This is a genomic window from Acinetobacter sp. YH16053, assembly GCF_013417035.1.
GTDB lineage: Bacteria > Pseudomonadota > Gammaproteobacteria > Pseudomonadales > Moraxellaceae > Acinetobacter > Acinetobacter towneri.
On the sequence record NZ_VPEP01000001.1, the window covers coordinates 288,358 to 346,028 of the forward strand.

At 41.9% G+C, this 57,671-nt stretch carries 55 protein-coding genes (2 of these 55 only partly in view); 33 read left to right on the top strand and 22 right to left on the bottom strand.

Annotated elements, in window-relative coordinates; translation table 11 throughout:
* The 5 genes from FTV43_RS01420 to FTV43_RS01440 all read left to right on the top strand — a co-directional run.
* Window positions 1-874, top strand: the 3' portion of a protein-coding gene (locus FTV43_RS01420) for a rhodanese-related sulfurtransferase (RefSeq protein WP_004972236.1). The gene continues 59 nt to the left of window position 1, outside the view; 874 of the gene's 933 nt are visible here — the last part of the coding sequence; its start codon lies beyond the left edge, outside the window; its stop codon occupies window positions 872-874.
* A 342-nt stretch (window positions 875-1,216) separates the two neighbouring features.
* Window positions 1,217-1,504, top strand: a complete 288-nt coding sequence (locus FTV43_RS01425) for a hypothetical protein (RefSeq protein ID WP_096901025.1) — start codon at window positions 1,217-1,219, stop codon at window positions 1,502-1,504.
* Window positions 1,505-1,579: 75 nt separating this feature from the next.
* Window positions 1,580-2,194 (top strand): DedA family protein, encoded by a 615-nt coding sequence (locus tag FTV43_RS01430; RefSeq protein WP_004972240.1) that lies wholly within the window; start codon window positions 1,580-1,582, stop codon window positions 2,192-2,194.
* 48 nt (window positions 2,195-2,242) lie between these two features.
* A complete protein-coding gene (locus tag FTV43_RS01435) occupies window positions 2,243-2,659 on the top strand; it encodes an ABZJ_00895 family protein (RefSeq protein ID WP_004972241.1) in 417 nt (138 codons plus the stop codon).
* A 225-nt stretch (window positions 2,660-2,884) separates the two neighbouring features.
* Window positions 2,885-3,427: a hypothetical protein gene (locus FTV43_RS01440; RefSeq protein WP_096901027.1), complete on the top strand. Its 543-nt coding sequence runs from the start codon at window positions 2,885-2,887 to the stop codon at window positions 3,425-3,427.
* A gap of 105 nt (window positions 3,428-3,532) precedes the next feature.
* Here FTV43_RS01440 and FTV43_RS01445 read toward each other — a convergent pair whose 3' ends face one another.
* Window positions 3,533-4,057 (bottom strand): YecA family protein, encoded by a 525-nt coding sequence (locus tag FTV43_RS01445; protein ID WP_004972244.1) that lies wholly within the window; start codon window positions 4,055-4,057, stop codon window positions 3,533-3,535.
* Between the two features lie 68 nt (window positions 4,058-4,125).
* Window positions 4,126-4,335, bottom strand: a complete 210-nt coding sequence (locus FTV43_RS01450; RefSeq protein WP_004972246.1) for a PA3496 family putative envelope integrity protein — start codon at window positions 4,333-4,335, stop codon at window positions 4,126-4,128.
* Between the two features lie 373 nt (window positions 4,336-4,708).
* Here FTV43_RS01450 and rpoD point away from each other — a divergent pair, with 373 nt between their 5' ends.
* The 6 genes from rpoD to FTV43_RS01480 all read left to right on the top strand — a co-directional run bounded on the left by rpoD (window position 4,709) and on the right by FTV43_RS01480 (window position 11,268).
* On the top strand, window positions 4,709-6,595 hold the full coding sequence (rpoD, locus tag FTV43_RS01455) for an RNA polymerase sigma factor RpoD (RefSeq protein WP_179994700.1): 1,887 nt from the start codon (window positions 4,709-4,711) through the stop codon (window positions 6,593-6,595).
* A 113-nt stretch (window positions 6,596-6,708) separates the two neighbouring features.
* Complete coding sequence (locus FTV43_RS01460; protein WP_019837061.1) at window positions 6,709-7,002, top strand: YbeD family protein; 294 nt, start codon at window positions 6,709-6,711, stop codon at window positions 7,000-7,002.
* Window positions 7,003-7,154: 152 nt separating this feature from the next.
* The gene (gene lipB, locus FTV43_RS01465) at window positions 7,155-7,811 is read left to right on the top strand and encodes a lipoyl(octanoyl) transferase LipB (protein ID WP_004972253.1); all 657 of its coding nucleotides are present in this window, start codon (window positions 7,155-7,157) and stop codon (window positions 7,809-7,811) included.
* A gap of 75 nt (window positions 7,812-7,886) precedes the next feature.
* On the top strand, window positions 7,887-8,420 hold the full coding sequence (locus tag FTV43_RS01470; RefSeq protein WP_026438100.1) for a hypothetical protein: 534 nt from the start codon (window positions 7,887-7,889) through the stop codon (window positions 8,418-8,420).
* 1 nt (window position 8,421) lies between these two features.
* Window positions 8,422-9,606 (top strand): iron-containing alcohol dehydrogenase, encoded by a 1,185-nt coding sequence (locus tag FTV43_RS01475; protein ID WP_019837059.1) that lies wholly within the window; start codon window positions 8,422-8,424, stop codon window positions 9,604-9,606.
* A gap of 267 nt (window positions 9,607-9,873) precedes the next feature.
* Entirely contained in the window at window positions 9,874-11,268 is a 1,395-nt protein-coding gene (locus FTV43_RS01480) for an APC family permease (RefSeq protein WP_178866175.1), read from the top strand.
* Between the two features lie 196 nt (window positions 11,269-11,464).
* Here FTV43_RS01480 and FTV43_RS01485 read toward each other — a convergent pair whose 3' ends face one another.
* The 7 genes from FTV43_RS01485 to rplU all read right to left on the bottom strand — a co-directional run bounded on the left by FTV43_RS01485 (window position 11,465) and on the right by rplU (window position 17,632).
* Window positions 11,465-11,944: a tRNA (cytidine(34)-2'-O)-methyltransferase gene (locus FTV43_RS01485; RefSeq protein WP_136144597.1), complete on the bottom strand. Its 480-nt coding sequence runs from the start codon at window positions 11,942-11,944 to the stop codon at window positions 11,465-11,467.
* A gap of 92 nt (window positions 11,945-12,036) precedes the next feature.
* On the bottom strand, window positions 12,037-13,407 hold the full coding sequence (cysG, locus tag FTV43_RS01490; RefSeq protein WP_131260688.1) for a siroheme synthase CysG: 1,371 nt from the start codon (window positions 13,405-13,407) through the stop codon (window positions 12,037-12,039).
* 63 nt (window positions 13,408-13,470) lie between these two features.
* Window positions 13,471-14,742 carry a serine--tRNA ligase gene (gene serS / locus FTV43_RS01495; protein ID WP_179994701.1) on the bottom strand — a complete coding sequence of 424 codons (1,272 nt, stop codon included), beginning with the start codon at window positions 14,740-14,742 and terminating at the stop codon, window positions 13,471-13,473.
* A gap of 120 nt (window positions 14,743-14,862) precedes the next feature.
* Window positions 14,863-15,660 carry an RsiV family protein gene (locus FTV43_RS01500; protein ID WP_179994702.1) on the bottom strand — a complete coding sequence of 266 codons (798 nt, stop codon included), beginning with the start codon at window positions 15,658-15,660 and terminating at the stop codon, window positions 14,863-14,865.
* 457 nt (window positions 15,661-16,117) lie between these two features.
* Window positions 16,118-16,816: an outer membrane lipoprotein chaperone LolA gene (lolA, locus tag FTV43_RS01505; protein WP_096902723.1), complete on the bottom strand. Its 699-nt coding sequence runs from the start codon at window positions 16,814-16,816 to the stop codon at window positions 16,118-16,120.
* A gap of 230 nt (window positions 16,817-17,046) precedes the next feature.
* On the bottom strand, window positions 17,047-17,301 hold the full coding sequence (gene rpmA / locus FTV43_RS01510) for a 50S ribosomal protein L27 (RefSeq protein ID WP_004760935.1): 255 nt from the start codon (window positions 17,299-17,301) through the stop codon (window positions 17,047-17,049).
* Window positions 17,302-17,320: 19 nt separating this feature from the next.
* Window positions 17,321-17,632, bottom strand: coding sequence for a 50S ribosomal protein L21 (gene rplU, locus FTV43_RS01515; RefSeq protein WP_004972275.1), 312 nt, complete (start codon window positions 17,630-17,632; stop codon window positions 17,321-17,323).
* Between the two features lie 472 nt (window positions 17,633-18,104).
* Between rplU and sdsA the strand changes: the two genes are divergently transcribed.
* The 8 genes from sdsA to FTV43_RS01555 all read left to right on the top strand — a co-directional run bounded on the left by sdsA (window position 18,105) and on the right by FTV43_RS01555 (window position 28,827).
* Window positions 18,105-19,082, top strand: coding sequence for an All-trans-nonaprenyl-diphosphate synthase (sdsA, locus tag FTV43_RS01520; RefSeq protein ID WP_104853134.1), 978 nt, complete (start codon window positions 18,105-18,107; stop codon window positions 19,080-19,082).
* Window positions 19,083-19,094: 12 nt separating this feature from the next.
* A complete protein-coding gene (locus FTV43_RS01525) occupies window positions 19,095-21,155 on the top strand; it encodes a site-specific recombinase (protein WP_004972279.1) in 2,061 nt (686 codons plus the stop codon).
* Window positions 21,156-21,297: 142 nt separating this feature from the next.
* Window positions 21,298-21,915, top strand: coding sequence for a phosphatase PAP2 family protein (locus FTV43_RS01530; protein WP_004972280.1), 618 nt, complete (start codon window positions 21,298-21,300; stop codon window positions 21,913-21,915).
* 21 nt (window positions 21,916-21,936) lie between these two features.
* Window positions 21,937-23,199 carry an efflux RND transporter periplasmic adaptor subunit gene (locus tag FTV43_RS01535; RefSeq protein WP_179994703.1) on the top strand — a complete coding sequence of 421 codons (1,263 nt, stop codon included), beginning with the start codon at window positions 21,937-21,939 and terminating at the stop codon, window positions 23,197-23,199.
* Window positions 23,200-23,212: 13 nt separating this feature from the next.
* Window positions 23,213-26,392 carry an efflux RND transporter permease subunit gene (locus FTV43_RS01540; protein WP_179994704.1) on the top strand — a complete coding sequence of 1,060 codons (3,180 nt, stop codon included), beginning with the start codon at window positions 23,213-23,215 and terminating at the stop codon, window positions 26,390-26,392.
* Entirely contained in the window at window positions 26,392-27,837 is a 1,446-nt protein-coding gene (gene adeK, locus FTV43_RS01545) for a multidrug efflux RND transporter AdeIJK outer membrane channel subunit AdeK (protein ID WP_179994736.1), read from the top strand. The genes FTV43_RS01540 and adeK overlap by 1 nt, the downstream gene beginning before the upstream one ends.
* A 140-nt stretch (window positions 27,838-27,977) precedes the next feature.
* On the top strand, window positions 27,978-28,334 hold the full coding sequence (locus FTV43_RS01550; protein WP_019837046.1) for a YbjQ family protein: 357 nt from the start codon (window positions 27,978-27,980) through the stop codon (window positions 28,332-28,334).
* A 31-nt stretch (window positions 28,335-28,365) separates the two neighbouring features.
* Window positions 28,366-28,827 carry a YbjQ family protein gene (locus tag FTV43_RS01555; protein ID WP_004972286.1) on the top strand — a complete coding sequence of 154 codons (462 nt, stop codon included), beginning with the start codon at window positions 28,366-28,368 and terminating at the stop codon, window positions 28,825-28,827.
* A gap of 27 nt (window positions 28,828-28,854) precedes the next feature.
* Here the strand turns inward: FTV43_RS01555 and FTV43_RS01560 are convergent, their stop codons facing one another.
* Genes FTV43_RS01560 through FTV43_RS01570 form a run of 3 tightly spaced genes read right to left on the bottom strand, consistent with a single transcriptional unit; the run spans window position 28,855 to window position 31,223 of the window.
* On the bottom strand, window positions 28,855-29,649 hold the full coding sequence (locus FTV43_RS01560; RefSeq protein WP_179994705.1) for a hypothetical protein: 795 nt from the start codon (window positions 29,647-29,649) through the stop codon (window positions 28,855-28,857).
* A gap of 56 nt (window positions 29,650-29,705) precedes the next feature.
* Window positions 29,706-30,512, bottom strand: a complete 807-nt coding sequence (locus tag FTV43_RS01565; RefSeq protein WP_178319247.1) for an SDR family NAD(P)-dependent oxidoreductase — start codon at window positions 30,510-30,512, stop codon at window positions 29,706-29,708.
* Window positions 30,513-30,554: 42 nt separating this feature from the next.
* Window positions 30,555-31,223 carry a hypothetical protein gene (locus FTV43_RS01570; RefSeq protein ID WP_104853126.1) on the bottom strand — a complete coding sequence of 223 codons (669 nt, stop codon included), beginning with the start codon at window positions 31,221-31,223 and terminating at the stop codon, window positions 30,555-30,557.
* A 251-nt stretch (window positions 31,224-31,474) separates the two neighbouring features.
* Between FTV43_RS01570 and FTV43_RS01575 the strand changes: the two genes are divergently transcribed.
* Both FTV43_RS01575 and FTV43_RS01580 read left to right on the top strand, forming a co-directional pair.
* On the top strand, window positions 31,475-34,369 hold the full coding sequence (locus FTV43_RS01575) for a valine--tRNA ligase (RefSeq protein WP_179994706.1): 2,895 nt from the start codon (window positions 31,475-31,477) through the stop codon (window positions 34,367-34,369).
* 107 nt (window positions 34,370-34,476) lie between these two features.
* The gene (locus tag FTV43_RS01580) at window positions 34,477-36,762 is read left to right on the top strand and encodes a P-loop NTPase fold protein (protein WP_179994707.1); all 2,286 of its coding nucleotides are present in this window, start codon (window positions 34,477-34,479) and stop codon (window positions 36,760-36,762) included.
* A gap of 100 nt (window positions 36,763-36,862) precedes the next feature.
* Here FTV43_RS01580 and FTV43_RS01585 read toward each other — a convergent pair whose 3' ends face one another.
* The gene (locus FTV43_RS01585; RefSeq protein WP_179994708.1) at window positions 36,863-37,237 is read right to left on the bottom strand and encodes an endonuclease domain-containing protein; all 375 of its coding nucleotides are present in this window, start codon (window positions 37,235-37,237) and stop codon (window positions 36,863-36,865) included.
* 149 nt (window positions 37,238-37,386) lie between these two features.
* On the opposite strand from FTV43_RS01585, the gene FTV43_RS01590 reads away from it, so the two are divergent.
* A complete protein-coding gene (locus tag FTV43_RS01590) occupies window positions 37,387-38,064 on the top strand; it encodes a YetF domain-containing protein (protein ID WP_179994709.1) in 678 nt (225 codons plus the stop codon).
* 271 nt (window positions 38,065-38,335) lie between these two features.
* Here the strand turns inward: FTV43_RS01590 and FTV43_RS01595 are convergent, their stop codons facing one another.
* Window positions 38,336-39,619 (bottom strand): MFS transporter, encoded by a 1,284-nt coding sequence (locus tag FTV43_RS01595; protein WP_179994710.1) that lies wholly within the window; start codon window positions 39,617-39,619, stop codon window positions 38,336-38,338.
* A 227-nt stretch (window positions 39,620-39,846) separates the two neighbouring features.
* Here FTV43_RS01595 and FTV43_RS01600 point away from each other — a divergent pair, with 227 nt between their 5' ends.
* The 5 genes from FTV43_RS01600 to putP all read left to right on the top strand — a co-directional run bounded on the left by FTV43_RS01600 (window position 39,847) and on the right by putP (window position 44,667).
* Complete coding sequence (locus tag FTV43_RS01600; protein ID WP_179994711.1) at window positions 39,847-40,500, top strand: 1-acyl-sn-glycerol-3-phosphate acyltransferase; 654 nt, start codon at window positions 39,847-39,849, stop codon at window positions 40,498-40,500.
* Window positions 40,501-40,562: 62 nt separating this feature from the next.
* Window positions 40,563-41,480, top strand: coding sequence for a patatin-like phospholipase family protein (locus FTV43_RS01605; RefSeq protein WP_096902052.1), 918 nt, complete (start codon window positions 40,563-40,565; stop codon window positions 41,478-41,480).
* Between the two features lie 130 nt (window positions 41,481-41,610).
* Complete coding sequence (locus FTV43_RS01610; RefSeq protein WP_096902094.1) at window positions 41,611-42,096, top strand: NfeD family protein; 486 nt, start codon at window positions 41,611-41,613, stop codon at window positions 42,094-42,096.
* A gap of 1 nt (window position 42,097) precedes the next feature.
* Window positions 42,098-42,955 carry an SPFH domain-containing protein gene (locus tag FTV43_RS01615; RefSeq protein WP_004972306.1) on the top strand — a complete coding sequence of 286 codons (858 nt, stop codon included), beginning with the start codon at window positions 42,098-42,100 and terminating at the stop codon, window positions 42,953-42,955.
* 221 nt (window positions 42,956-43,176) lie between these two features.
* A complete protein-coding gene (gene putP / locus FTV43_RS01620; protein WP_179994712.1) occupies window positions 43,177-44,667 on the top strand; it encodes a sodium/proline symporter PutP in 1,491 nt (496 codons plus the stop codon).
* Between the two features lie 108 nt (window positions 44,668-44,775).
* On the opposite strand, the gene bfmS is transcribed toward putP, so the two are convergent.
* Both bfmS and bfmR read right to left on the bottom strand, forming a co-directional pair.
* On the bottom strand, window positions 44,776-46,443 hold the full coding sequence (gene bfmS, locus FTV43_RS01625) for a sensor histidine kinase BfmS (RefSeq protein WP_131260700.1): 1,668 nt from the start codon (window positions 46,441-46,443) through the stop codon (window positions 44,776-44,778).
* A 62-nt stretch (window positions 46,444-46,505) separates the two neighbouring features.
* A complete protein-coding gene (bfmR, locus tag FTV43_RS01630) occupies window positions 46,506-47,222 on the bottom strand; it encodes a response regulator transcription factor BfmR (protein WP_096902057.1) in 717 nt (238 codons plus the stop codon).
* Window positions 47,223-47,811: 589 nt separating this feature from the next.
* On the opposite strand from bfmR, the gene FTV43_RS01635 reads away from it, so the two are divergent.
* The 4 genes from FTV43_RS01635 to FTV43_RS01640 all read left to right on the top strand — a co-directional run bounded on the left by FTV43_RS01635 (window position 47,812) and on the right by FTV43_RS01640 (window position 52,667).
* Complete coding sequence (locus tag FTV43_RS01635) at window positions 47,812-50,634, top strand: ribonucleoside-diphosphate reductase subunit alpha (protein ID WP_179994713.1); 2,823 nt, start codon at window positions 47,812-47,814, stop codon at window positions 50,632-50,634.
* Between the two features lie 290 nt (window positions 50,635-50,924).
* Window positions 50,925-51,047: a hypothetical protein gene (locus FTV43_RS15950; RefSeq protein ID WP_257220019.1), complete on the top strand. Its 123-nt coding sequence runs from the start codon at window positions 50,925-50,927 to the stop codon at window positions 51,045-51,047.
* A gap of 62 nt (window positions 51,048-51,109) precedes the next feature.
* The gene (locus tag FTV43_RS15955; RefSeq protein ID WP_004972322.1) at window positions 51,110-51,244 is read left to right on the top strand and encodes a hypothetical protein; all 135 of its coding nucleotides are present in this window, start codon (window positions 51,110-51,112) and stop codon (window positions 51,242-51,244) included.
* 139 nt (window positions 51,245-51,383) lie between these two features.
* A complete protein-coding gene (locus FTV43_RS01640; RefSeq protein WP_154320991.1) occupies window positions 51,384-52,667 on the top strand; it encodes a ribonucleotide-diphosphate reductase subunit beta in 1,284 nt (427 codons plus the stop codon).
* A 330-nt stretch (window positions 52,668-52,997) separates the two neighbouring features.
* Here FTV43_RS01640 and lysM read toward each other — a convergent pair whose 3' ends face one another.
* From lysM to FTV43_RS01670, 6 genes are all read right to left on the bottom strand, one after another.
* Window positions 52,998-53,471: a peptidoglycan-binding protein LysM gene (lysM, locus tag FTV43_RS01645; protein WP_179994714.1), complete on the bottom strand. Its 474-nt coding sequence runs from the start codon at window positions 53,469-53,471 to the stop codon at window positions 52,998-53,000.
* A gap of 255 nt (window positions 53,472-53,726) precedes the next feature.
* A complete protein-coding gene (gene acpP / locus FTV43_RS01650) occupies window positions 53,727-53,963 on the bottom strand; it encodes an acyl carrier protein (protein WP_001279871.1) in 237 nt (78 codons plus the stop codon).
* 83 nt (window positions 53,964-54,046) lie between these two features.
* Window positions 54,047-54,781 (bottom strand): 3-oxoacyl-ACP reductase FabG, encoded by a 735-nt coding sequence (fabG, locus tag FTV43_RS01655; RefSeq protein WP_019837736.1) that lies wholly within the window; start codon window positions 54,779-54,781, stop codon window positions 54,047-54,049.
* On the bottom strand, window positions 54,778-55,764 hold the full coding sequence (gene fabD / locus FTV43_RS01660; protein ID WP_096902067.1) for an ACP S-malonyltransferase: 987 nt from the start codon (window positions 55,762-55,764) through the stop codon (window positions 54,778-54,780). Before fabD ends, fabG begins: the two co-directional genes overlap by 4 nt.
* Before the next feature lie 204 nt (window positions 55,765-55,968).
* Entirely contained in the window at window positions 55,969-56,154 is a 186-nt protein-coding gene (gene rpmF / locus FTV43_RS01665) for a 50S ribosomal protein L32 (protein WP_000290730.1), read from the bottom strand.
* 76 nt (window positions 56,155-56,230) lie between these two features.
* Window positions 56,231-56,788, bottom strand: coding sequence for a DUF177 domain-containing protein (locus FTV43_RS01670; RefSeq protein WP_104853113.1), 558 nt, complete (start codon window positions 56,786-56,788; stop codon window positions 56,231-56,233).
* A gap of 98 nt (window positions 56,789-56,886) precedes the next feature.
* Here FTV43_RS01670 and FTV43_RS01675 point away from each other — a divergent pair, with 98 nt between their 5' ends.
* Window positions 56,887-57,549, top strand: a complete 663-nt coding sequence (locus FTV43_RS01675) for an elongation factor P hydroxylase (RefSeq protein ID WP_179994715.1) — start codon at window positions 56,887-56,889, stop codon at window positions 57,547-57,549.
* 91 nt (window positions 57,550-57,640) lie between these two features.
* A protein-coding gene (locus tag FTV43_RS01680; protein WP_004972336.1) for an L-threonylcarbamoyladenylate synthase crosses the window boundary here: on the top strand, window positions 57,641-57,671 show its beginning. Its footprint extends 587 nt past the window's final position; the window shows 31 of its 618 coding nt (coding positions 1-31); the start codon lies at window positions 57,641-57,643; its stop codon lies beyond the right edge, outside the window.

Below are 57,671 nucleotides of genomic sequence, written 5' to 3' on the forward strand. Positions count from 1 at the left end.
TGTTGCCGCACTTTATCAATTCAAAGAAGTTGCAGATCCTGCCGATCTTCAACAACGCTTATTAGATTTGGTAAATTCAATCAACCTTTGCGGTACTCTCATTGTGGCAGGTGAAGGCATTAATGGAACTGTAGCGGGTGATCGTGCCGCGATTGATCAAGTTCACCAATTTCTGTTGGATGAAGGCTTTACCGCAATGGAATACAAAGAGTCACATAGCTCTGAAAAGCCATTCCGTAAAATGAAAATCAAGCTGAAAAAAGAAATTGTGACTTTGGGTGTAGAAGTAAAACCACGTGATTTAGTCGGTCACTACCTAGACCCGAAAGAATGGAATGAACTGATTGCTCGTGACGATGTCATTCTGATTGATACCCGTAATGACTATGAATACAAAGCAGGAACGTTTAAGGGCGCAATTGACCCGAAAACCGAAACTTTCCGTGAATTTCCAGAATATGTGAAACAAAACCTAGAACAGCATAAAGATAAAAAAATTGCGATGTTCTGCACAGGCGGGATTCGTTGTGAAAAATCGACGTCATTATTGTTGCAAGAAGGTTTTACCGAGGTTTATCACTTAAAAGGTGGCGTACTTAAATACTTAGAAGAAACACCAGCAGATGAAAGCTTATGGGAAGGTGAATGTTTCGTATTTGATGGCCGTACTGCGGTGACACATGGTATGCAAGAAGGTCAAAACACCAAATGTCATGCTTGCGGTTGGCCATTACTGCCTGAAGAAGTTGAATTACCAAGCTATGAACACGGTGTATCTTGTGTGTACTGTATTGATAAAACCAGTGAGAAACAAAAAGAAGGTTTCCGTATGCGCCAATCACAAATTGCCGCAGCTAAACGTAAACGTCTGTAATCCGTACAGGCTCATACACATCAACAAGGTCTAACAAAAGCCATGTTGATGTTGTATCGACCACTCTAATCATATTGAAAAAGTCCTCATCCAGTATGGGGATTTTTTATGTCTACATATATGCTTCACGCAAGATTACATAGAACATAAAAATACAACGCTTGTTTACCAAGCATTGCGCAATATCCCCAGATTGGGTGATAGCATTCAATCAAAATAAGCCACAAAATCTGTGGCTATATTGGTGCAGATGTTCAGCACAAACTCAACATCTCCCATAACCCAAAATTCAAGGATCGTTATGTATTCCTAAATTTATATGCCGCAATCAGGAGTGACGCTATGCCTAAAACAACAATTTCAAATTCAATGCACACACTACGTTTTACGCCTGTAAAATCTGTGACTGCTACGCATAGCGCAACAATGCAAGATGGTTTGGAACATGAATCTCATACTTTTATTGTGGCTTTAGGTGCAATTTTAGGCGGTATTATTGCGGCATTTGTTGGCTATCATCTACAAGCGCATTTCTTGAATTACGCCCTGCTCTGTGCCATTCCTATACTTGTGGCATATAGCTTAAGACGTGTATATATCTATACCCTGACCCATGCAGAGCTTGATTAAATCTAAATTGCGCAAGACTTTACTGTTCGTCCAATACTGCTTAGGATAGAAGCACTTTTCTAAAGCACAACTTGCATGAACTTAACTGAATGGATTATTTCCATTATGGAACAACTGGGCTACCTTGGTATTGCCCTGTTAATGTTTCTGGATAATGTTTTTCCACCCGTTCCTTCTGAAATTATTATGCCCTCTGCAGGCTATTCTGCATCGCAAGGGCAATTACTGCTATTGGGTGTCATCATTGCAGGCTGTATCGGCTCGTTGTTCGCAGCGGCAGTGTTATATTGGGTAGGTTATCGCTGCAAACATGAAAGTATTTACCACTGGGTCAATCGCTACGGTAAATATCTATGGATTAAAGAACAAGACGTCCGAAACTCCCTGCATTGGTTTGAACAATATGGACATCGGATTGTATTTTTTGGGCGCATGATTCCCGCTATTCGTTCTCTCATCAGTATTCCTGCAGGCATGAGCCACATGCCATTTTGGAAATTTATGTTTTATAGTGGTTTAGGCACAATAATTTGGACCACTTTTTTAGCTTGCGTGGGTTATTATTTTGGTGAAAACCAACAATTGATGCAGCAAATTTTCAGTCAGGTCAGCCATGTCATTATAGGCTTGGTGCTCTTAGTCATCGCAATTATTTTATACCGTAGGCATCGCCGTAAAATGCGTGACTAATGCTTGTGTTGCTGCGCAATTGAATCAATTTTTTGGGGAAAATCAGACATGAAACCATATTTATTATTTTTTGCTGCGGTTTACAGTATTACGCTGGTCTTACTCATTACCGTATTGATTTTTGGTCTGAACTTAGGTGGCTTGACCTTGCTCCCTGCATTAATTGCCGCAGCATTCATTAGCGCAGGACATTTTGTCAAAAAAGAACAACGCTTACCGAGCAGTGATGAAAAAATTCAACTGGTTTGGGGCTCAAGTGCGGTGGCGATTATTATTGGTAGCTTCTTTGTGTTTTTCTTGGTGCTGATGAATCCGAATGCAGAAGCCATTTTAAAAGCTGCAGATAAAGCAGGACTAGCACTGGCTGCGGTGGTGATGCTGTGTTTGATTGCGATTCATGGTGCAGTTTTTCATGTTGCCTATGGTTGGTATGCGAACCGTTATTATCAAAAAAAGTACTTATAAGCTTACCTAAAGTACGTATTTCACACTGAACCGCAACATCAAACACTTAAAATCAACATCAGGCTGATATATCACACATAAATTTACGTCTGACATGCGCTGTAACTGAAATGCATTCTGAATAGGCTATAAGCCTACATTGTAGCAGCGTAGATTAAGCCTATTCATAGCGATTTATGAATATAGGAACGCTATAACGCATACAAAGATAAAAAGGTGATTCGCATGTCAGATTTTGAACGCAATGAAAAAATTGACCGTGATGTGGTTAAGAACTTACCAAAAGAAGAACGTGATCGCTTAAATGCCGATCCAATTACAGGAGAACCTGGTGCACACCCTGTCGGTACTGGTTTAGGTGCTGTTGGCGGTGCGGCTACTGGTGCAACAGTAGGTGCGCTGGGTGGTCCAGTAGGTGCTGTGGTCGGTGGTGCTGTAGGCGCTGTAGTGGGTGGTTTGGCAGGTAAAGGTGCAGCAGAAGTTGTGAACCCTACCGAAGAAGAAGCTTACTGGCGTACCAATAGCTTAAATACAACCTACTTTACAGAAACACGCAACCATTATCATGATTTAGATTATGATCGTGACTATCAAAATGCCTATCGCATTGGTTATGAAAACCGCCCACATTATGATACGCACACACGTTTCGAAGATGTTGAGCCCGATCTAAGAAGCAAATGGGAGCAAATTAAAGGCAGTTCACGCTTAACGTGGGAACAAGCTAAATTTGCTGTCAAAGATGCTTGGGATCGTGCGACACGCTAATTGGTAACATGATCATTGAAGCGCCATAATAAAAAACGCACTGCGATTTGCGCAGTGCGTTTTTTTTATGAGGATTACATATTACACAATATGTAAACCAAGCCATTAATCAGGCGTGTGGTACATCAAATATAATTCATTCAGGTTTTCAGGAATTTCTTCTGCAATTTCGTCCATTAACTGACCATTGCGACGGAAAGATTCCATTTGTGGATCTTCTTCATCAATGCCGCTAAACACCATCATTGGCAAAGTTAAATCAACCAATTGCTCTTCAAATTCAGGCGTAAACCATGCTTCTTCGTTTAAGAACATCGCATCGACAAAGCCAACGCTCCAATCACCCAAACTTGAATCAACTTCTGCTTCTTCAATTTCAAATGGAAACTCAATGCCTTCTTCATTAGCTAAACTTTGGCGAATGCTTTCTAACCAAGCCTGAATTTGCGCAATAATTTCAGCAGGCACTTTCTTTTGGTTGCCTTCAAACAATTCATTTAACCATGGGTCAAATTGAGGTCCAACTGCAATGGCACACAAGAAACCATGTGTTGCAGCGAAGTCTAGACCATACTCGTTTTGGTCACCATCTAGATATTCACTTAACAGGTCTAAATCTAAAGCAGTCATTTCAAATCCATCGGTGTCAATTTAGGGGTGTAGCATAGCATTTTCAATGCCAGATACAGTACCTGATTTTAGTCATCTTCATCGTCAAAATCGTCGTCATCGTCAAAATCATAATCAAAATCTTTGAGCTCACGTTCCAAACGACGTTGTGCGAGTAAATCATCAATCAAACGGCGCTTTTCTAAAGATTCTTTCGCGCTTATTTTGTTTGATGCCTCATCGAAATTAACATCATCATCACCGTAGTTATCATCTAGTTCAAAATCTGTAGAAGACACTAAAACTACCTCAGAATGAAAAAATGTGAAGGGTCTAGCCGCTATTTATCTGCCTTTATAAATATTGTCAAGTTTTATTTATTTTTTTCAAAAAACTGCAACATAGACAGCTTGCAACATTGCGGCAAATTTGTGTATTTATGAACAAGTTAGTATCATTATTTGAGATTCGCCCCAATCATAAAAATATTTTGCGGGCAAAAAGGAAATTGACTTGAAAAACAGTAATGAAGCCCCATATTCCTATCACATTCTTCATTCAAACATCATTTTAAAATCATGCTTGATTGATCAATTCACCCCCTATTTAAAGCGAATTGTGCTATCATGCACGGTTTTTCACTGCCACAGATTCAACGAAGAGTAAGCAAAGATGAGCGATATGAATTCCCCTACTTCGCAAGTAGCGGCTCTGATTAGCCGAGGCAAAGAGCAAGGTTACCTAACTTACGCTGAGGTTAACGATCATCTCCCGGACTCAATCACAGAAAGCGAGCAGATTGAAGACATTATTCAAATGCTTCAAGACGTCGGTATTCCTGTGCATGAACGTGCGCCTGAATCTGATGATGCAATGTTCGAGGATAATGCGGAAGCTGCCGACGAAGTTGCTGAAGAAGAAGCTGCAGCGGTACTTGCCTCTGTAGAAAATGAGCCTGGTCGCACCACAGACCCTGTGCGTATGTATATGCGTGAAATGGGTACGGTTGAGCTGTTAACGCGTGAAGGTGAAATTAGCATTGCGAAACGTATTGAAGAAGGGATTCGCGATGTACTTCACTCGATTGCCTACTGGCCAAACGCAGTGCAAGTGGTACTGCAAGAATATAAAGATTATGAAGCAGGCGAACGTCGCCTTGCCGATATTTTATCAGGTTATTTAGACCCTGAAACCGATGAAGAAATTCCAGAAGTTTTAGAAGACGAAGCCGATTTAGACAAAGAAGAAGACACCAGCAACAAACCAACCAAAGACGTCAAACTTGATGATGACGATGAGGAAGAAGAAGCTGAAGCCGAAGAAGAATCTGAAGCAGATTCAGGTCCAGACCCAGAAATTGCAAGAATGCGTTTTGGTGAATTGGAACTGGCTTATCTTGCAAAAATTGCTGCCATTGAAAAACATGGTCGTGAAAGTGCCGAAGCTCAAGAGGCTTTAGAAGCTTTAGCGACTGTATTCATGATGTTTAAATTTACGCCACGTTTATTCGATATTATTTCGGAAATGATTCGTGGTACACATGAACAAATTCGTACTGCTGAACGTGAAGTGATGCGTTATGCGGTGCGTCGTGGTCGTATGGATCGTACTCAATTCCGTACCTCATTCCCAGGTCAGGAATCTAACTTTGCTTGGTTAGACGAGCACATTGCCAAAGCACCTGCCGACCAAAAAGGCTATTTGGAAAAAGTACGTCCAGATATTTTGGCGTTCCAACAAAAAATTGCCGACATTGAAAAAGAGTTAGGCTTAGATGTTAAAGGCATCAAAGAAATTTCTAAGCGTATGGCAGTAGGCGAAGCCAAAGCCCGTCGTGCGAAAAAAGAAATGGTTGAAGCCAACTTGCGTCTGGTTATTTCGATTGCAAAAAAATACACCAACCGTGGTTTACAATTCCTAGACTTGATTCAGGAAGGTAACATCGGCTTGATGAAAGCGGTAGACAAGTTCGAATACCGTCGTGGTTATAAGTTCTCGACTTATGCAACATGGTGGATTCGTCAGGCGATTACCCGTTCTATTGCCGACCAAGCGCGTACCATTCGTATTCCAGTACACATGATCGAAACCATTAACAAGATCAACCGTGTATCGCGTCAATTGCTTCAGGAAATGGGTCGTGAACCGACTCCAGAAGAATTAGGCGAACGCTTGGAAATGGATGAAGTTAAAGTTCGTAAAGTTCTGAAAATTGCCAAAGAGCCGATTTCTATGGAAACGCCAATTGGTGATGATGAAGATTCACATTTGGGTGACTTCATTGAGGACAGCAACATCACCTCACCTGTTGATGCGGCAACCTCTGAAGGCTTAAAAGAAGCGACCCGTGAAGTGCTTGAAAACTTGACTGAACGTGAAGCCAAAGTTCTGAAAATGCGTTTTGGTATTGATATGCCAACCGATCATACTTTGGAAGAAGTTGGGAAGCAGTTTGATGTGACCCGTGAACGTATCCGTCAGATTGAAGCCAAAGCCTTACGTAAACTTCGTCACCCTTCTCGTTCTGAACACTTACGCTCGTTCTTGGAAAATGACTAAGATTGCTGCATAAATGAGCTATTGAAATTTTTAAATTCAGCCTCATTTATTCAACAAGACAAAAAACGCCTGCCCTATGCAGGCGTTTGATATAGAGATAGAGACACACGCTTATGACGTTATTCAACCGTACCCCATCTCGTGAACTACAAGAGCATCTTTGGGTGTTTCCAATGGATTACCCAATTAAACTCATTGGTGACGCGGGTGATGAACTGCGTATTGCTGTGGTTGAAATTTTAGTGAAGCACTTCCCTGAGTTTGATGCACAAAGCATCAGCATTACCCCATCACGCACAGGCAAGTATCATTCAATTACAGCACAATTGCGTTTTGAAGAATTGGAACAAGTGCATGCCATTTATGCAGATTTGGCAGCTTGCCCACTGATTAAAACTGCATTGTAATTTTGTAGATTGATTTTCAAATAACACGCTTTCGGGCGTGTTTTTTGTTTCTGCGCTGCCAAAATCTTATTCAATCCACAAATCCCCTACAGCCGCCACATTTTCGTATAATAAAATCAATTTCTTGCTTTTATGGATAGGACTGCATCACTGTGGATACTGCACAACGGCCAAACCTGATTATTCGTCAATATCATGACCTGACTGACTATCAAGCTCGCTTTCAGGAAATGAAAGACTGGACTGAACAACGTGATGCAGACAGCCCTGACCAACTCTGGATTTTGCAACATCCGAATGTACTGACCCAAGGGCAAGCAGGCAAAGCCGAACATATTTTAATGGCGACAGATATTCCTGTGGTACAGACTGATCGTGGTGGTCAAGTCACATGGCATGGCCCAGGCCAATTGGTCGCCTACTTCATGTTTGACCTGAACCGTTTAGGCTGGAATGTCCGTACTTTGGTATCTTATGCTGAAAACTTGATGATTGAGCTGCTTAAAAAATACGGCATTGAAGCCTATGCCAAAGCAGATGCACCAGGGGTATATGTCAATGAACGAAAAATTGGCTCACTGGGTTTTAAAATTCGTAAAGGCCGTAGTTATCACGGTTTAGCCCTCAATATTGATTGTGACTTGACTGGTTTTCAAAGTATCAACCCTTGCGGCTATGCAGGTTTGGAAATGGTACGTGTGATGGATTTAGTCAATGACTATCCACATTTTGAAAACTTCTGCGCAGATATCATTGAAACTTTACAAAACAGCGGTTACTTTAATGACGTTCAAGTCATTCACGTATAAATGGCTTTCTTTTCAATAAGAAATAAAATAGAGTATTTACTCTAAATAATGATTTATAACACAGGGATTCAGCGCGTGATTTCAACTAAATCTGTGAAACCCGCTTTGCAACTGGCCTATGTCAAACTCATGATGGATGTGATTGGCAGAGGTTTAGTCATGGCAAGTCAGGTCGATGAAGAAATTAAACAGGAAGTTGCAAAATTCCCCAGCAACTTTGTGTTGTCTATGAAAGTTTTTCCGAATGGTCCAGCCTTTGTTGCCAAAGTCACTGCAGATCATCAATTAGAACTGTTACAGAATACGGCACAAAAACCCGATTTAACCATTACCTTCAAACACTTAAATCATGCATTTTTAGTGTTTTCATTTCAGGAAAGTACCGCACAGGCCTTTGCGCATGACCGCATGATTGCTGATGGTGATGTGTCTTATGCAATTCGCTTGGTACGTTGCCTGAACAAAATGGAAGCACTGATCTTGCCTAAATTACTGGCAGAACTGGCGGTAAAACAATATCCGACTGAACTCAGCTTAAAAGAAAAACTATCAGGTGCAGCCAATATCTATCTAAAAGTTGCCCAATCTTATTTCAAACGGAGTGCATAACATGGCGAAGCCTTATTACGAATTTTTTTGCCCAGTCAAAGTCATTGCAGGTCATGCCGCGCTTGAACATATTCCGTTTGAATTGGCGACACTCGGTTCGCAGCGTCCAATGATCATTACCGACAAAGGTGTGCGTTCCAACAATTTGCTTGCACCGATTGAAGCGGCTTTTGAATCTACCGATGCCGTGATTGGCTATGTTTTTGATGATGTCCCGCAAGATTCAAGTGTGGCAACAGTGCGTCGTGCGGCACAGTTGTACCGTGAAAATAACTGTGATGCCATTATCGCGGTGGGTGGCGGTTCAGTAATTGACACTTCTAAAGCCACCAATATTTTAGTCAGCGAGGGCGGTGATGACTTATTGCAATATTCAGGTGCGCATAACTTACCACGCCCACTGAAACCTTTTTTTGTGATTCCAACCACATCTGGAACAGGTTCAGAAGTGACTATGGTTGCGGTGGTATCCGACACAGAAAAGAACGTCAAAATGCCATTTGCATCGTATTACTTAATGCCACATGCAGCCATTTTAGACCCGCGTATGACGCAAACTTTGCCACCACATTTAACAGCAATGACGGCTATGGATGCCATGACGCACGCCATTGAGGCTTATAGTTGCATGGCAGCCAACCCAATTTCTGATGCTTATGCCACTGCAGCAATTAAAAAAATCAGCAATAACCTGTTCAATGTATTAGACAACCCAAGCGATGAACAAGGCCGTTTGGAACTGGCACAAGCATCGACTATGGCGGGGATTGCGTTTTCAAACTCTATGGTCGGGTTGGTGCATTCCTTAGGTCATGCCTTGGGTGCAGTTGCGCATTTGCCACATGGTCTGTGCATGAATTTATTCTTGCCATACGTGTTGGAATACAACAAAGACGTCAATGCCGATAAAATTGCCGAGCTACTATTACCGTTGGCAGGCGCAGACGTCTATGCACAAACCCCTGCACATTTACGTGCCGATAAAACCATTTCGACACTCTTAGCCATTCGTGACCGCTTATATGCACTGACTAAATTGCCACGCACTTTACAAGAAACTGGTAAAGTCAGCGAAGCACAATTAGATGAAGTCGCTGAAAAAGCCCTGAACGATGGTTCGATTATTTACAACCCGAAAGAAGCCAATTTAGAAGAACTCAAAGCTATCTTAAAAAAGGCTTGGTAATTCCTACAAAATAGGCGAACATAGCCGAAAATCTAGCCTGATGTTTTTCTAAACATCGGGCTTTTCATTGGTAGACTGCTGCGTCTGATGTTTTTTCATCAATATGGCGTTTTTTCTGCTAAAAAAGAAAGCAAAGATACTGACAAAGCGCGTCATTATGGAGTAGATTGGCGCGTTTTTACTTTTTATGTAGGGGGGATTGTTCGTCTCAAACAATCCTGAACAAACATGACTGATCCTTGATCAACGATTAAGAGGATAACGCCGTTGACAAATATCTCTGGGACTCAATCGGCAGCTAAACTGCAAAAAACGCTAGGACTCTGGCACATTATTATTATTGGTTTAGCCTACATTCAACCGATGACGTTATTCGACACTTTCGGCTTAGTATCGGAAGAAAGTCATTTTCACGTACCCACATCTTATATTTTTGCACTGGTTGCCATTCTTTTAACTTCTTTAAGTTATGGTCACATGATTCGTCGTTATCCTTCTTCTGGGTCGGCGTATACCTATGCACAAAAATCGATTCATCCCAACGTTGGTTTTATGGTGGGTTGGTCATCTTGGCTAGATTATTTACTCTCACCAATGGTCAACATCATCTTGGCGGTGATTTATCTGGAAGCCTTATTCCCTGATGTGAATCACTGGATTTGGGTGGTGGTACTCACGGCATTTATGACGGGTGTCAACTTGCGTGGCGCGCGTTTTGTCGCCAACTTTAACAGTATGATCGTTTTGGTACAGTTGGTGGTCATTGGCGTATTTACATGGATGATGTACACCAAACTTCAGGCAGGCTTCAATGCCGATGGTCCAATTACTGCCGAGCAACGTTATCAGTTATGGAGCTTAGAACCTTTCTGGAATGAACTTACTTCGGTAGGCGCATTGATTACAGGTGCAACCCTACTCTGCTTCTCATTTACAGGTTTTGACTCACTCAGCTCACTTGCAGAAGAAACCAAAGACACTGAAAAAACCTTACCGAAGGCAATGTTCTTAACTGCGCTAATTGCGGGTGTAATTTTTATTGTCAGCACCTATTTCATGCAGATTTTCTTTCCGAATGAACCAGGCAGCTACTTTAAAAATATTGCTGAAACACAGCCAGAAATTCTGCTCTTGGTCGGCGGCTCGTTGTTCCAGTCATATGTGCTTGCCTTTGCTATTGTAACGGTAATGGCATCGGGTATTTCGGCTCATGCGGGCGTATCGCGTTTAATGTACGTGATGGGTCGTGATGGCGTGATCAACAAAAAAATCTTTGGTCATATCAGCCCACGCAGCTATACACCTTCATACAATATTTTAATTGTAGGTGCTGTAGCGTTAACTGCTGGTTTTATGGACTTGGATTTTGTCATTTCATTAATCAGTTTTGGTGCCCTCACCGCATTTAGCTTTGTGAATTTATCGGTGATTTCACGTTACGCGCTACGTGATGGTCGTACCAAAGGCTTTAAAGACCTTCTCAATTTTGTGATCGTACCGTTGTGCGGCTTTATTGCAGTCTTTGCTTTATGGCTCGAAGTCGATGAAACTTCATTGAAGTATGGCTTATGGTGGGCAATGTTTGGGGTTTTATACCTCGGTTATAAAACCAAAGGCTTTAAACACCCTGCTCCGCAGCACAATGAGTTTGATGATCGCTAAGACAAATAGCATCTCAACCTCTTAAGATCAGGCGCTTTATGCGCCTTTTCTTATGCCTCAAATGGATTGCAGCGTTAAATCAGCAAAATAGCGAAAACAAAAAAGCTGAGTACAGTTTTGTCTCAGCTTTTTATCTATCAATTGTACGCATTGATGCTAAAGATCGCATTAAATTTGAAATGAATTGATGCTCAAATTAGAGCAATGCTTTAAAACCTTGCTGACGCCATGCCTCATACACAATCACAGCCGTTGCATTAGACAAGTTTAAACTGCGTGAGTTTTCTGCCATGGGTAAACGAATCCAGTGCTGCTGCGGAAACAACATGCGTACTGCTTCTGGCAAACCACGTGTTTCAGGCCCCATCAACAAGGCAACAGGTCGGTTTAAATCCGAAGTATGTGGTGTTTCTGTGCCTTTGGTGGTTAATGGATAAATCGCATCCAACCCCACGCCTTTGCTGTCTAAATTAGCCAAGCATTGCTCAAGATTGTCCCAAATTTGCATACGTGCCCATTCGTGATAATCCAAACCTGCACGTTTCAGCTTTTTATCATCCAGCTCAAAACCTAATGGCTTAATCAAATGTAATTGCGCACCTGTATTGGCACACAAACGAATGATATTTCCTGTATTGGCTGGAATTTCAGGCTCATATAAAACAACGTGGATCACAAATTTTCTCTACTTTTCACAATCCCTCCCCAGCTCCCTTTAGAAAATGTAGGAACTCCCCTCTTTTTAAAAGAGGGGTTGGGGGAGATTCATTACCATTTCAACTGTTCACGTAAATTGACCACTTCACCAATAATGGTCAAGGTAGGCGCCTGAATGTGGTGCTGTGCGACTTTACTGGCAATATCCGCCAACGTCCCCACCACCACTTTTTGTTCAGGGGTCGTGCCTTTAGAAATTAAGGCGACAGGCATATCCGCCCGTTGTCCATGTGCAATCAGTTTTTCACAAATGCTTTCTAAGCCAACCAAGCCCATATACAGCACCAAAGTCTGGTGTTCATACACCAATTCTGACCACGGCAATTCAGGCGAACCTTCTTTTAAATGCCCAGTAAGGAAACGCACACTTTGCGCATAATCTCGATGAGTCAGTGGAATACCTGCATAAGCCGAACAGCCCGAGGCTGCGGTGATGCCCGGTACGACCTGAAATGACACACCTGCTTCATACAATTCTTGAATTTCTTCACCGCCACGCCCAAAAATAAACGGATCGCCACCTTTTAAACGGCAAACTCGCTTACCTGCTTGTGCATATTTCACCAATAATGCATTGATGCCTTCTTGCGGTACAGCATGGTTAGAACGTGCTTTTCCGACATAGACTTTTTCGGCATCACGGCGACACAATTCTAAAATAGGTGCAGACACCAAACGATCATAAATCACCACATCGGCTTGCTGCATTAAACGCAAGGCTTTTAAGGTCAGTAACTCAGGATCACCTGGCCCTGCACCAACCAAATACACCTCGCCTTTCGGTGTTTGCCATTCCGCTAAAGCCTGTTGGATACTTTGGTTTGCAGCGTCAAGATTGTCGTTGAACACCTGTTCTTTAAGAGGACTGGCATATAGCTCCTCCCAAAAAATACGGCGCTCATCTGGATTTACAATTTTCTGTTTTACTGCGGCACGCCACTGACCTGAAAACTCTGCCAGTTTGCCCATACCATGCGGAATGGTACTTTCCAGTTGTGTACGAATTTGACGTGACAATACAGGCGATGTGCCATTACTCGCGACTGAAATCACCAAAGGCGAACGGTCAATGATGGCAGGCACCATAAAACGGCAATGTGGTGGATCATCAACACTATTGACCAGCACATTTTCGGCTTCGCAAGCTGCAAAAACTTGCTGATTGACCAAATTGTTATCCGTTGCAGCAATCACCAAACGATAGTGACGTAACGCAGTAGATGGACTAAAAACATCCTGTACATACTGCCCCTGACTTTGTTGCACCAGTTGCAATAAATTGACATCAATTTCAGGGGCAAGCACATCAACTTTTGCGCCCGCTTTAGCCAGTAACACCGCTTTGCGATAAGCAATATGCCCACCGCCCACAATCAGACAAGGTTGCTGCTGCAACTTTAACGAGATTGGAAAAATATCCACACTAAACCTCAATATTTAAATCTGATTGTAAGCAATTTCATCCTAAGTCGACCTGCACTCAACTTAGTCAATAAACTCTAAACCGCCCATGTACGGACGTAATACTGCAGGAATTTCAATCGAACCATCGGCACGTTGATAGTTTTCCATAACAGCTAATAAAGTACGTCCTACCGCCAAACCTGAACCGTTTAATGTATGCACAAATTCAGTTTTCTTTTGGTCGGCACGGTAGCGTGCTTTCATACGACGCGCTTGGAAATCCCCCATGTTTGAGCATGATGAAATTTCACGGTAAGTGTTTTGACTTGGCACCCAAACTTCTAAGTCATAGGTTTTGGTTGCGCCAAAGCCCATATCGCCACCACATAGAATAATTTTACGGTACGGTAAACCAAGTGCCTGCAAAATACCTTCTGCATGTCCAGTCAATTCTTCTAAAGCCTGCATTGAGGTTTCTGGTTTTACAATCTGCACCATTTCGACTTTATCAAATTGGTGTTGGCGGATTAAACCACGAGTATCGCGACCATAAGAACCTGCTTCGCTGCGGAAACAAGGGGTATGAGCGGCATATTTTAATGGCAAGCGTTCAGGATCAATGATTTCATCACGCACAAAGTTGGTTACTGGAACTTCGGCAGTTGGAATTAGATAGTATTCTTTTTCACCTTGTAGCTTGAACAAATCTTCTTCAAATTTAGGCAGCTGACCAGTACCACGCAATGAATCTGCATTGACCAAATACGGTACATACGCTTCGGTATAACCATTTTGAACAGTATGCGTATCTAACATGAACTGTGTAATCGCACGTTGTAAACGCGCCAATGGCCCTTTCAGAACGCTAAAACGAGAACCTGTTAATTTGGTTGCAGTTTCAAATTCCAAACCACCCATCATTTCGCCAAGGTGGGTATGATCTTTAATTTCAAAATCAAACTGGCGTGGTGTGCCCCATTTCAATACTTCCACATTATCAGCTTCATCTTTACCTTCAGGCACAGACTCATCTGGCAAGTTTGGAATAGACAATGATTTAGCTTCTAACTCATCTTGTAACTCTGCCAAAGCCACTTCAGCGGCTTTGATTTCATCGCCAATAGCAGCCATGCGAGCCATAATTTCAGAAGCATCACCACCTGCTTTTTTAATCTGACCGACTTGTTTTGCGCCCGAATTACGCTCTGCCTGTAATGCTTCGGTTTTAGATTGCAATTCTTTACGACGTGCTTCAAGTGCTGCCCACTCTGCCACATCTAATTGCACACCACGTTTTGCCAAGGCTAAATTTACAGCCTCAATATTATTTCTGAGTAATTTCGGGTCAATCATAGCCAATCTTGGAATAAGAAAAAAACTGGCTATAGTGTAAGCGCTTCGGGTTAAAAAATACAGTAACCCGATTCACGGCTGCACCTTATTACAGCAATCTCTGCGTATTTTTGTGCAATTTTATTGGCTAGGATACTGCGGCAAACTTGGCAAATATTCAGGCTTAATTAATTTTTCCGTCGCATAGTAAGGCAGAATCAACTCAGGCATACCTTCTGCATAAGATGCTAATTCATACAACGGATAGACAAAGACCAAACCATTAGCGCCATAATAAAAATTATCGCTCAATTTAAACTTTTCACGGGAAATATCATGTTCATTTAACCAATTATAATTATGGTTAAACAATTCTTCGGTCATTTTGGCTTCCGTATTGGGCAGCATAATATCTTGCAACGCCAAACGCTTTTTCTGTTTTAAATCAAAAGTCACAAATTCTTGGTGATGGATACCATGCGCCGCACCCGCAGGGTAACTGTAGCTTTGCAAACTAAACGTCGCTAAATTGGCATGTTGCCCGATATATCGCACATAGCTTGAACTCTGACTCAGCCGCATAGGATCAGTTTCTTCTACCTTTGGCGTTTCAGTTGATGCCACAGCTTTTGAAAATGCAATTGGGTCTGCCTTTTGCAAGCGCTGCATAAAATATTCATCAATCCACGCCACATTGGTTTTTACCGTCTGAATATCGTAAGCAGTACAACCACCTTCATCACAAATTTGCTGTTGTGGCAATTTAAGCGCCACCACTTTAGCTTGAATCACAGGAATCTCGGCTGTGACAGATGCAGGCGCAGCTTGCTCAGTTTCGGTTTTAGAAGTTGCCTCACTCTTTGGCTGACATGCAGTCAACAACAGAACCGAACTTAAAGCGACAGCACCCAAAAACACCTGTGATTTTAAATATTGCATTAAATTCCCCTTCTACCACGATTCATAAAGTCCAATGATTAGAAATGCAAACCTGCACAAATCTTGCGATAAAATTGCTTCAATTGAATTAGTCAAGACTATAGATAACTCTCGCTGTTCAATCCTAGAGCAGTTGTGTAACGGAATAATCGGTGGATAAAACTGTTTAAAATTACTACTCAAATTTTTGCGTGATTATTTTTATTTTTTCATTATAAATCAAAATATTGATAACACATCATTAGTGCAAAATGATGATCTGTGATGACTCAGTCTATATCCTGCATATTGCAAAATGTGAATTATCCCAAGATTTATCCACAGAAATTGTGGATTTCTCGGGAAGAATATTCAAATAAATTTCCGCTATGCTGAAGCTGAAAACCTTCTCCCTGTGGGAGAAGGCTAGAAAGGGACAGCAAATTATGCTTAAAAAACAACGTACGGAAGCATTCGATTATTGATCAATAATGTCCGTGCCTTTTGGTGGAGTAAAATTAAAAGTTGAGGCTGGTATCGCCGCATTGACTTTCACATTGTTAAAACGCACGTGCGTGGTTTGTCCCAATGAATCCTGCAAAATCATTAAGGTTGGCGCGTTACGTGCACCAAAACTAATGGTTAAACTTTGAAATACGCCATCATCACTTTTTGGATATAAGGTGTAATAGGTTTTTGATTTATTCGGCTGGGTCACACGATACGACTGCATGATTTGATTGGTATTGCCCGAAAGCAACAACGCAGGCGTATTTGCCACTTGATCATCTAGGCTTTGGCGTACAGCTTGTTGTAAGTCTGGGTCATAAATCCATACGGTTTTACCCGTAGTCACAATTGTTTGTTTGGCTGGACTGGTGGTTTCCCAAAAGAATTTACCCGGACGCTCAACTTTCATAACCCCTTTAAAATTCTGGTTCATGTGCTGTGCCGATAAACCACGGTTTGGCAAAGCCTTGCCATTGTTGCTAACTTTTGTGGTTTGCTCAAAATTGGCGGTAAAACTTTTAATACCATTCAATTGTTTAACAAGGTTTGCTGTCGCTTGTTGCTCCGATGCTGCCACTGGCGCAGCAAACACTGTAGTACTCATGATTGGCGCTAAAGTGGTTGCACCCAATGCCACAGCACACATCGTTTTACGAAGCATATTCATAGATTCACCTTTTTATATTTGCTCAATCGCAATGTTTTGGATGTCCCATCTTAAACCAATTTCTGGCGCTAATATGATAGAAAATAAGAAGTTTTGTATGCTTATTAATATAAAATGTAGAAATTTATCCATCATGATGAAGAACTAAAAGTTATCCTTTGACCCTAATTTTCCATCATACAAGCATAAAAAAACCCACAATCACTTGTGGGTTTTTTCACTATTTCAGCTTACGCTTCAACAGATACGTAGCGACGGCCAAATTGACCTTTCACTTCGAATTTTACTACGCCGTCAGCAGTAGCAAATAAAGTATGGTCACGGCCCATACCTACGTTTGCACCAGCGTGGAATTCTGTACCACGTTGACGAACGATGATGTTACCAGCAGTTACAGTTTGACCACCGTAAACTTTAACACCTAACATCTTAGGATTCGAATCACGACCGTTCTTAGTCGATCCACCGGCTTTTTTAGTTGCCATGTCTATTTACTCCTAGTGATTAGCCTGCAATACCAGTAATTTTCAACTCGGTAAACCATTGACGGTGACCTTGTTGCTTACGGTAGTGTTTACGACGACGCATTTTAACAATACGGATTTTGTCGTGACGACCATGACCAACCACTTCTGCAGTTACTTTAGCGCCAGCAACAACTGGAGCACCGATTTGAACGTTGTCACCGTTTACAACCATTAATACGTCATCAAACGTAATAGTTGCGCCAGTTTCAGCTTTCAATAATTCAACTTTAAGGGTTTCACCCTCAACAACACGGTGCTGTTTACCACCGCTTTGGATTACTGCGTACATAATGTACTCCAAACATGCCCGTGTCGTCGTGCCGATAAAGGGATATATCGATCTTAAAACGAACGCCACTGGGGGTTATTCAAGGGCAAAGATTTTAAGCGATATTCGCACAAACAACAAGCCATTTACGGCAATTATTGCACAACAAGGTTGATTATTTAATACCCAGCCGCGTAAATGACTTTCTGCAGCCTCATCCATATTCAATGGATCAATCAATACAGACAGATTGTGTTGGCGTAAACTGCTGTGCTTGTTAAAATCATGCCCAACTTGAGCAAATAACTGAATTTACCCACAAAGTTATTGACTTCGTTTTCTAGTAGAATTAACAATTACAGCATTTGGCAGGTGCCTAACTATTGCATTCATTGCGTTATTTTCGCAGACTTAAGCAGTTTTCTTGGCTGTAACATAAGTTACAACTGATTCAACTAAGTTGTCATTCAATATTATTGAGGTTTCTCTTCACATGACCATCGACTTTAAGCAAGACATTCTCGCCCCTGTTGCTTCTGATTTTGCCGCGATGGATACATTTATTAATGAAGGGATTACCTCTAAAGTCGCGTTAGTGATGGCGGTTAGTAAGCATGTGGTCGAAGCTGGCGGTAAGCGCATGCGTCCAATTATGTGCTTACTTGCTGCCAAAGCTTGTGGTGCAGAAGATTTAGAGCGTCAACGTAAACTGGCTGCAATTATTGAAATGCTGCATACCGCAACTTTGGTGCATGATGATGTGGTGGATGAGTCTGGTTTACGTCGTGGTCGACCTACTGCTAACGCCACTTGGAATAACCAAACAGCGGTTTTAGTCGGTGACTTTTTAATCTCCCGCGCCTTTGACTTATTGGTCGATTTAAACGATTTGGTATTGCTAAAAGACTTTTCTACAGGGACTTGTGAAATTGCCGAAGGTGAAGTTTTACAATTACAGGCACAGCATCAACCTGACACTACAGAACAAATTTATTTAGACATTATTCACGGCAAAACTTCACGTTTATTTGAACTTGCCACTGAAGGTGCAGCAATTTTAACAGGCACGCCACAGTACCGTGAGCCGTTGCGTTTATTTGCAGGACACTTTGGCAATGCCTTCCAAATTATTGATGATATTTTAGATTACACATCAGACGCTGAAACATTAGGTAAAAATATTGGCGATGATTTAATGGAAGGCAAACCAACTTTGCCTTTAATCTCTGCATTAAGAAATACCACTGGCGAACAACATCAAATTATTCGTCGCAGTATTGCGACAGGTGGTACTTCTGACCTCGATCAGGTTATTGCCATTGTGCAGTCCTCTGGCGCTCTCGATTATTGCCGCCAACGTGCCACAGAAGAAACAGAAGCCGCTATTGCCGCTTTAGAAGCACTGCCAGACTCGGAGTATCGTCAGGCCTTAAAGAATTTAGCCTTATTGGCTTTACATCGCATTCAATAATTTAAGCAGCTTATGCATATAAAACTCAACGATTTATTTAGAAAAATGCAAGAACAGCTGGATACACCAAAAGCTGTTCTGGATGAAAATCTGCTGATTGAACTGGTCAATCGTATCCGTCCAAGTGACACTCAAGATTTAGAAGAAACTCATCAAAAGTTTCAAGCTTTCTTACAAGCCTTGCTGCTGACACCCGATGCCAGCTCAACCTTGCAACATTTTGTTTTACGTCTAATCAATCAATACAAACAAACCAGTTTATATGCCGACACGGGAATTTTATCGCTCGATGGTTTTTGGAATCAGTTGTTTCAGCGTTTGGGCGCGCACTTTTTACCGCTGATTAATGATGAAAGCCAACTGCAAGATTTAGTCCGTCGAGTTTTTCCACTACGTAGTGATAAATACTGGCTCGACAATATTGAAGATACCGAATGGCAGCAATTATTTACTTTACTGAATCGCGGACATGGCGGACAAACACAAAAACGCCTGATTCGCAGTGAAATTATTAAAGCTCTAACAGTGCTGTCATATCGGGTCAGCGGCATTGGTTTATATCCTGAATTTATTAGTGCCTATCCTGAACTAAGTGAATATGATTCACCTTTTTTGGCACAAAACCGCGAAATCAACGAGTTTATTCAGCTTTATAAAGTTGCCGATCAACAACACGATCAAATCAGTGCCATTCAACCACCCGATGCCTCTCAAGCTTTAGTGATGATTGACCAATGTCATGATGTCAGCAGTAAAATTCGTCGTGCTACTAAACGAACTGGCGTCAGCATCAGTCTGACCTACTTATTGTCTTTACTTGAACAATGTTTAGAGCGGATTGAACTGTTGCTGAATTTAATCGTGGCGCAAGACAAAGTCCGTTATGTTTCGGCAGGACAATTACTGGTAGATGTAACTGCGGCATTGTATAGCGAACGCAGTGTACGCTCCTTGCTTGCAGAAAACAGTGAGTTAATTGCCTTACAAGTCACTGAAAATGCCAGTAAAACGGGTGAGCATTATGTAAGTACCGACAAAGACGGCTTTTGGGGCATGTATAAAGCTGCGGCAGGTGCAGGTGTTTTAATTGCCACGATGGCGACTTTAAAAACCCTCGCCTCGCGTTTAGTGCTCGCTCCGATGATGCAGGCCATCATCAACAGCATGATTTATTCATTTGGTTTTATGCTGATTCATGTCTTGCACTTTACTGTTGCCACCAAACAACCCGCAATGACTGCTGCAGCATTGGCTTCTACGGTACAGCATCGTAAAGGCTCTAAAATGGCACAAATTGCCGAACTTGCTGCCTTAATTATTAATATTATCCGCACGCAGTTCGTCGCCATTTTGGGCAATATCTCGATTGCCATTCCAGTCGCAGCCTTAATTGCTTTTAGTTGGGATGCCATGTTGCATGAACCGTTGATGTCACATGCCAAAGCATCCAATATGCTGCACGACTTGAATCCGTTTACTTCACTTGCCATTCCACATGCCGCCATTGCAGGGGTATTTTTATTTCTGTCTGGTTTGATTGCAGGTTATTTCGATAACATGGCCGTGTATCGTAAAGTCGGGCCACGCCTAAAAGCCCATCTGCATTTAAAAAAGCTACTCGGACAAGAACGTCTCAATATATTTGCCAATTATATAGAACGAAACTTAGGGGCTTTGGCAGGTAATTTCCTGTTCGGGATTATGCTCGGCAGTACCGCTACGCTGGGTTATATTTTGGGTTTACCGATTGATATTCGCCACATTGCCTTCGCTTCTGCCAACTTTATTCAGGGTTTAATGAATATTAATGGCTCACCTGAAATTGGCCTGATTATTGTGTCCTTTTTAGGCGTGCTGCTAATTGGTTTAACCAACTTATTTGTCAGCTTTACTTTAACCATTATTGTGGCATTGCGTGCGCGTCGGGTACGTTTTGAACAGTGGAAACCTTTGGCAAAATTGGTGCTGACTCACTTCTTAACCCGTCCAAGTGATTTCTTTTGGCCACCGAAACAACCAATTACAGTGGATGACGATTCATCCTCAAATACTGAACGAAATGCTAAAATTTAGTGCACATTTACATTGCGCACAAAGTAACAAAAAAAGAAATTCTTCTCATTTACATTGGCTTGAAATAAAGTGTACTGACTAGTACACTTTATTCCATTCATCAACCGTGCTCAAATCGGTTAAACTTACAGGGATTTTTAGCATGCCTAAAATACTGCTTTATCTCGGTAGTTTACTATTTATAATAAGTGTGTTAGTGCTAAACATTCCAAGTTGGCAACAATTTGATGTTGCCAGTGTGGAGTTTTTAAGTACCCAGCGCACCGCACATTTGAATCAATTGGCAATCACACTTTCTGTATTAGGTGGCATGCCATTTGTATTATTTTTAACCTGCCTATGGTGTTTCTATTTGGCATGGTATAAAAAATACACAAAAATTGTTTTTATCAGTGTAGGACTGGTCGTAAGTATTGCGCTTTCATGGCTGCTCAAATACCTATTCGCGCGACCTCGCCCGCCTGAAGCATTGCATTTGGTGGAAACTTTTGGCGCATCATTTCCAAGCGCTCATAGTTTTTATGCTGCAACTTTAGGTTGTTTGGTGATTTACCTGAGTTTGCAACATCCAGCGCATAAAATTTTGTCTGTGTGCGCGTGGTTATGGATGTTGCTGATGGGCATTTCCCGTGTGTATCTGGGAGTGCACTATCCTTCAGATGTCCTCTCTGGTTGGAGCATAAGTTTTATTTGGATCACATTGTGGTATCTGTTTTGCGCTCAATATCTGCAAGACAAACCAATACATAAGTTTAGATAAAAATCTAATAGAGGTGAAAGAATGATGTCTGCAAAGCTTTGGGCTCCTGCCCTGACTGCTTGCGCATTAGCCACAAGTTTAGCACTTGTGGGTTGTAGCAAAGATCCAAAAGATGCACAGCAAGCAGGTGCAGCTCAGCAAATGCCACCGACTGAGGTTGGCGTACTGGTGGCACAGCCACAAAGCGTGGAACAGTCTGTAGAACTGTCTGGACGTACCACAGCCTTTGAAATTTCAGAAGTTCGCCCACAAACCAGTGGTGTGGTTCTGAAACGTTTATTTACCGAAGGCAGCTACGTGCGTGAGGGTCAGGCGCTTTATGAAATTGACTCACGTACCAACCGTGCCAGTCTAGACAGTAGCCGTGCAGCACTCACCCGCCAGCAAGCGCAATTGAATGTGTTACGCATTAAAGAAGGTCGTTACCGTCAACTGGTGGGTAGCAACGCCATTTCTAAACAAGAATATGATGACATTGTGGCCCAGGTCAAACTTGCCGAAGCCGATGTTGCTGCGACTCAAGCAGAAGTACGCAATGCTGAAATTAACTTAGGTTATTCGACTGTACGCGCACCAATTTCAGGACAAACCAACCGCTCTACCGTGACTGCAGGTGCACTGGTTACGGCGAGTCAAGCGGAACCCTTAGTGACGATTCAGCGCTTAGACCCAATTTATGTAGACATCAATCAGTCTAGCGCAGAATTACTTCGCTTACGTCAGCAACTGAGTCAGGGCAGTTTAAACAGCAGCAACAACACCAAAGTGAAGTTAAAACTTGAAGATGGTAGCTACTACCCTGTTGAGGGTCGTTTGGCTTTTTCTGATGCCAGCGTGAACCCAGAAACAGGCACCGTGACTTTACGCGCCGTGTTCCCTAATTCAAATCACTTATTGTTGCCTGGTATGTTTGCGACTGCGCAAATTGTGCAAGGTGTGATTCCTAACGCAATCTTGATTCCACAAGCTGCGATTAGCCGTACACCTACTGGTCAGGCAATGGCGATGATTGTGAATGCTAAAGGTATTGTTGAACAGCGTCCTGTGACCACAGTCGGTACGCAAGGCAGCAACTGGATTGTGACTGAAGGTCTGCAAACTGGCGATAAAGTCATTGTAGACGGTGTTGCTAAAGTAAAAGCTGATCAGCAAGTGGTTGCTAAGCCGTATCAACCTCAAGGCGCTGCTCCGCAAGCCGCACCTGCCGCACCAGCAAAATCGGGTGATGCCAAACCAGCCTCAGAAGCCCAAGCCACTGAACCAAAAGCTACTTCAAATACATAAGGAGTAGACGTTAATGGCTCACTTTTTTATTCATCGCCCCATTTTTGCATGGGTGATTTCATTGGTGATCATGTTGGCGGGGATTATTACCCTCACCAATATGCCAATTGCCCAATATCCGACCATTGCACCGCCAACGGTCACCATTGCTGCAACCTATCCGGGTGCATCTGCTGAAACTGTAGAAAACACAGTTACGCAAATCATTGAACAGCAAATGAACGGCTTAGATGGATTGCGCTATATTTCATCCAACAGTGCGGGTAATGGTTCTGCATCCATTACTTTAAACTTTGAACAAGGTATCGACCCAGATATTGCACAGGTTCAAGTACAGAATAAATTACAATCTGCTACGGCGCTGTTGCCTGATGATGTGCAACGTCAAGGCGTGAAAGTGACCAAATCAGGAGCGAGCTTCTTACAGGTTCTCGCTTTTTATTCACCTGACGAAAACCTTTCTGCCGATGATATTAAAGACTATGTTAACTCTAACATTTCTGAACCGCTGAGCCGTGTTGCTGGTGTCGGTGAAGTTCAAGTCTTTGGTGGCTCATACGCCATGCGTATTTGGATGGATCCTGCCAAAATGGCAAGTTTGCAAGTCACACCAAGTGATATTGCTCAAGCGATTCGTACCCAAAACGCACAGGTTGCGGTAGGTCAATTGGGCGGTGCACCTGCAACTCAAGGTCAAGCTTTAAATGCGACGGTAACTGCGCAAAGCTTGCTGCAAACACCTGAACAATTTAGCAATATTTTCCTAAAGAATACCGCTTCGGGCGCTCAAGTGCGCTTGGGTGATGTCGCACGAATTGAACTTGGTGCAGACAACTATCAGTTTATTTCCAAATACAACGGTAAGCCTGCAGGCGGTGTCGCGATTAGACTGTCTACAGGTGCTAACGCCCTAGATACTGCTGCTGCTGTGGAAGAACGTCTCAAACAGTTACGTCCAAACTACCCTGCGGGTTTAAAGGATGAATTGGCCTTTGATACCACACCATTCATTGAACTTTCGATTAAGAGTGTTGTTAAAACTTTAATTGAAGCGATCATTTTGGTCTTTATTGTGATGTTCCTGTTCTTGCAGAACTGGCGTGCCACAATTATTCCAACCATGGCCGTGCCTGTGGTAGTACTGGGTACTTTTGCCGTGATCAATATGTTTGGCTTCACGATTAACACTCTGACCATGTTTGCCATGGTACTGGCGATTGGTTTATTGGTCGATGACGCAATTGTCGTGGTGGAAAACGTAGAACGTGTCATGGTCGAAGAACATCTTGACCCTGTAGCGGCGACTGAAAAGTCAATGAAACAGATTTCAGGCGCACTGATCGGGATTACCTCGGTATTGTCTGCGGTATTTATACCTATGGCATTCTTTGGTGGAACAACAGGCGTTATTTATCGTCAATTCTCTATTACTCTTGTGACTGCGATGGTGTTGTCACTGGTGGTGGCGTTGACCTTTACCCCTGCCCTGTGTGCCACAATTCTCAAACAGCACGATCCAAACAAACCTGAAAGCAACGGTATTTTTGCGCGTTTCTTCCGCTGGTTTAACAGCAGTTTTGATAAGCTCTCGGTTAAGTATCAAGGCGGTGTTAACCGCATGACACATCATAAAATCTTCTCGGGGGTTTTATATGCAGTGGTACTGGGCATTATTGTGTTATTGTTCCAAAAACTACCATCATCATTCTTACCTGATGAAGATCAGGGTGTGGTGATGACATTGGTTCAACTCCCGCCAAATGCGACTCTGGAACGTACTGAAGCCACCATGACCAGCATGAGCAACTTTTTCAGAGAAAATGAAAAAGAGCATGTGGAGTCGGTATTTAGTGTTTCGGGCTTCTCTTTTACAGGGATTGGTCAAAACGCAGGTATGGCATTCATTAAGCTAAAAGACTGGAGTGAGCGTACGAGCCCCGAATCACAAGTCGGTGCAATCATCCAGCGTGGTATGGCACTGAACATGATTGTGAAAGATGCCACTTACATCATGCCATTACAGCTTCCTGCGATGCCAGAATTAGGGGTCAGCTCAGGCTTTAACTTACAACTGAAAGATGCTGCGGGCAATGGTCACGAAAAACTCACCATGGCACGTAATATTGTCTTGGGTGAAGCAGCGAAAGACCCACGCTTAATGGGGGTGCGTCCAAATGGTCAGGAAGATACGCCACAGTACCGTATTATTATTGACCAAGCGCAAGCAGGTGCGGCAGGTGTCAGCATTGCTGAAATCAACAGCACCATGAGCATGGCTTGGGGTGGTTCGTACATCAATGATTTTATTGACCGTGGTCGTGTGAAAAAAGTCTATGTTCAAGCTGAATCAGACTCACGCATGATGCCTGAAGACCTGAACAAGTGGTATGTCCGCAACAATAGTGGTGATATGGTGCCATTCTCTGCCTTTGCAACAGGTGAATGGACTTATGGTTCACCGCGTTTGGAACGCTATAACGGCGTATCTGCCAAGAACATTCAGGGTTCACCTGCGCCAGGTGTCAGCTCTGGTGAAGCCATGCAAGCAATGGAAGAAATTGTCGCAAAACTACCTTCTATGGGCTTAAACGGCTTTGATTATGAATGGACAGGTTTATCGCTTGAAGAACGTGAATCGGGCGATCAGGCACCATTCCTCTATGCACTGTCATTACTGATTGTATTCTTATGTTTGGCAGCCTTGTATGAAAGTTGGTCTATTCCATTTTCGGTGCTGTTGGTGGTACCGTTGGGTATTGTCGGAGCATTATTGCTCACCTTCAGTGGTATGATTTTGTTCAAAAACCCGAACCTATCCAACAACATTTACTTCCAAGTGGCAATTATTGCCGTGATTGGTTTATCTGCTAAAAACGCGATTTTGATTGTGGAATTTGCCAAAGAGCTACAAGAAAAAGGTGAAGACCTGTTTGAAGCCACTTTGCATGCTGCAAAAATGCGTTTACGTCCAATCATTATGACCACGTTGGCCTTTGGTTTTGGTGTATTGCCGCTTGCACTTTCATCAGGTGCGGGTGCAGGTAGCCAACACTCGGTCGGTTATGGTGTTTTAGGTGGTGTGATTAGCTCAACCTTGTTAGGTATTTTCTTTATTCCTGTATTCTATGTCTGGATTAGAAGTATCTTTAAATACAAACCAAAACAACAAAATCATCAGGAGCATGTATCGTGATGCAAAACTTATGGTCGCATACAGGCCGTGGTATTGCGGTTTCTGCCCTCGCGCTTGCTTTGACAGCTTGTCAAAGTATGCGTGGGCCAGAGCCCGTCGCTCAGGCAAGTATTCCAAGCAGCTATACTGCTGCTGCATCGGGTATTTCTGTGGCTGAACAAGGTTATAAAGATTTCTTTGCCGATCAACGCTTATTACAAGTCTTAGATATGGCATTGAACAATAACCGTGATTTACGCACAGCGACGCTGAATATCCAACGTGCCCAACAAGCCTATCAAATTACCGAAAACAACCAGTTACCTACCATTGGTGCTAGCGGTGGCGTACTACGTCAAGATCAAGGTACTGCTTTAGGAACTCACACACGCTATAACGTTGGTTTAGGTGTCACTGCCTACGAACTAGATTTTTGGGGTCGTGTACGCAGCCTAAAAGACAATGCCTTAGATAATTTCTTGGCAACTCAAAGCTCGCGTGATGCCACACAAATTGCTTTGATTGGTCAGGTCGCACAAGCATGGCTCAACTACTCGTTTGCCAATGCCAATTTGAAACTGGCAGATCAAACTTTAAAAGCTCAGCTTGAATCTTACAATCTTAACAAAAAGCGTTTTGATGTGGGTATCGACAGCGAAGTACCTGTGCGCCAAGCACAAATTTCGGTAGAAACAGCACGTAATGACGTTGCCAACTATAAAACCCAAGTCGCGCAAGCACAAAACTTGCTGAACTTGTTGGTGGGCGAACAAGTTCCAAGTGCATTATTGCCAACGCAGCGTGTAACACGTATTACTAACAATACCGCAATTGGTGCAGGCTTACCTAGTGACTTGCTAAATAACCGCCCTGATATTCGTACTGCAGAATATCGACTATCGGCTGCGGGTGCCAATATCGGCGCAGCAAAAGCTCGTTTATTCCCAAGCATTAGCCTTACGGGCAATGCAGGCTATGCATCAACTGACTTGAGCGATTTGTTTAAATCAGGCAGTTTTGTTTGGGCAGTGGGCCCGAGCATCGACTTGCCAATTTTTGATTGGGGCACACGCCAAGCCAACATCAAAATTTCTGAAACGGATCAGCAAATTGCTTTGGCAGACTATGAAAAATCAATTCAGTCTGCGTTCCGTGAAGTAAATGATGCCTTAGCAGTTCGTCAAAATATTGGTGATCGTTTAGCGGCACAAAAACGCTTGGTTGATGCGACCAATACCACTTATAAATTATCTAATGCACGCTTCCGCGCAGGCATAGATAACTATTTAACCGTGTTGGATGCACAGCGTACGTCTTATGCAGCAGAACAAGGTTTATTGTTGTTGGAACAAGCCAATTTGAACAATCAGGTGGAGTTATATAAATCTTTGGGTGGCGGTGTAAAAGCCAATACTTCAGATGCCACTTCGCAAGCTGCATCATCGGCAGAACGTAAAGCGCAATAAGCCTTTGCTTCTACCTAAATTTGCTGCTTAACAGCTCAGACACAAAGACTCAATCAGCTCACTTCGGTGGGCTTTTTTTATTGCTTTTTGCCAATACATTTCATATCTTCAATACGTCTTGTTTTAAATATTAGAATCTTATGTTGCTCAGTAATCTTGAATCTGTACCGGGTCATCGTATTTCACGGCAAATTGATGTGGTTTATGGCAGCACCGTACGCAGTAAGCATGTGGGGCGCGATTTGTTGGCTGGACTCAAAAATATTGTCGGTGGTGAATTAACGGCTTATACCGAATTACTAGAAGAATCACGCCAAGAAGCAATGGATCGTATGATTGCAAAGGCACGTGGTTTAGGTGCCAATGCTATTGTTGGGATTCGCTTTTCTACCTCAAACATTGCCCAAGGTGCTTCGGAATTATTTGTTTACGGTACAGCAGTGGTGGTCGAAGCAGATATTCCTAAACTTCCAGACCCATTTCCAGCATCACATTAAAGCAAAGATTATTGAACAGGAATAACATCACATGGATAATTTAATTCTGCAAATTGTTGTCTTTGCGATTTTATTTGCCGTAGGCTTTGGTTTTGGGCGACACAACGAACGCAAACATTTCAAATATTTAGCCGAGCAAGAACTGCGTTTAAGTTATATTCAGATTGATAATAACCGCTTCCAGACCAGTCCCAATTTTGGGCAATTGATACACAGCAATGTGGTCATTTCTCATGATTATTTTAAGTTTGTGATTGCCAATATTCAGAACTTCTTTGGCGGGCGCTTGACCAGTTATGAAAGTATTGTCGAGCGGGCGCGTCGTGAAGCCATCGTCCGTTTAAAATTAGAAGCTGAAAAAATGGGCGCAAATCATATTATGGGGCTGCGTTTAAGCACCACAGAATTGGGGATGCAAGGCGGCATGGTCGAAGTCTTTGCTTATGGAACGGCGGTTCAAAATAGCGTTAGTCAATTCTCTGCAAAACGCTGAGTACATCTTTCAGCGTTTGTAAAGAATTTAGTATAAATACTGATCTCGATAAGGCTGAGGAATTTGATATTGCCGACCATCAAATTTTAAAGTGAAACGCTGTTGAGTAGACACTCGTTTAGTTTCTTTGCAATTTTCTAAATCGCCCGACATTTCATAATGTTGAATACGATCACGTAATTGCATATCAAAATATTGTCGAGTTGTATTTCGCAAGATCATTAAAATAGCTTTGCTTTCTATTACTTTGGCATTACAACGTGTATCGGTTTCTGCCTGATAGCGCGCTACGATTAAGCCGTTTAAAATTTTCTTGTTATGTTGTAAATCATATAAATCGAGTACTTGCGCCGAAAATGGATTGGCACTTGAACGTCCTGCATAATTCCTTCTTAAACCAATTGCCCTTAAGCTTTCAGAAACTTGATACGGCGCCAAATCTAATTGGATAGAACGCAGTTCAATTGCATCTGAAGGCAAAAGCTCTTTCACGTGATAGATTGAATGAAGCTTTTGCGTTTTACTATTTACGGTTAAAAAAGTCAGCTGATAATCATCTACAGGTTGATCATCTTTTGTCTGAGTTTCAGCATAAGCAATTAAAGTTTGTTCAGGAACATTGGGGAAATCTGCACAAGCCAAAAAGTCCTCATTCACTGTGGTTGTATTTGTGTGCTGTCGTAAAATCTTTTCAATATATTCAGGTTGTTTACACAACGAATCATCGTTTGTTTGTAATTTGGCAAATGTCGTTTGAGTCATCCCTAAGAAAGCGAAAAGCCACGCGCTGATAAAAAAAAAACCTTTCATTATTAAACGCATGGCTCATCCTTCTTTTTGTTTTTATTATTTTATTTTGAAGTCACTTTGATTAAAAATTACTTCACTTTGGTTTTACGAATCATTTTATATAAAGTACTTGGCGATAAACGCGACACCAACACGCCCAGTTTTTCTTTAGCGCCCCCGACCACGATATATTCATCGCCTGCCATGAGTGCTTCAACTGTATTTTTAGCAAAAACATCAGCATCTAAACCATTTTCAATGGCTTCATCTTGATGTCCTTGTGGTTTGCCTTCACCATTTAATGCATTAAAAGACACATTGGTATTTACAAATCCTGGGAAAACAACTGAAACCTGTACGCCCTGCTCCGCTACTTCGGCACGCAAACTATTCGCCCACATGTGAATAGCACTTTTCGCTGCAGAATATGACGCGCGATATTGCGTACCCAATAATGCTGCAACACTAGATACAAAAATAATGCGACCATGTTTTTGCTGTAAAAAGGTCGGCAAGACAGTTTTGGTCAGAAAGACCTGAGAAAAATAATCCACTTCCATAATGGTGCGTTCAGTCTGCATAGTGGTATCGGCAATTAAAGCGCGCTGACTTAAACCTGCATTATTAATTAGCCAGTCAATGCGTCCTTTACGTGCCAAAACTTGTTCATACGCATGTAACACCTGACTTTCATTGGTGATGTCTGCACATACAGAAAGATGACGTTCAGGATTCAGCAAACTCACGCGTACTTTTTCAAGTTCTTCATAACGACGTGCGGTTAAAATCACTTGTGCACCTTGTAAAGCACACTCTTTTGCCAATGCCTTACCAATGCCAGAAGATGCACCTGTAATCCACACCACTTTATGTTCCAAGTTTTCCCGTTTTGCCATAACCGTTTGTCCGCGTTATTTAAAAATTTAAGTCATCAAAATTTAAGTCTTAGGTTTTACAGGATGCTGCAAAAACCCAAGAAAATGGTTTAAATATATCTCTGCACTTTCCAAATCGAATTGCGCACCCATTTTTTCTAGGCGTTTATACCCCAGTTGCGTAGTCAAATGAATCACGCCGTTTAAAGTTTTATCGACCACCAAATTAAATTTCAGCATTTTTTTCGGATCACGAATTAAATAACCCACGCCCTGATCAATAATTTGAGTAAACCCTTTAAATGCAGGCGCAATACATGCACTGTTGCCCTGCCGAATTTGCTCAATACAACCCAACGTTTCTTTCATAACAATACTATCGACAGGATAAGTCACAAAACCTTGCCCTTCCTGCTGATACATCATGCTTGCCAGATAATTCACCATAGGCGTTAAGCGTTCATTGCCAAAAAACGACACCGACCATGGCATATATTTTTGCATGGTTTGTATGACTTGCTGAATAATTTTTTCAGATTCACCATCCAGTGAATGACTAGAACGTGACAATTCACCAAAAAGTTGCTCAATAATTTCACAAGAAATATCGGTCAGTACCGCCCCCAAAGCTTTAGATAAACTTTCCGATTCACCTGCATTGAGTTGTTGATGAATGTGTTGAAATCTTTGATATGTTTCTGGTTTTAATTTTAAAGATACAGCATAAGTCATAACTGAACTTGCCTATTTTGACCGTATTGATGTGTTTTCATCTATTTTAAAATCCATTGCTTAAACCCAGTTTAAAACAGTGTTACAGGCAACGGAGAACTTGAAGTTTTTATCATACTTGTCGCCCATCATACGATGAGTTTGCCCAACTGCCAATTGCGATAAGTTTGGCTGAGTTGAATCTCGCTTAGCAGGCAATTTTTTTGCTACAATAGTTGCAATTTTTTATTCACTTTTAACCTGTTCTTACTATGACTGATTCAGCGCAAAATATTGCTACAACCTACGATCCTACCGAGATCGAGAAAAAATGGTACAAGACTTGGGAAGAAAACGGCTACTTTAAGCCGTCTGAAAAAGGCGAATCATTCTGTATCATGATTCCGCCGCCAAACGTCACAGGTAGCTTGCACATGGGTCATGGTTTTAACAACGCCATTATGGATGCCCTCACGCGCTTTAACCGTATGTCGGGTAAAAATACTTTATGGCAACCGGGTACAGACCACGCGGGTATTGCCACACAAATGGTAGTAGAGCGTCAATTGGGCGCGCAAAATATCAGCCGCCATGACTTAGGTCGTGAAAAATTCATCGAAAAAGTCTGGGAATGGAAAGAACAATCTGGCGGTAACATTACCCGTCAAATCCGCCGTTTAGGTTCTTCGGTAGATTGGTCACGTGAACGCTTCACTATGGACGAAGGCTTATCGAATGCGGTGAAAGAAGTTTTCGTGAAATTACACGAAGAAGGTTTAATTTACCGCGGCAAACGCCTTGTAAACTGGGATCCAAAATTACAAACTGCCCTTTCTGACTTAGAAGTTGAGTCGGATAAAGAAGAACAAGGTTCATTGTGGCACTTCAAATATTTCTTTGAAGATAAATCACTACGCACTCACGATGGTAAAGATCACATTGTAGTGGCAACCACTCGTCCTGAAACATTGCTGGGTGATACTGCGGTTGCGGTTGCCCTTGATGATGAGCGTTACTCGCACCTTGTTGGTCAAAACATCATCCTCCCAATTACAGGTCGTGCCGTTCCAATCGTAAAAGATGAGTATGTCGATAAAGAATTCGGTACAGGTTGTGTAAAAATTACCCCTGCACACGACTTCAATGACTATGAAGTGGGTAAACGCTGCGAATTGCCAATCATCAATATCTTCAACAAAAATGCTGAAGTATTGGCTGAGTTTGAATATATTGCGAAAGCAGGCGAACAAATTTCTAAAACCATTCCTGCACCTGCAGACTACATTGGTTTAGAGCGTTTTGAAGCACGTAAAAAATTAGTTGAACAAGCGGAAAGCGAAGGTTGGTTAGATCAAATCCAACCGTACACCTTGAAACCACCTCGCGGTGACCGTTCGGGCGTAATTGTTGAGCCATTATTGACTGACCAATGGTATGTGAAAATTGCACCGTTAGCGCAACCTGCAATTGAAGCGGTGCAAGATGGTCGCATCAAGTTCGTGCCTGAGCAATACAGCAATATGTATATGGCGTGGATGAACAACATTCAAGACTGGTGTATCTCGCGTCAATTGTGGTGGGGTCACCGTATTCCTGCTTGGTACGATGCTGAAGGCAATGTTTATGTAGGTCGTAACGAAGAAGAAGTTCGTACGAAAAATAATATCCCTGCCGATGTTCAATTAAACCAAGACGAAGACGTACTGGATACATGGTTCTCCTCTGCACTTTGGACATTCTCGACCTTAGGTTGGACGGGTGATGCCAAGAAAGATGCAGAAAACTACTTCTTAAATACCTTCCACTCCACTGATGTATTGGTGACAGGTTTTGACATCATCTTCTTCTGGGTGGCGCGTATGATCATGATGACCATGCACTTCATGAAGAATGAAGATGGCACGCCACAAGTACCGTTCAAAACAGTTTACGTTCACGGTTTGGTACGTGACAGCGAAGGTCAAAAAATGTCGAAGTCTAAGGGCAACGTGCTTGACCCATTAGACTTGATTGATGGTGTAGATCTTGAAACTTTAGTACAGAAACGTACGACGGGTTTGATGAACCCGAAACAAGCAGCGAAAATTGAAAAATCGACCCGCAAAGAATTCCCAGAAGGGATTCAGGCTTATGGCACAGACGCGGTTCGTTTTACCTTCTGCGCATTGGCAAATACAGGTCGTGACATCAAGTTTGATATGAAACGTGTGGAAGGTTATCGTAACTTTGCCAACAAAATTTGGAATGCTACCCGTTTTGTATTGATGAATGTTGAAGGTCAAACGGTTGGTCAAGAGGCACGTCAAGACCTTTGGGAATTGCCTGAACAGTGGATTGTGAGCCGTTTACAAAAGGCAGAGCAAGCTGTTCATCAAGCGTTTGCAACTTACCGTTTAGACTTGGCTGCGCAAGCGATTTATGACTTTATTTGGAATGAATACTGCGACTGGTATGTAGAGCTAACCAAACCTGTTCTGAATGATGAGTCTGTTTCTGAAGAACGCAAAGCCGAAGTTCGTCGTGTATTGCTTGCGGTGATGGAAGCTTCTTTACGTCTTGCTCATCCAATCATGCCGTACTTAACTGAAGAAATTTGGCAAACCCTTGCGCCAATGATTGGCTTGGGTGGCGAAACCATTATGTTGGCAAACTACCCTGTTGCAGATGAAGCCAAAATCAACGAACAAGCCGAAGCAGATATGCAATGGCTACAAGGTTTAATTGGTGCGGTGCGTAACATTCGTGGTGAAATGGGTCTAGGGAATGCTCGTTTATTGCCTGTTCTTCTGCAAAATACCACTGAAGCAGAAAAAGCACAAATTTCTCGTATTGAACCGTTGTTTAAAGCATTGGCAAAAGTTGAGAGCATTACCTTCTTGGCAGATGGCGAACAACCGCCATTGTCTTCTTCTTCTGTCGTTGGTCACGTGTCTGTATACGTTCCAATGAAGGGCTTAATTGACCCGAAAGCGGAATTGGGTCGCCTACAAAAAGACTTAGACAAGGTTCAAAAGCAGCATGACCAAATTGCCACTAAACTTGCAAATGAAGGGTTTGTGGCGAAAGCACCTGCGGCTGTGGTTGAAGGTGAAAAAGCGAAATTGGCTGAGTTTGCTGACCAGTTAGCGAAGATTAAAGCGAATATGGAGCAGATTGCGGCGCTTTAATGCTCTAGTTTGATTCAAAGAAATCCCCTCCTAGTGAGGGGATTTTTATTAAAATCATAATGATATTTGATAGAATTATTTGATGAAAACTTTATAAATATCTCAACATGACAAATATAGATAAATTCGCATTTTCTGCCGATAGACCAATTAAAAACATAGAACAAGACGTATTGGGTCGAGCTGATTTTGCAAAAAACTTAAGCGATGCTATTTCTCAGTGGAAGGGTGACGAAAGCTTAGTTATTGCGTTACATGGCGATTGGGGTTCAGGAAAATCATCAATTAAAAATATGGCGTTATCGTATTCAAAGCAACAAGATGACCCGCCCACAATTATAGAGTTTTCACCGTGGGAATGGTCAGCTCAAGAGAAGATTGTTCAGGCGTTTTTTGACGAGATATCAAAATCTATTGGAAGAAAGGATTCATCTAAAGAAGATCAAAATTTGGCAAATATATTTGCGAAATATGGCAATCATTTATCTACGGCACACACTTTTCTCAAGGGTGCTAATTTAGCGCTACCTCTTCTTGTAACTTCAATTTTAAGTACAGGTGTAATTAGCAGTTACTTTACTGACAATACACAATTGCCAATACTCATTGCAACGATTACCTCTTTTATAGCTTTAGTCTTACCAGCCACAGAAAAGGGGAGCGAATTGTTAGGGAAACTTTCAGAAAACTACGAAAAAAAATCTAAATTAAATGAAAAGAACTTAGCAGAAATTCGTGAGGAATTAATTACCGCTTTAAAGAATAGGACGACTCCTCTTTTAATTGTTATGGATGATATTGATCGTTTAACAACTATAGAGTTGCGAATGATCTTTCAATTAATTAAAGCAAATACTGATTTTCCTAATGTAATATTTTTACTTTTATTTCAGAAAGATATTGTAGAAAAAAAACTCACTGACAATACACAATCTGGTGAAAACTATCTAGAAAAAATTATTCAGATCCCTTTTATAATTCCACAAATTCAATTAAAACAAGTCCACGAAATTTTATTTAACCTATTAGACAATGTGATAAATAGTCACACTGATGCTGACAAAAAATTTGACCAAGAAAGATGGGCTGAGATTTATCATGAAGGTTTAAAAAACTATTTTAATAATCTAAGAAATGTTTATAGATTCAATTCTACTCTTTGCTTTAACTTCAATCTTTTTAAAAATAATGAGATTTTTGAAGCAGATCCAATAGATTTGATAGCCATTGAATGCTTAAGAGTATTTGAGCCGAATGTTTATAGCAAACTTTCCAACTCTAAAGAAGCTTTTACAACTTTGCGTTCTGTCTCAGGTAACAATCAGACGGACAAGGTAAAGTATTCACGAATTATTGAAGATATTATCAAGAGTGCTTCTGAGAAAAATAGAGAATCTGTCAAAGGTATCTTGGAAAACCTTTTTCCTACTACTCAGTGGATCATTAGCAACTATTACCATGATCATACATCTTATCAAGAATGGTTTACGCAACTCAGAGTATGCCATAAAGACCATTTTGATAAGTATTTCAAACTTAGTTTTGATAGTGAAGACTTTTCTACGTCCGACTTTATAAATTTCCTGAAACTAACTGCTAATAGAGAACAGCTAAAAGATAAAATCCTCGCCTTAGATGCAAGAAACGTGTTAGAAGATTTTTTATCTAAATTTGAAGCATATAGTAAACAAGTTCCTAAAGAAAATTTCGAATCATATCTATATGCAATGTTAGATGCGGGTGAAGAAATCAATAGTGACTCAAGCAGTGGTTTTTTCTTTACAGCACAAAGACGTTTATTCAGATTGGCATTACAGTGTTTAGAAAGTTTGCCTAATAATAAAGAAAGAGCCAAACTTCTATCTGACTATATTAATCAATATCTAAATTTCTCTATTATTAAAGATATTCTAATTGAAGAACATAAATCTAGAGATAATAATGCTGATACTCTATTAGATGATTCAGATTTTGAACAACTCAAAAAAGATTTTATTCTTAAATTAAGTCAATTTTGTATCTCAAACCCTGACTCTATAATTAAAAACCCATCATTCCGTTCATTTATGTATCTTTGGATAGAATGGGGGAACTCTTCTGATACTCTTAATTGGTTTGAATCCGAAACTCAGGATATACAAGGCATTCTAAAGATACTTAAGACAATGATCCAAAGTACTACATCTTATGGCGGTTCCTATACTAAACCTCATGTCAAAAGATATATTAAAGCTGATACTGTTATAAAGTTCTTAAACATTCCTCGCATATCAAACATAATCAACTCTGCTGATCTTTCTATTCTTTCAGAAGAGGAAAATGACTTAATCAAAATGCTCAGAAAAGGATTCGAAAATAAAGCTAATGGAAGAGATGATGATTTTGATGACTAGCCCTCACCCCCAACCCTCTCCCATAGGGAGAGGGAGCGTCATTTAATTTAATGCATACATGGATTTAGTAATGAATGTTCCCTCTCCTTCTAGGAGAGGGTTAGGGAGAGGTATTTTTTAATTCGGTGCATTTCAACCACAAATCCTCTAAAACTACATCCATCTGCCCCAACACATCATGATTCCAATACCGCACAACAGTTAAACCCAAAGCCTCTAAAAACTTGGTTCGTTCAGCATCATATTCAATTGCTTCATCTGTTCCATGCTGACTGCCATCTAACTCAACGACCAAACCAATTTCATGACAGTAAAAATCCACAATATACGGTTTAATCACATGCTGACGTCTAAATTTGAGCGCCATAAAGCGTTTGGCACGAAGTCTCTGCCACAGCAAATTTTCTGCATCTGTTGCCGCATGACGCAAAGATTTGGCAAATTGTAAGAGTTGCGGATTCATCTTCTTATTCATTATTTTTGTATTTATAGTTTTTAGCCATCATAACAAATTTTTATTTTCCTAAATCACTCAAATAATTGCAGTTCTTTACTCAAAACCACTATTTCACCCACTCAATTTAAGCATAGTATCAAGCATCAAAATAACAAAATAGATAATCTATGGATTGGTTCACCATCTTTATTCACGATACTACATGGGCATTTGTTGCCGAATTAATGATTCGGGCAGCACTCATGTTTAGCATGATTATTCTATTTTTACGCCTCACAGGGAAACGTGGAGTGCGCCAGCTTTCTATTTTTGAATTGGCTATTATTTTATCGCTCGGTTCTATTGCGGGCGACCCCATGTTCACTGAAGATTTACCTTTGGTACACGCCTTGGTGGTGATGACAGTAGTGATTGGAATGTATCGCCTGACCACATGGCTCATGATGAAATACCAACCCTTTGAAGATTTGATTGAAGGTAAATCACTGTATATTGTAGAAAATGGCGAACTGGTCTTAGAAAAAATTAAATACGGCAAAATGTCGCATGATGAATTCTTTGCCGAAATGCGTCAACAAGGTGTGGAGCATTTGGGACAAGTACGTGTCGGTTTACTAGAAACTGATGGCAAATTCAGCATGTTATTTTTTCATGACGGTGCCACACGCTATGGTTTACCCTTATTTCCTAAAGCTTGCCAACCCGTGTACCGCACAACTCCAAACACATATTATGCCTGCATGTATTGTGGGCATGTTCGTTTACTTGAACACGCCAATGAAGCCTGTCCGCGTTGTAATCACCAACAATGGACACTGGCAATCAATACTGCATATCGCAGCTAGAATATGTTGATTTTAGCTGCAACACACCTCTATGCGACTTAAATTGTCGCAGGATTGTCATAATTCAAAGTTATACTGCCTGCGCTGCCGAAGTGAAGCACTGAAAGCGCAAATAATAATTTTTGGAAATACAAAAAAGAGATCGGTATTTGCTTCAATATGGATACCTTTTATACTCCAGCGACTCTTTAAGGGTCGCTTTTATTTTTTCCACGCAATGAATTTTTTAAAATGGTTTAAGCCTGTCATTCTGTCTTGATGATCTATCTTCTTATTCGAGCGTGGATGAGTGAGCGCTTTTCGCAAGCTTTGCCCATTTCCAGATCGTGACAAGGCATAAAATCGCAACAACACAAATCAACAGCAAGTAATTCGCATAGCCTAAAGCATCGCCCAACATTCCACTCAGGGTATAGAGTACCCCGCTCACAGTCGCCATAATCGCAACCTGAAATGTAAAGTCGGTCCCTGCATATTGTTTACGGCTGTACTGCATAATCAAGGTCAGCATCACCACAAGTAACATGGCAGAACATAAATCTTCCGCAGCATTAATGCTATAAATCAGCCAATGTGCCACATCAACTTGCTGTTCATATAAGTTAGCCAAATAAGCATAGGCCGCTAAACTCAAAATTTTAAGCACAGAAAAAATGATGAGGGCATGCGCTCTAGACCACCATTTCAGCATCAACCCTGCGATGCCTGCACCCAACAAAGCGGCCATGGCTCCCAACATGGTCACGTAAATGCCAATTTGAGAAAAGCTTAAGCCTAAATCCACCATTAAAGGTTTTAATAAGGGACCAGCCAAACCATCGGCAATTTTAAAGCTGAGTAGCACCCACAACCATGCGTACAACACAGGCGTTTCAACAAAATAGCGCAGATATTCACGAATCGCAGCAAGACGTGCGTGAAATGACATTTTGCTTTGAGCTTGAACAAGCACTTGTTTAGCAGCATGTTGTGGCTCTTTAAACATTAAAATTGGCAAGGTATTTAAAAACACCAATCCCGCTAAAATCAGAAAGGTTTTTTGCCAATCTAGCCAATCCAATGCCCACAGCATTGCACCACCACCCACAATAAAGCCCAGTCGTGAACCAACCACCTGAAAGGTATTACCCCAATGTTGCTGTTTGGCTTGTAAAATATTGACCGCCAAACCATCGGTGGCAATATCTTGGGTTGCACCGACCAAGTTCATACCGAGCAAAGCCACAAAAAACACCCACAAATATATAGGATGATTTAAGGACTCAATCGGTAAAAAGGACAGCCCAATCAGCACCAAAACACTCAGCCACTGGCACGGCAAAATCCAGCTACGATAATGCCCAAAATATGAATGTCCAAAGCGATCCACCAAAGGTGCCCAAAATACTTTGATTGACCATGGCAGCATTAACAAACCGAAACCGCCAATATGTGCCAAAGACACACCTTGCGCACGTAAAATCACAGGCAAGGCATGGGTCATAAAACCAACAGGCAAGCCCTGCGCCCAATACAGAGAAAATAACAACAAATAAGTTTGGCGCAAATTGGGCATAGCATCTCAATTTAGATATGGGCAAAAGATCAAAAAAACGCAGTACTACACTAAAATTTTGAATAATGGATTGTTATTTTTCATCACTTTCACATTCAGATTTCGACTATTTTGCCAATGAATCAGACAAAGCGAAAGTCTAATATCTTGAATAGATTTAGATTCATGCGTCATGATATTGGGTCTTTCTTGTTGTTAATCACGCACGTCAGGATGACATCGCATTCATGAAAATCACCAATCCTTTTGCACGCAGTGCACGGCAATTTCCACAGTTACCCGACCAAGTGCCACAACGTGGAACAGCCAGTAGTCGTGCTTTATTTAAAAATATTTTTTTGGCGCAAGGCTGGCAAATGGTGGGCGAGTTTCCTAACTTGCCAAAAGCAGTTGCTATTATCTCACCGCATACGTCAAATATTGATGCGTGGCATGGTTTTACCGCCCTACTCGGTTTGGGTATTCAAATTACTATTTTTGGTAAGCACACTTTATTTGAAACCCCGCTCAAGCCACTTTTAAACTGGATTGGGGTCATTCCTGTGGTGCGACACTCTCCACAAGGTCATACCCAAGATATTATCGAGATTGTACGAAAAAAAGAAAAAATCTGGATTGGTATGGCGCCCGAAGGCACACGTAAACAAGCCGAAAATATTCGCAGTGGCTTTTACCATATTGCCTACGGTGCCAATATTCCAATTGTGATGTTCTCTTTTGATTATGCACATAAAACCATCCATATTTTGGGCGTGTTTGTTCCTACAGGTAATTATGCTCAAGATTTAGAGGCAATTTATACGCAATATCACGGCAAGTTTTCGGCTAAAAATCCACATTGGTTGGCAAAACCGTTACAAAAGCTTTTGAAAAAGGGCTAGTCAAAGTTTCTATTTTTTGTTCAGATGGGCGCAATATTCTTTGATCTAAATTTAGATTTGATATGCAACTGATTCGTTATTCTTTAGTGGGCGTACTAGCTCTAACTTTGGCTGGCTGCGACAAAACAACAAAAACACCGCCAAGCACCACACCTATCCAAGCACGTGAACCTGTAATTGCACTGGCGCTGGGTGGCGGTGGTGCTAAAGGTTTTGCACATATTGGCGTCATTAAAGTTTTAGAGTCTCACGGGATTAAACCAAAAATTGTCACAGGCACCAGTGCAGGCAGCTTTGTCGGCAGTTTATACGCCAGTGGTAAAAGTCCTTATCAGCTCCAACATATTGCCCTAACCTTTAAAGAATCCGACATTCGTGATTTAACCTTAAACCGTCAGGGTTTTATTGCAGGTCAAAAGTTACAAGACTTTGTCAATCAACACGTGGCAAATAAACCGATTGAGAAATTTCCAATTCGTTTTGCTGCCGTTGCCACACGTTTAGATAATGGACGTAAAGCCGACTTTATTAAAGGCAATGCTGGTCAAGCCGTACGTGCCTCTTGCAGTATTCCGAATGTTTTTGTACCTGCCACCATTGGCGGAACACAATATGTGGATGGCGGCTTGGTCAGCCCAATTCCCGTACAGACGGCTAAAGCGATGGGTGCCGACTTAGTCATTGCAGTGGATATTTCTGCACGTCCAACAGGCAATCAACCTGTCAGCATGTGGGGCTTACTCGATCAAACCCTCAATATTATGGGGCAGCAAAGCATCAATCAGGAATTGGCGCAGGCCAATATCGTGATTCAACCTAAAGTTGGACATATTGGTACTCTAGATTTAAAAGCCAGTAACCAAACCATTTTAGAAGGTGAAAAAGCCGCACAATTACAGGTCAAAGCAATTCTGCAAGCCATCAATAACTTTAAAAAATCACCTGCCGCGCTGAAACCTGCACCGCGTCCGAAATTTTAGGATTCAGTGATTTTTTTAATATTCATAAACTTATTGATCTGTTAAAGTGATGAGAGCGCATCTTTTTAAGTCGATGCGTTTCTCTAAGCAATTAGAATTAACCAATCGTAAAAAATACGCGAGTAGATGTATGGAATTCGTTCTTGAACCTTGGCACTGGTTTGTACTAGGCGTTCTGTTAATGCTTTCAGAACTGGTCTTGCCTGCGTTTGCCGCTTTATGGTTTGGCATTGGGGCAGTCATGGTCGGTATTTTATACTGGATGTTCCCCATGATGGGTACCACTACCCAATTGGTGATGTGGATTATCTTGTCGGTACTGTGTACCTTGGCGTGGTTTAAATTTATCAAACCCTTATCTACCGATAAAACCAAAGCAGGCTTGTCACGCGAAGCCACTATTGGACAAATTGGCATGGTTATTCAAACCAACTTGGAACATGATCAAATTAAAGTCCGTTTCCCGATGCCCGTACTTGGTTCAGACGAATGGAACTGCCGCACCACAAGCCCTGTGCAAGTGGGAGATCGTATTCGCGTGATTGATATTTTGGGTAATGATTTGGTGGTGCAGCCGCATCACAGCGCACATGACAACGAAAAAGTGAGAAATTAAAATGTCTGGTGGATCTATTATTGTTTTAGCGATTTTAGCCTTTGTTGGAATTACCATTTTTAAAGGCGTGCGAATTGTTCCGCAAGGTTATAAGTGGATTGTGCAACGTCTGGGTAAATACCACACCACACTTGCACCGGGACTTAACTTCGTCATTCCTTATGTCGATGAAGTGGCCTATAAAGTCACCACCAAAGATATTGTATTAGATATTCCATCTCAGGAAGTCATTACCCGTGACAACGCAGTTCTGCTCATGAATGCGGTAGCGTACATTAATCTCACGACTCCTGAAAAAGCAGTGTATGGCATTGAAAACTATACTTGGGCGATTCAAAACCTTGTTCAAACCTCATTGCGTTCTATTGTGGGTGAAATGGATTTGGATGATGCCTTGTCTTCGCGCGATCACATCAAAGCCAAACTCAAAGCAGCCATTTCTGATGATATTTCAGACTGGGGAATTACCCTTAAAACTGTAGAAATTCAGGATATTAAACCATCGCATACCATGCAGGCAGCTATGGAAGAACAAGCTGCAGCAGAACGTCAGCGTCGTGCTACCGTAACCAAAGCCGATGGTGAAAAACAAGCGGCTATTTTAGAAGCCGATGGTCGTTTGGAAGCTTCACGTCGTGATGCAGAAGCGCAAGTTGTATTGGCAGAATCTTCTCAACGTGCTATTGAAATGGTTAGCTCTGCGGTGGGTGATAAAGAAATTCCTGTGGCGTACTTATTGGGTGAGCAATATGTAAAAGCCATGCAAGATATGGCGAAATCGAACAATGCCAAAACTGTGGTCTTACCTGCAGATGTCTTGAATACTATTCGTGGTGTTATGGGTCGCAATAATCCATAAGCAAATCAGATAAACATCAAGATGATAGGCAGCTTTCAAGCTGCCTATTTTATGCCCATTCAGAAAAAAATCTGAAATATTTTTTAATGTATGGTTAAATTTCGCGTTTCTTGATGAAATCAGCACCGCAGATGAGATCTCTGCACTCACCAAATTGAGTGACTCACATCTAGCAGCGGTCTGTATTTTAATCGACTGTCCAAAACCCAAATGGATACTGTATGAGCGCACTCAACCCCACCATTATTACTTTCCTGTTTTATATTGTCGCCATGATTGTCATTGGTTTACTGGCTTATCGCGCGACTCGAAATTTCTCGGACTACATTTTAGGTGGTCGTCGTCTTGGCAGTTTTGTCACCGCACTTTCTGCAGGCGCATCCGATATGAGTGGTTGGTTGCTGATGGGCTTGCCCGGTGCCATTTATCTTTCAGGTTTGTCTGAAATGTGGATTGCCGTTGGTCTGATTATTGGCGCATGGCTAAACTGGCTTTTGGTGGCAGGTCGTTTACGAGTACACACCGAAGTACAGCACAATGCACTGACTTTGCCTGATTATTTTTCTAACCGTTTTAATGATCAAAGAAAAATTTTAAGGATTGTATCTGCCTGCGTAATTCTAATTTTCTTTGCGATTTATTGTGCTTCGGGCATGGTTGCAGGTGCGCGCTTATTTGAAAGTATGTTTGATCTGCCTTATAGCACTGCATTGTGGATTAGTGCTATTGCCACCATCAGCTATGTGTTTATTGGTGGTTTCTTGGCAGTCAGCTGGACGGACACCATTCAGGCTGGCTTGATGATTTTTGCGCTCTTGCTGACCCCTATCATTACCCTACTCAGCTTTTCTGACCTAAGCCAAGTCACACTTGCTTTAGAAGCGGCTCGTCCGCAGGCGCTGAATTTAGTCAGTGATTTAAGCTGGGTCGCGATCATTTCCCTCATGGCATGGGGCTTAGGCTATTTTGGACAGCCGCATATTTTAGTGCGTTTTATGGCGGTTGATTCAGTCAAGTCTATTCCGAATGCACGTCGTATTGGCATGACATGGATGACACTATGTTTAGGCGGTGCGGTGGCTGTGGGCTTTTTTGGTATCGCCTACTTCCAGCAACATCCTGAACTGGCAGGTGTGGTCAATGCCAACCCTGAAACAGTATTTATGGAACTGACCAAAATCCTGTTTAATCCGTGGGTGGCAGGTGTGGTACTGGCTGCAATTTTAGCTGCTGTGATGAGTACCCTAAGCTGTCAACTTTTGGTCTGTTCAAGTACTTTAACCGAAGATTTTTACAAATCGTTCCTGCGTAAAAATGCCTCACAAAATGAATTGGTCTGGGTCGGACGCGGCATGGTACTCATGATTGCGCTGCTTGCTATTTGGATGGCGGGTAATCCTGAATCCAAAGTTTTGGGATTGGTTTCTTATGCTTGGGCAGGCTTCGGTGCAGCATTTGGCCCACTGATTATTCTGTCTTTATTCTGGAAACGCATGACTTTAAACGGTGCATTGGCGGGGATGGTTGTCGGCGCACTTATGGTTATTCTCTGGAAAAACCTTTGGGCAGATACGGGTATTTATGAAATTATTCCAGGCTTTGTGTGTTCTTGGATTGCGATTGTCGTGGTGAGTTTATTGGGTAAAGCGCCAAGTCATGAAGTGACAGACCGTTTTGAACAGGCCGATCAGCAATATAAAGAATCGCACTAAGCTGTAGATTGATCTGCATAGAGATAAAAAAGCGAGACTGTAAATAAAACCAGTGCCTTGAATTGCACTGGTTTTTTTATGTCTAAAATTAGTTTTGGTGCACTCAATTCAAGTCAATGAATCGGTGGTTTTTTCTTTCTCTGCTGCGGCTTTTTTTCTTGCCTTACTAAACCGTTTGGCAGGCCAAACCATCATAAAACGTGCACCACCCAAGTTTGGACTCTGATCGACTTCAATTTTGCCACCAAACCAATAAGCAATGCGGCTTACAATAGACAAACCTAAACCATAACCACCTGAAGCACGGGTGCGGCTGTCATCTAAACGAGCAAAGGCTTCAAATACACGTTCTCGGTCTTGTTCGGGAATCCCCGGCCCATCATCTTCCACACAAACATAGGCCATGCCTTGCTCGTTAATGCCGCCACTGATCAAAACTTTATGGTCACAGTAACGGACTGCATTGCCCACCAAGTTCTGTACCACACGGTGCAAGTAACGGCGTTCAGCTTCCACTTCCAAAGTCACAGGTGGGGCAAGCAATTGAATATCTTTTTGGGTTTTCAATGCTTCTGTTTCCGTAGCCACCTGCTCTAGCACTTCAACCAAAACGATCTTTTCAATTTCTAAAGATGGCATGCCCTGTTCAAGTTTGGCATAGGTCATGATCTCATCAATCAAGGTGTTTAAAGCCTCAATATCTTTATCAATCATTTCGACTTGCTGTAAGCGATATTCGTAATCATCTTCTTCTGCCAGCATTTCCATACCAAAACGAATACGTGCCACAGGCGTGCGCAGCTCATGCGATACAGCGCGCATCAGTTCACGCTGCGCTTCAATCAAACGCTGAATATGGTCAGACATGCTGTTATAGCTAGATGCCAAACTTGCCATTTCATCTGTGCCATCTACAGGCAAACGCATGTTTAAATCACCCGATTTGGTGCGGTTTAAGGCATAGTTCACTTGGCGGATCTTACGTTGCATAGGCAAGATCAAACCATAAACCCCCAAGCTCAACATAAACATACTGAGCAAGGTAATGCCTGCTGCCAACTGGAATGGCATCCAGTTAAATAACGGCACAGGCCCTAAAACCAAGACTTCTGAGGGTGAATTTGGCATCGGTGACACAATCGAGATGGTTGTACCACGCACGGTGGCATTGTCACGATATAAAATAATGCTGTGATCGAGTCTTAAACGCCCAATCTGTTCAGAATCGAGTGGCAGTTCCTGAATATTTTTAATATTGACCGGATAAGAAAAGTGCTGCTGAATTTTGGCTAGATATTCTTTTTCCTGACCCGGGTAATACACCAAATAATCTAAAACAAAAATCGGCAAAGCTTTCATTTGCCGTTCTGTAATTTTATCTGCCTTGATATATAAATAATGATTTGGATCATCTTTCATACCCAAAATAATATAGGCAATCATATTTTCGGCATTATAGCGCACAGCCGCTTTACGTTCTTTAATCCGTCTAAGCTCTGCGCGCGACAAATCTACTTTGTCTGCCTGCACATAGTAGATGGGCAATTCCAGCAAATCGGATGCATCAGAAATCCAGTCTTTCTTTTGCTGTTCGTTTTGCTGTCGTGCAATCCCTTCACTAATAATATAAGCCATACCATCAGTTAAAGACTCACGATATTCTTGCGCACGCTGATAGTTGATGATTTGCACCAATAAGTACGCCAAAATGGCAACTACTGCAACTAAGATCACCAATCCTGCATATATGCGCAAGAATATACTGTGTTTAAGCACAAAACCCGTCCTATGTGACTTATTTTATATTTGAGCCAGTATTTGACTCAGAAAAAAGCGTATTACATGCCGTTGGTTTCTTTAACGAACAAATAACCTTTACTGCGCACAGTTTTAATACGTTTTGGATTTTCAGGATCATCGCCAATTTTTGGACGAATACGTGAAATACGCACGTCAATTGAACGGTCTTGACCATCATATTCAATGCCGCGTAGACGCTCAAAAATATCTTCACGAGATAAAATACGCCCTGCATTTGAAGCCAATAACCATAACAAGTCATATTCTGCGCTGGTGAAATCAACCAATTCACCATTTAAAGTTACAGAACGACCACCGTTATCAATCACTAAATCATCAAATTCAATGCGCTGTGCCACTTCATCTTCAGTCACTTTGTCGGTACGGCGCAATAAAGCACGAATACGCGCCAACAACACACGCGGCTGCACAGGTTTTGCAACATAGTCATCTGCACCCATTTCTAGACCTAGCACCTGATCCATATCTTCAGTACGCGCAGTCAGCATTAAAATCGGTTGATGATAATGTGGACGAACCTCACGACAAATGGTTAAACCATCGGCACCTGGTAACATCACATCTAGCACCACAAGATCGGGTTGCTCGGCAATAATACGGCGAATCGCGCGGTTGCCATCTGGTTCTACCCCAACTTCTAAACCATTGCGAATTAAGTATTCCTGCGTAAGTCGTGCAAGACGTTCATCATCTTCAACAATTAAAATTTTTGGTAACTTTTCTTCTTGACTCATAACCTGTCCCTTTATTGGATTCGACCTATCCTTTTAAAATCTGAGAGATAGGTCTTGATATAATTTGCAATATACACACGTTTACATTGTAAACAAGATACTGTTCACCAAACTGATACATCTGCGTATTATTTTGTTATATTTTTATTAAGCATTGAATTTATAGCACTTTTCTAGTTTTGGTGATTTTCAAACAGATTTGAGAAATATAAAGTTACAAAATGGGTATTTTTTGCACTAGATCAAGCCTTTTCCGCCTTTGGAAAAATTATCTCACAACTTTTAAAGTTATCCACAAGGTTATCTATAAGCAGTTTTTCCGAGCTTTGCTATGCTATGCCCTTGTCTGATAAGGCTTATAGCCGAAAGGACAAAATTCGGTATTTTTGAGATAAATTTGAATCCTAAAATAGTCAAAATTTAAAAGAAAAAGTCAATATTGATCTACCCTCAATTTTCCCGTATCTTGTGTTCAATTCAATTTTAAACCACTAAGTCTTGTGTTTATCCCTCAATCACTGCGGCCTAAGTTTTGCCCAGTTTAATGGTCCATAAACATAACAATAGATGACAATGGAGCTATGCTGACATGAGCGTAATCACCTCAACCCCTGGTCAATTACAAGTGATTAAACGCACTGGTGATGTTGCCGCTTTTGATGCTGAAAAAATTGCAGTTGCAATTGGCAAAGCGTTTTTGGCTGTAGAAGGTCAACAAAGCGCCGATTCAAGCCGCATTCATGATCGGATCGAACAACTGACTGAAATGGTGTTGAACACATTCAACCGCCGTTTACCGTCTGGCGGAACTATTCACATTGAAGAAATTCAAGACCAAGTTGAACTTGCGCTCATGCGTACAGGCGAGCAAAAAGTTGCTCGTGCTTATGTCATCTACCGTGAACAACGCTCAGAAGCGCGTAAGCAAGCAGGTGAAAACCATCACCCGACGTTACAAGTGACTGATGCAAACGGTCAGCTTAAACCACTAGATTTAGGTGCGTTAAAAGCAACCGTAAATAAAGCGGCAGAAGGTTTAGAAGGCATTGATGTAGATGCCATCATTGATGAAACCGTGAAAAACCTTTACAACGGTGTAAAAGAGTCTGACATCTCAACCACCATGATGATGGCGACTCGTACCCGTATTGAGCAAGAGCCGAACTATACCTATGTGACTGCGCGTTTATTGCGTAATGACTTGGTCGCAACAGGCTTAGAATTTTTAGGTTTAGCAACAGATACACCTGAAGGCGAAGCATTAGAAACTTTCCTGAAAAAAGGTGTAGAACTTGATTTGCTTTCTGCAGACTTACTTGAGTTTGACCTTGCCAAACTTGCTGCAGCGATTCAGCCTGAACGCTCAAACCAGTTTACCTATTTAGGTCTGCAAACTTTATTTGACCGTTATTTCATTCACTCAGATGGCGTACGTTTTGAACTTCCACAATTGTTCTTTATGCGTGTATCAATGGGTCTGGCGCTCAATGAAGATGACCGTGAAGCACGTGCAATCGAGTTCTATAACTTATTGTCTAGCTTCGACTACATGGCATCTACACCTACCCTGTTTAACTCAGGTACGCTACGCCCACAGTTATCAAGCTGTTACTTAACTACAATTTCCGATGACCTTTACAACATTTATGGCGCAATGCGTGACAACGCAATGCTGTCTAAATGGGCAGGTGGTTTAGGTAATGACTGGACGCCAGTACGTGCCTTGAACTCATATATCAAAGGAACTAACGGTAAATCTCAAGGTGTTGTTCCGTTCCTTAAAGTGGCGAACGATACTGCTGTTGCGGTCAATCAAGGTGGTAAGCGTAAAGGTGCGGTATGTGCGTACTTAGAAACTTGGCACTTAGACATCGAAGAATTCCTAGAGCTGCGTAAAAACACAGGGGATGACCGTCGTCGTACCCATGACATGAACACAGCGAACTGGGTGCCTGACTTGTTCATGCAGCGTGTCTTTGAAGATGCAGAATGGACACTGTTCACGCCATCTGAAACACCAGACTTGCACGACTTGACGGGCGAAGCTTTTGCCGAGCGTTATGCGTACTACGAAAGCATTGCCAAAGAAACCAACATGCTGCATAAGAAACTTCGTGCGAAGGACTTATGGCGCAAAATGTTGTCAATGCTGTTTGAAACCGGTCACCCGTGGATCACATTCAAAGACGTATGTAACTTACGTTCACCGCAACAACACGTTGGTGTAGTGCACTCATCTAACTTGTGTACTGAAATTACCCTCAATACTAACCAAGATGAAATCGCGGTATGTAACTTGGGTTCTATCAACCTTGTACAACACGTTCAAGGTGGTGTGTTAGACCGTGAAAAATTAGCACGTACTATTAAAACTGCAGTGCGTATGCTCGACAACGTCATCGACATTAACTACTACGCTGTACCACAAGCACGTAATTCAAACTTGAAACATCGTCCTGTAGGTATGGGCATCATGGGCTTCCAAGATGCGCTTTATGAGATGAACTTGGCTTATGGTTCAGATGCTGCAGTTGAATTTGCCGATGAATCTATGGAAGTGATCAGCTACTACGCGATTCAAACGTCTAGCGACTTGGCGGTTGAGCGTGGTACTTACGAAACATTTAAAGGTTCATTGTGGGATCAAGGCATCTTGCCAATTGACTCTTTAGACATTGTGGCGAAATCACGTCCAGAACGTATGTTTGAAGTAGACCGTACACAGCGTTTGGATTGGGACAGCTTACGTGCCAAAGTTCAAAAAGATGGTATGCGTAACTCAAACGTGATGGCGATTGCTCCGACTGCAACCATTTCAAATATTTGTGGCGTTTCTCAGTCTATTGAGCCGACATTCCAAAACTTGTATGTGAAATCGAACTTGTCTGGTGAATTTACAGTAATCAACCCTTACCTCGTTCGTGCATTGAAAGAGCGTGATTTGTGGGATTCTGTGATGGTGAATGACCTGAAACACTTTGAAGGTTCAGTACAAAAAATTTCACGTATTCCTGAAGAATTGAAAGCGATTTTTGCGACTGCGTTTGAAGTTGAACCACGCTGGATTGTAGATGCAGCATCACGTCGTCAAAAATGGATTGATCAGGCGCAATCGTTGAACTTGTATATTGCAGGTGCAAACGGTAAGAAACTTGACCTGACTTATAAAATGGCATGGTTACGTGGTCTGAAAACGACTTATTACCTACGTGCATTAGGTGCGACTTCTGCAGAGAAATCGACCATTAACACAGGTGCATTGAACGCAGTGAAACCTGCAACATTAACAGCAGCGTCTGTGGCAACTCCTGCACCAGAAGCGGCTGCAGCTGTTGATGAAGATTTTGCTCAAGCAGCACCAGTGCCAATGGCATGTAGTATTGATAATCCTGATTGTGAGGCGTGTCAATAAGCTTCACTTGACCTCCCCTAACCCCTCCTAAAAGGAGGGGGGATTCCTCGAAGCAAATGGCTGGAGTACCCCCCTTTGCAAAAGGGGGATTTAGGAGATTTAAAAAATTTAGGCAATAAAAAAGCCCTCTACAGGCCTATCAAAACTCGTAGAAGGCTTTCAATCTCGAAGTGATACCAAGATGGTCACGACGAGGCTGGCATATGAGAATGCGATAGAGATTCTAACATTGAATTATCTATTGAGCCAGTAAGAGTCATCTTGATTTTGTATCCGTGAGGTATTGAGTCATGGCTAATAAAGCTGCTCGTAGTGCAATCACAGGTCAATACGTAACTTTGGAGTATGCTAAAAAACATCCAAAAACTACTGTAATTGAAACCGTGAAGCCAACTAAATCATCTAAAAAATGACTTTAGCTGTGAATCTTAGCTTTGGCTAAGATTCACTTTATAAAACTTAAAAGGAATCCACCATGCCACACATGACCCACAACTATATGTTAGGACTCGCGGTCTTGCTGGTTTCCTTTGTAGTGTTGTTTTACGCACCAATTGCTTACTTTTGGGTACAAGCGGCAAAACAACAGCGAAAGCAAAATAAGTCGTGAGCAAATTGGTCGGAATGTACATTTTTCAGACCTAGATGAGCAAAACTTAATTTTGCTTTCACAAATTAAGCGTATATTAAGACATCTCAGCGTAGCTGGATGTCCATAAAAGATATAAAGCAACGAAGAGAGAATTGATATGTCTATCCTAAGTTGGGACGATTTCGAAGATGATTCGCAAAAACCGGCTGCTCCTGAACACAAGTCTGCGCCCGTCGAGCCGCAAAAAGCGCATGATACGCAGATGGTATCTCATGCAGAGCAACCACAGACGCCTGTGGCAGCTGCACAACCCGCTGCAGCCCCTAGAAGTAGAGCAACAGATTCAACCGATCCGTTGGCAAGAGCATCTAACGCTCTAGATCAATTGGACGTTGCACCTGGTCTTGAAGAACTGGAAATGGGTGCATCGCGCGTACAGGTTGATGATAAAGCCATGATCAACTGTCGTGCAGACTTAAACCAGCTTGTACCGTTCAAATACGAGTGGGCATGGCAAAAATATCTAGATGGTTGTGCAAACCACTGGATGCCACAAGAAGTCAACATGAACCACGATATCGCGCTGTGGAAGTCTGAAAATGGCTTAACTGAAGATGAGCGCACCATTGTTATGCGTTCACTTGGTTTCTTCTCTACTGCAGACTCATTGGTTGCAAACAACTTGGTATTGGCAATTTATCGCCACATTACCAACCCAGAATGCCGCCAGTACATTTTGCGTCAAGCCTTTGAAGAAGCGATTCACACTCACGCCTACCAATACTGCATCGAATCTTTAGGTATGGATGAAGGCGAAGTCTTCAACATGTACCGCGAAGTACCATCGGTTGCACGTAAAGCGGCATGGGGCTTGAAGTACACGCAATCTTTAAGTGATCCTACTTTCAAAACAGGTACACCTGAAAACGACCAAATTTTGCTGCGCAACTTAATCGCATTCTATTGTGTACTTGAAGGTATTTTCTTCTACTGCGGTTTCAGCCAAATCTTGTCGATGGGTCGTCGTAACAAAATGAATGGTGTTGCAGAGCAATTCCAGTACATTTTACGTGATGAATCTATGCACTTGAACTTTGGTATCGACATGATTAACCAAATCAAGATTGAGAACCCACACTTGTGGACTGCAGAATTCCAGCAAGAAGTGATTCAAATGATTCTTGAAGGCACGATGCTTGAAATTGAATATGCGCGTGACACTATGCCACGTGGTGTATTGGGTATGAACGCAGGCATGATGGAAGAATATTTGAAATTCATCTGTAACCGTCGTTTAAGTCAGCTCGGTTTACCTGAACAGTTTGTTGGCGTAAACAACCCGTTCCAATGGATGTCTGAAATGATGGACTTGCGTAAAGAGAAGAACTTCTTTGAAACGCGTGTGACTGATTATCAGACGGGCGGTGCGTTGAGCTGGTAATATCGTGACACATAAAATATCGTTGTGAGACACATGAGTTGTCATTGAGAAAACCGCCATTCATGGCGGTTTTTTTAAAGATACGATCGAGTATTTAATGGCTAGGTTGTGCAAATACCTAACAATTTGATTTTTTTAATTTATTTATTTTTAAAATTTCCATAAACCTTTAAAAATCGTTATCTTACAAAATATTTATACAACAATGCCGTTTTTTTACTTCTTTTGTTCATTATGAGAATAGGACAATAATCCAACAGCCCAAAAACGACAAAAAACAAAATAAAGAAAGGCGCATCGCGCGCCTTTTTTTATTCAAACCACTGAAAATTAAGCAGGAATACGTAACACTTGCCCTGGGAAAATGTCATCGGCATTTTTCAGCAATGGGCGGTTAGCTTCAAAGATTTTGTTGTACTGGTTGGCATCGCCATAAAATTCTTTAGAAATTTTAGACAAAGTATCGCCCGATTTTACTGTGTAGAACTTGCTTTCTGGCTCTGGTGTTGCAACAGTGAGTTGATCATCTACTTGTGCAACGTGGTCAATATTACCTACCGCAAGAACAATTTTTTCACGGTCTGCCTGACTATTTACCTGTCCACGCACTGTCGCTAAGTCCGTGGTTGAGTTATAACTCACCGATAAACCTGTCACAGGTAAACCTAAACTTTTCACATGCCCCAAAAGCTTATTTGCAATTTCTTGTGCTGAAGGTTCTACTGGTGTACTTGGTGCAGCTTGTGGTTCTGCAGCTGCTGTATTTTTCTTACCAATCCCTTTTACAAAATCAAAAAGACCCATGAGGTGCTCCTATTTTTTCTGCTGTTATAAATCGTCGCTCATTTACATAAGCACTTTGCGGTTCTCATTCATTTATAACCAAAAAATAAGCCGCTTCGGTTGTGATTAGACACGAGCTTGGTAACAAAGTGTAAATCACATCACACATTCAAAAAGATGCATTTTTTCATGATCGCGTGCAAATTTGCAAAAATGACAGCGCATAAAAAAGCCACCTTGCGGTGGCTTTCATTTCAGCAGAGCTGAAATCAACAATTAACCAAGTTTTTTAGTTACATAGTCGATTGCTGATTGAACTGTTGTGATTTCGTTAGAATCTTCGTCTGGGATTGTGATGTCAAAATCGTTTTCGAAAGACATTACAAGCTCTACTAAGTCTAAAGAGTCAGCACCTAAGTCATCCATAAAAGATGCTTCGTTTTTGATTTCTTCAGCTTTAAGACCAAGTTGTTCTGCAACCGCTTGTTTAACGCGTTGTTCGATATCGCTCACAGGAATTCTCCTCATTGCTTGTGGCGTTTTTAATGCCGTTAGTTTAATTGAATCTATAAAATTTTGAAAGTTTATACTTGAGCTTAGCTCATGTATAAACCACCATTTACGTGTAACACTGTACCAGTGATGTAACCAGCTTTGTCAGAAGCCAAGAAACTCACTGCATTTGCGATATCTTGTGGATCACCTAAACGGTTTAATGCCACTTGCTCACTCATTTTTTTGCGAATTTCTTCACTTAACTGATCTGTCATTTCAGTTGCAATAAAGCCCGGCGCAACCGAGTTTACTGTAATTTGACGACTGCCCATTTCTTTGGCAAGGCTTCGGCTGAATGCTTCAATACCGGCTTTTGCCGCAGAATAGTTGGCTTGTCCTGGGTTCGCAAAATGTGCCACCACAGAACTAATATTAATAATGCGTCCAAAACGTGCTTTGGTCATGCCTTTCAAGACACGTTTAGATAAACGGTAAACTGCCTTTAAGTGAATGTTGAGAATGTCATCCCAATCATCTTCTGACATACGCAGTAACAAATTATCTTTGGTGATACCCGCATTGTTGACCAATACCAAAACTGAACCATAGCTTTGTTCAATGTCAGAAACTAAGGCATCAATGGCAGCACCATCACGAACATCTAAAACTTTACCTGCACCGTTTTCTGCAAAACTTGCCGATAATTTTTCTGCGCCCGCTTCAGAAGTGGCAGTACCTACCACAAAAAAACCGTCTTGAATAAGTTGCTGAGCGATGGCTGCACCAATCCCTCGGCTTGCACCTGTGACTAATGCAACTTTACGTTCTTGTGTCATGCAATTTTCCCTTCTGCCACCAAAATGGCATTTAGCGCATCTTCCATACGACTTTGTGTGTCGAGTGGGAATGCTTTTTCGATATTCGGTAAACGCTTCGCAAGATTCGCCAATACGTTGCCTGGGCCACATTCCACGATATATTCAATACCTTGATCTTGTAGGTATTGCATAGTTTGTGTCCACTGCACCGATTGATACAATTGCGCAGTAAGTGCCTGACCTAATTGCGCAACATCTGCCGCGATTCCAGCGTTGACATTTTGTATTACAGGAATACGCGGTAGCTCAATGGCAGTTTGTTCCAAAGCTTGTGCAAACTGTTCTGCCGCAGGTTTCATCAATGAACAGTGCGAAGGTACAGATACAGGCAGTGCAATAGCTTTGCCACCATTTTCTTTAGCCAATGCCATCACAGCTTCGACTAAAGTTTTATCGCCTGCAATCACGACTTGGCCTTGCGCGTTGTAGTTGGCTGCTTCTACAGAGCCACGACCTTGCACATTAACTTGTTCGCATAGCTCTAGCACTTTGGCATCTTCAAGACCCAAAATAGCCGCCATAGCGCCTTGACCTTGTGGTACAGCGTTTTGCATTAGCTTACCGCGTAAGTTTACCAATTTGACTGCATCGCCCAAGCTTAGGCTGCCAGCTGCAACCAATGCGCTGTATTCGCCTAATGAGTGCCCTGCTAAGTATTTTGGTGCAACACCACCCAACTCTAACCACACACGCCATAATGCGATACTTGCAGTGAGTAATACCGGCTGAGTAAATTCTGTTTGGTCTAAACCTTCACCACTTTGTGCAATGTGCCATAAGTCAAAGCCAATTGCTTCAGAGGCTTCCGCAAATGTTTCGCGCACACCGCTAAACTGTTCTGCAAGCTCAGCCAACATACCGGCTTTTTGTGAGCCTTGACCAGGAAAGACAAATGCAGTTTTAGTGGCTTGAGCCGCTTGCTCGAGTCGTTTAGCAGACATAAAAAATCCTTTAATTAAGATGCGCAAATTGTAGTTTTTAGCCACTACAACCCACACCTTCTCATGTAAGCTCAGTTATGGAGCGAAAATTTAACACTTAATTTTGCTTTTAGTAATTGCCAAATACAACAAAAATCGGGCACAAAAAAAGGGAGCTTACGCTCCCATTTTTTCTACTAAGCTTGACGCTTAATACATCACCAATTATTCAGCATCTGCTGCTTTAGCGAATAATTGACGACCACGGTAGAAACCATCTTTAGTTACGTGGTGACGACGATGAGTTTCACCAGTAGCTTGGTCTACAGTTAATGCATTCTCGGTTAAAGCGTCATGTGAACGGCGCATGTCACGGCGAGAGCGACTTTTACGGTTTTGCTGAACGGCCATGATGGCTCCTTACAAAGATCGAAAAAATGGATCAGAACAAATTGAGTTGTCTTAACTGGAAATTATAACATAATTTTCAGTTAAGTTTACCTTTCAAACTTGCCAAAACATCAAACGGATTATCACGTTTTTCTTCAGCAATGTTCTGAATGGCAGGTTGATGCTTATGCTCGCAAGCATCATGCTTAGGAGATAAAGGCAACAACAATAACAATTCATCTTCTATAAGTGTCAGTAAATTAGCCGTCGCTGGCGAGTCATAATCGCCTTTGCTGGTGGCTTCACTTTCACCTAATACAATGAAATCAGCATCCTCATCCAAGCGCTCTATCAGTGACTCATCATCCACAAGAGCTAGATGAAAATCTGAAACGAGGTCTATTTCTACAGAACCCAAGCAACGCTGGCATTCCATTGGAACTTTCGTTTCAATATGACCATCTAGCCATGCAATGCGATGATACGCATCCATTGATAGCTTACAGTCTATGTTAACCAATTGATCATCAATTGATCCAACAGCTTCACGGGCGATACGAGCAAAGCGAGACAATGGCAGGTTACCTGACCATGTAAAGCCCTGTTCAGCCCATTTAAACGGCTCAATCTGTGCCGGAAAGGTATTTGCTGACATAATTAAGGCGGCAATTCTACAAATTCATCAGTACTCTGTCAAAGATTAAGATACAATTTTGTACTTATTTAGACAGACCAATTTTGGGTAACACAGTCATGCATCTGTTGCAGCCGCAAACAGAAGTGAATTTTTCATCACTTGTGAGCACACTTCCAACCACCAATTCTGACACTTCGCCCCCCCAAGTGCAACTCTCGGACTGGGCCAAACTGAATACAGAAGCGGAACAGGTGGACTGGCTCATCTTACACTTTAATCACTGGTTTTCCCACCTAAATGTGAACTTGGTCAAAGGTGACTTTGAACCTGAGTACTTTCCTGCAACAACAGGCCAACCTGCACGAATTCAATTTGCGCATGGCTTCTTTAATAGTGCACTGCATGAAATTAGCCACTGGACCATTGCAGGTGAACAACGCCGCCTATTGTCCGATTTAGGCTATTGGTATGCCCCCGATGGTCGCACTCAAGAACAACAAGCCTTGTTTGAACAAGTCGAAATAAAGCCACAGGCGATAGAATGGCTGTTTGCTCAAGCATTTGGGCGTAAATTCCGTGTGTCTTTAGACAACCTAACGGGTGAAGGTGGAGATGGCAGCACTTTTAAAGACAATGTCTTTGCACAAGTGCAGCGTTATTTTAATGGCGAAGCCAAATTACCACGCGATGCAAAACGCTTGATTGAATGTATTTGTTACTGCACCCGAGGTGGCAAAACATTACAAATTGAAGAATTTGAACGTAAAAATCTAGATTAAATGCAATAAAGCATGGGGCAATGATTGCAAGCGACATCCATCCCCTTTCATAATGAAGCGACGAACACAATTACGCACTGAGGGAATTCATATGTTGCATTTAAGAGTACATCCTGAAAATC

Bases quoted from the DNA above. Each gene is read 5' to 3' on its own strand.
- FTV43_RS01425 (WP_096901025.1), top strand. From the start codon at position 1,217: ATGCCTAAAACAACAATTTCAAATTCAATGCACACACTACGTTTTACG.
- FTV43_RS01430 (WP_004972240.1), top strand. From the start codon at position 1,580: ATGAACTTAACTGAATGGATTATTTCCATTATGGAACAACTGGGCTAC.
- FTV43_RS01435 (WP_004972241.1), top strand. From the start codon at position 2,243: ATGAAACCATATTTATTATTTTTTGCTGCGGTTTACAGTATTACGCTG.
- FTV43_RS01440 (WP_096901027.1), top strand. From the start codon at position 2,885: ATGTCAGATTTTGAACGCAATGAAAAAATTGACCGTGATGTGGTTAAG.
- FTV43_RS01445 (WP_004972244.1), bottom strand. From the start codon at position 4,057: ATGACTGCTTTAGATTTAGACCTGTTAAGTGAATATCTAGATGGTGAC.
- rpoD (WP_179994700.1), top strand. From the start codon at position 4,709: ATGAGCGATATGAATTCCCCTACTTCGCAAGTAGCGGCTCTGATTAGC.
- FTV43_RS01460 (WP_019837061.1), top strand. From the start codon at position 6,709: ATGACGTTATTCAACCGTACCCCATCTCGTGAACTACAAGAGCATCTT.
- FTV43_RS01475 (WP_019837059.1), top strand. From the start codon at position 8,422: ATGGCGAAGCCTTATTACGAATTTTTTTGCCCAGTCAAAGTCATTGCA.
- serS (WP_179994701.1), bottom strand. From the start codon at position 14,742: ATGATTGACCCGAAATTACTCAGAAATAATATTGAGGCTGTAAATTTA.
- FTV43_RS01500 (WP_179994702.1), bottom strand. From the start codon at position 15,660: ATGCAATATTTAAAATCACAGGTGTTTTTGGGTGCTGTCGCTTTAAGT.
- lolA (WP_096902723.1), bottom strand. From the start codon at position 16,816: ATGAATATGCTTCGTAAAACGATGTGTGCTGTGGCATTGGGTGCAACC.
- rpmA (WP_004760935.1), bottom strand. From the start codon at position 17,301: ATGGCAACTAAAAAAGCCGGTGGATCGACTAAGAACGGTCGTGATTCG.
- rplU (WP_004972275.1), bottom strand. From the start codon at position 17,632: ATGTACGCAGTAATCCAAAGCGGTGGTAAACAGCACCGTGTTGTTGAG.
- sdsA (WP_104853134.1), top strand. From the start codon at position 18,105: ATGACCATCGACTTTAAGCAAGACATTCTCGCCCCTGTTGCTTCTGAT.
- FTV43_RS01525 (WP_004972279.1), top strand. From the start codon at position 19,095: ATGCATATAAAACTCAACGATTTATTTAGAAAAATGCAAGAACAGCTG.
- FTV43_RS01530 (WP_004972280.1), top strand. From the start codon at position 21,298: ATGCCTAAAATACTGCTTTATCTCGGTAGTTTACTATTTATAATAAGT.
- FTV43_RS01535 (WP_179994703.1), top strand. From the start codon at position 21,937: ATGATGTCTGCAAAGCTTTGGGCTCCTGCCCTGACTGCTTGCGCATTA.
- FTV43_RS01540 (WP_179994704.1), top strand. From the start codon at position 23,213: ATGGCTCACTTTTTTATTCATCGCCCCATTTTTGCATGGGTGATTTCA.
- adeK (WP_179994736.1), top strand. From the start codon at position 26,392: ATGCAAAACTTATGGTCGCATACAGGCCGTGGTATTGCGGTTTCTGCC.
- FTV43_RS01550 (WP_019837046.1), top strand. From the start codon at position 27,978: ATGTTGCTCAGTAATCTTGAATCTGTACCGGGTCATCGTATTTCACGG.
- FTV43_RS01555 (WP_004972286.1), top strand. From the start codon at position 28,366: ATGGATAATTTAATTCTGCAAATTGTTGTCTTTGCGATTTTATTTGCC.
- FTV43_RS01560 (WP_179994705.1), bottom strand. From the start codon at position 29,649: ATGCGTTTAATAATGAAAGGTTTTTTTTTTATCAGCGCGTGGCTTTTC.
- FTV43_RS01565 (WP_178319247.1), bottom strand. From the start codon at position 30,512: ATGGCAAAACGGGAAAACTTGGAACATAAAGTGGTGTGGATTACAGGT.
- FTV43_RS01570 (WP_104853126.1), bottom strand. From the start codon at position 31,223: ATGACTTATGCTGTATCTTTAAAATTAAAACCAGAAACATATCAAAGA.
- FTV43_RS01575 (WP_179994706.1), top strand. From the start codon at position 31,475: ATGACTGATTCAGCGCAAAATATTGCTACAACCTACGATCCTACCGAG.
- FTV43_RS01580 (WP_179994707.1), top strand. From the start codon at position 34,477: ATGACAAATATAGATAAATTCGCATTTTCTGCCGATAGACCAATTAAA.
- FTV43_RS01585 (WP_179994708.1), bottom strand. From the start codon at position 37,237: ATGAATAAGAAGATGAATCCGCAACTCTTACAATTTGCCAAATCTTTG.
- FTV43_RS01590 (WP_179994709.1), top strand. From the start codon at position 37,387: ATGGATTGGTTCACCATCTTTATTCACGATACTACATGGGCATTTGTT.
- FTV43_RS01595 (WP_179994710.1), bottom strand. From the start codon at position 39,619: ATGCCCAATTTGCGCCAAACTTATTTGTTGTTATTTTCTCTGTATTGG.
- FTV43_RS01600 (WP_179994711.1), top strand. From the start codon at position 39,847: ATGAAAATCACCAATCCTTTTGCACGCAGTGCACGGCAATTTCCACAG.
- FTV43_RS01605 (WP_096902052.1), top strand. From the start codon at position 40,563: ATGCAACTGATTCGTTATTCTTTAGTGGGCGTACTAGCTCTAACTTTG.
- FTV43_RS01610 (WP_096902094.1), top strand. From the start codon at position 41,611: ATGGAATTCGTTCTTGAACCTTGGCACTGGTTTGTACTAGGCGTTCTG.
- FTV43_RS01615 (WP_004972306.1), top strand. From the start codon at position 42,098: ATGTCTGGTGGATCTATTATTGTTTTAGCGATTTTAGCCTTTGTTGGA.
- putP (WP_179994712.1), top strand. From the start codon at position 43,177: ATGAGCGCACTCAACCCCACCATTATTACTTTCCTGTTTTATATTGTC.
- bfmR (WP_096902057.1), bottom strand. From the start codon at position 47,222: ATGAGTCAAGAAGAAAAGTTACCAAAAATTTTAATTGTTGAAGATGAT.
- FTV43_RS01635 (WP_179994713.1), top strand. From the start codon at position 47,812: ATGAGCGTAATCACCTCAACCCCTGGTCAATTACAAGTGATTAAACGC.
- FTV43_RS15950 (WP_257220019.1), top strand. From the start codon at position 50,925: ATGGCTAATAAAGCTGCTCGTAGTGCAATCACAGGTCAATACGTAACT.
- FTV43_RS15955 (WP_004972322.1), top strand. From the start codon at position 51,110: ATGCCACACATGACCCACAACTATATGTTAGGACTCGCGGTCTTGCTG.
- FTV43_RS01640 (WP_154320991.1), top strand. From the start codon at position 51,384: ATGTCTATCCTAAGTTGGGACGATTTCGAAGATGATTCGCAAAAACCG.
- lysM (WP_179994714.1), bottom strand. From the start codon at position 53,471: ATGGGTCTTTTTGATTTTGTAAAAGGGATTGGTAAGAAAAATACAGCA.
- fabG (WP_019837736.1), bottom strand. From the start codon at position 54,781: ATGACACAAGAACGTAAAGTTGCATTAGTCACAGGTGCAAGCCGAGGG.
- fabD (WP_096902067.1), bottom strand. From the start codon at position 55,764: ATGTCTGCTAAACGACTCGAGCAAGCGGCTCAAGCCACTAAAACTGCA.
- rpmF (WP_000290730.1), bottom strand. From the start codon at position 56,154: ATGGCCGTTCAGCAAAACCGTAAAAGTCGCTCTCGCCGTGACATGCGC.
- FTV43_RS01670 (WP_104853113.1), bottom strand. From the start codon at position 56,788: ATGTCAGCAAATACCTTTCCGGCACAGATTGAGCCGTTTAAATGGGCT.
- FTV43_RS01675 (WP_179994715.1), top strand. From the start codon at position 56,887: ATGCATCTGTTGCAGCCGCAAACAGAAGTGAATTTTTCATCACTTGTG.